The following is a 57,671-nucleotide window of genomic DNA, read 5'->3' as shown; positions in this document are numbered from 1 at the left end:
TCAGTATGCCAAGCTGGGAGCTGTTCGATAAACAATCGCAAGAATACAAGGATTCGGTCATTTTGCCTGAGGTGAAAGCTCGATTGGCTGTTGAAATGGGCCATCCGTTTGGCTGGGACCGTTATGTTGGAGACCAAGGCGCAGTGCTGGCCATCAACAAATTCGGCGCATCCGGTCCGGGACCCGTTGTAATCAAGGAGTATGGCTTCACGGTCGAAAACGTAATCGCTCAAGTGAAACAACTGTTGAAGTAACCTATACGCAAGTTTATATAAAGGGGAATAAGCGCAGATGGCTGAGTGGAGCAATGTCACTGTCGTGACAAAAGCAAACTTGTATTTTGACGGAAAAGTAACAAGCCGCACTGTTGTATTTGCAGACGGCACAAAGAAGACGCTTGGCATCATGCTGCCTGGCGAATACGAATTCGGCACAGCGGCCAAAGAAATTATGGAAATTCAAGCGGGCGAGCTGAAAGTACTGCTTCCGGGGCAATCCGAATGGCAGCAAATCAGCGGCACGGGCGAATTTACGGTTCCGGCCAACTCCAAGTTTAAGCTGGAAGTGCAATCGGTAACCGATTATATTTGCTCTTATATTGAAGAGTAGTCCCAAATAATGAAAACCCCCTCTAACCGGGAGCGTTAATGCGCCCGTTGCAGAGGGGGTTTGTTTTTAACATGATATGCTTCGCCGAGAGAGATTTGATCAGAAGGTTTTGTTATGTCGTCGGGGTGCCGGTTTCAAGTTTGTGGCGAATATACTCCTCAAGTTTGATGCGAACATAAGGAGGAATTCCCGACAGCATGCAGCCGTAACGAAAGCCGTTTTTATCCGGTGTGATTCGGATGATCCGGCCGATGATAGGCGGAAGTTCGGCTTCCTGCGGAAAATGAATAACAACAAACATATCGAGTGTGAGCGGATAATTCGACACGATCTGCAAGCCGCCTTCCGATAAATCGAACAACGTGCCTTCGATATGTTGGCCGGAGAAGGCGCCCTCCTGCTCCCATTCGTACAGCGACAGCAAAAGCTTGATGTTCATAAGCACTCGTTGATTGCGGCGGCGTTCGCGTGCGCTTGGGGACGGATTAACGGTCTCGGGTTTATCCTCTTCGGCCAAGGGTTGGCTTGCCGTAATTTTCGTATGCATCCATTCTTCATAACATTGAACAACAGCGTTCAAATCGTTTTCGCCGAGACCGCGGCTAAGCCCCATTTGAAACACGCCGGTCGCCGATTTAAGCAGCGGAGCGGGAAGCTTCAGCGTGTCCGTCAAACTGCCGGCGAGCAGCAGGTCTTTCAGCATGAGCTGCAGCGAAAACATATTGGCGAAATCGCGGTCGATGATTTTTTGGCCTCTTAATTCCGCTTGTTTGCTATGTGCCGCACCGGCCATAACGACCTGTAAAAACTGCTGGGCGTCGAGATTGGCTTTGGCCGCTATCGACATGCCTTCAATCAGGCCAAGCGCGTTGATTCCGACAATCGTATTATGCGCTAGCTTGGCGGTTGAGCCTGCGCCGGAAGGTCCCATGTACAGCACCTTGCTTCCCATCGCCTCAAACAAAGGCAGCTGTTCGTTCAGCACAGAGTGACTTCCTCCGACCATAAACAGCAGCGTTCCGTTTTCTGCCGCAACAGGACCGCCGCTCACCGGGGCATCGAGAAAATCGGCATAATGCTGCGCGAGCTCGCGATGCAGCTTGCGGCTTGCATCCGGCGAAACCGTACTGCAGTCGATCACGGTTAATCCGGGCCGCACGCCATGCATGATGCCATGCTCGCCGTAAAATACGTCCAATAATACTTCGTCGTTGCTGAGCATCGTAATCAGGACATCTGCGTTTCGTGCCGCCTCGGCAGGGGTTTCCGCAAGATCGGCGCCTTGTCGGACCAAATCCTGCGCTTTTTCCGCTGTGCGGTTGTATACGATGACGGAGTATCCTTTGCTGAGTAATGTGGCGGCCATAGGTTTGCCCATCGTGCCAAGTCCGATAAAACCGATCGTCTTCATAACTTTCACCTCTCCTGTACATTCGCGGAATTTGCAGTTGTTCCGTTGCGACACACGGACTTAAACCTATTGATCGTTTCGATGATGAAAGCAGTCTGTATCCATATTGTAGCATTTCGCCTGCCGCAGAGAAAGGAAGGAACCGTGAATAGGCTTACAATTTTGGACATACTTGATCGCGGGTCGGAAGTAAAGTATTCTATCGGTAAGTGTAAAATATGCCAAGGGGGATTTTGTAAACATGAGTTCAACGCTTCGTTTCGATTACAGCAAAGCGCTGTCGTTTATCGGCACGCATGAACTTGAATATTTAACGGGCGCAGTCAAGCTGGCGCACGAGCAGCTGCATAACGGTACAGGGGCAGGCAGCGATTATTTGGGCTGGATCGACCTTCCGGTCAACTATGACAAGGAGGAGTTCGCCCGGATCCAGCAGGCCGCAGCGCGAATCCAAGAGGATTCCGACGCGCTTGTCGTTATCGGCATCGGCGGGTCGTACCTGGGCGCAAGAGCGGCACTGGAGATGCTCTCGCACTCTTTTTACAACATTCTGCCTAAAGATAAACGGAAAACGCCGGAGATTTATTTTGTCGGCAACAATATCAGCTCCACTTATGTGACTCATTTGCTGCAGCTGCTTGAAGGCAAAGATATTTCCGTCAACGTCATTTCCAAATCGGGAACAACGACGGAGCCGGCTATTGCTTTCCGTATTTTCCGCGATCTGCTGGAGAAGAAATACGGCAAGGAGGGTGCCCAGAAGCGTATCTACGCTACCACCGACCAAGCCAAAGGTGCGCTTAAAAAGCTTGCTGTCGAAGAGGGCTACGAATCGTTTGTAATTCCGGACGACGTAGGCGGACGTTACTCTGTTTTGACGGCGGTCGGGCTGCTTCCGATTGCAGCGGCGGGCATTGATATCGAAGCGATGATGCAAGGCGCAGCGGATGCGCGTGACGCTTATTCGAATCCGAATTTGGACCAGAACGAAAGTTACCAGTATGCAGCGGTGCGCAACGCCTTGTACCGTAAAGGGAAAACGACGGAAATTCTCGTGAATTACGAACCTTCGCTGCATTTTGTTTCGGAATGGTGGAAACAACTGTTCGGAGAAAGCGAAGGCAAGGACTATAAGGGAATTTACCCGGCATCGGTGGACTTCTCGACCGATCTGCATTCGATGGGGCAATTTATTCAAGAAGGCAACCGCACCTTGTTTGAAACGGTGATTCAGGTGAACAATGTGCCGGAGACGATCGTCATCGGCGAAGATGCCGACAATTTGGACGGGCTTAATTTCCTGAGCGGCAAAACGATGGATTTTGTCAATAAAAAAGCGTTCGAAGGCACAATGCTGGCTCATACGGACGGAAATGTGCCGAATCTGATCGTGACGATCTCCGATATGACGGCGTACACTTTCGGATATATGGTGTATTTCTTTGAAAAGGCGTGCGGCATCAGCGGATATTTGCTTGGCGTCAATCCGTTTGATCAACCGGGTGTCGAGGCGTATAAGAAAAATATGTTCGCATTGCTGGGCAAACCGGGTTTTGAGAAGGAAAAAGCGGAGCTGGAAGCTAGGTTGAACCGGTAACTTCAGGCCTAGCCATAGAGCGAATAACAGTCTTCATCCAATATTTGGGGAGGGCTGTTTTTTGTTTTTTTTTGTCGAACAGGTAGGAATTTTGCTGTGATGTGGCGAAATACTAAAGTGATGAAGTGCGGACTGCACGAGGCACACGCATAAGAAATGGGGTGCTGCATCGACATGTTGGATCAATATAAGACAGTAAAGCAACTTGGTGTATCTGAGATTGTCATCAAGAAGTCGAGATTTATCGGTCACGCGAAGCCGGTTCAGTCCGAAGAAGAGGCAATCCAATTTATTGAAGCCATCAAAAAGGAGCATTGGTCGGCAACGCACAACTGCTCAGCTTATATGATCGGTGAACGTGATGAATGCCAGAAACAATCCGACGACGGAGAGCCAAGCGGAACGGCGGGCAAGCCAATTTTGGAGGTTATCAAAAACCAAGGCCTGAAAAATGCCGTTGTCGTGGTCACGCGTTATTTTGGCGGCATTATGCTTGGTGCGGGTGGTCTAATCCGCGCTTATACGGATGGGGCTGTAGCCGGTCTGGCTGCAGCGATGCCGGTATACAAAGTGCTTCATACCGAAGTGCTCGTGGAAATCGACTATACGTGGCATGGCAAGGTCGAGAACGAGCTGAGAAATCGGGGAACCCTTATGGGCGAAACCCGGTTTACCGATAAAGTCACCTTGTGCTGCCTCCCCAAAGCTCCGGAAGCCCCTGCGTTTGTCGCTTGGATCACAGACCTTACGCAAGGTCAAGCTGCCATTGTTACCGGCGAAGAGCGTTATATGGAACATGAAACGATAGAATAGCATGATTCGGAACCCGACATTCACAGCATAGTTTAACCCGCAGCAGTAGGTTCTGTATTTGGCGATTTGCCCAGAACAGTGAGAAAGCGAGTTGAATGACATGGCAAGGAAAGCGGTAGCGCAGGAGTTGAGCAGGGAGCGCATACTGGAAGAAGCAAGGGGGCTGTTTGTTACACACGGCTACCGCAGCTTAACGATGCGCAGTATTGCCAAAACAATGGGGTATAGTCACGGCGCATTGTACTACCATTTTAAAGAAAAGGCGGAACTGTTTCATGCTCTTGTCAGCGACGATTTCAATATGCTGTTGTCCCGTTCCCATGACATTATAGGGCGGACCCGGCTTGGCGAGATGGCGCAGTTGGAGAGGCTGATGCTGGAGTTTATTAAGTTCGGTTTGGAGAATCCGAATCATTACGAGATTATGTTTATGATTAAAGATCCCGAGCTGCAGCAGTATTCAAGAACGGAGAAAGCGCAATGCCTGGATTTGTTCGCAACCGTCGTACGAGCCATATTAACCAAACGCGCGGATGCTGATGACCGGATTTATTCGGCTCCTTGGAGCTTGTTTATGTCCATGCATGGATTTATTTCTTACAGCATCAATTTTAATCAAACTTACGATGAAGTGAAGAAATTGGCGGAAGCTCATGTGAAATATTTATGTGAAGGTCTTTTGGGGAGAACTGTTTCATAAAGTAGTACAAATTAAAGGGAAAGGAAGGAATTTCATGGATTTAATGGTGAACACTCAGGAAAACGTGGAATACATGATCGAAGAAATCAAAAAGAAGCTGAGAATGGCTTCCGGCGCGGCGCTGAGGGCTTCTTCTTTTGACCCGGAGCATTACGAAGACTTGAAGGATATTTACGATATGGTTGCCAGTAAAAGCAGCTTCAGCATACTTGAAATCGAAGCGATTACAACCGAGCTAGGCCGGCTTCGCAAGGCGTAAGACTTGAGCTTCCCGTAGAGGGAAGCTTTTTTTAATGTGGACAGCCGCACATCTTGCAGGCACATGGGACAAATGAACAAGCCGGGAACAGGCACATTCCGTATGATGGTAAAGTAATTTGAGATTCCATACGGAGGTGGGATGGAGCATGCAAACGGTGAAGAAAAGAGACGTTGAAAAATTGCTCGGCAAGCGTATATATGCTATGAAAAAAGACGGCACGATGGTGACCGGCAAACTCGTCCACGTGAAAGGCAATCAGCTGTATTTGACTCCGCTGAAAAAAAGCAAAAACGTAAGAACTTCGGCGATTATTCCGCTCGTGTTGTTTGATCTGCTGGCAGTCGGAACTTACGGTGGCGGATACGGCGGATTCGGGGGATATGGCGGATATGGCTACCCCGGCGCGTATGGTGGTTATGGTGGCTACCCCGGTTATATCTGGTAATATACGACCTCTTCCCGCTTCGGCGCGAAGAGGTTTTTTATAAAGAATAAAAGGCGAGGTGAGCTTATTGAATCCTCCGGATTTTATCGCCAAACTCGCGCCGATGGCGGTATATGATATGAGCCGCACGGGCGTATTGGCTTCTATTACGATAGCTCAAGCGGCGCTGGAAAGCGCATGGGGCGCAGCGGCTCCGGGCAATAATTTGTTCGGCATCAAGGGAAGCGGGCAGCAGTTGCCGACGCAGGAATACATGAACGGCTCCTTTGTTACGGTAACGGACGGTTTTCGGGTATATGACAGCTGGGAGGGCAGTGTCATCGATCATTCGCAATTTCTGCTCGCCGGCGGCCGTTATGCTGCAGCAGGGTTCTTTGTTTATTGCCAAGCGCTTGATTATGCCGGAGCCGCCCAGGCGCTGCAAAACGCAGGTTATGCGACAGATCCCGGTTACGCCGCAAAATTGATAACGATGATCCGTCAGTACGGGTTGGCTGAATTTGACCGGGAAGGAAGTGAGAATAAGATGGTATTTGAACATGATTGGCAGTGGAAGCTGCTTGGCGATGCGTTGGACGGGCTGTACAAAAAAGGGCTGATTTCGGATTACACATGGGCCGAGAAAGCGTATAAACGGGAGCTCACGCAGTCGGAATTGGCATGGCTTAACACGATCATTTATGCCCGGCAGCAAGGAATTGGGGTATAATTGAAAATACAATCGTCCAAAAAGACTCTCTTTTGTATAAAAAGAGGGTCTTTTTTCCTAAAAATATAGAGGGTGTGTGATGGACTTAACAAAAAGCCGGCTTATTTTTTCCGAAGCATATCCTATAGGGAAAAAGAAGAGACCAGAGAGGGTGTGCGAAACAATGATCTGTCACGATGAGCTGGTCCAGCAACTCAATGAAGAAATCATTTTATTAAAAGGGATGGTCGAAGCTATCACGAATAATCCGATCGTTGCTTTCGTTGTATGCCGGTTAGATCATACGGTCGTATATGTGAACGATACGTTCGAGACGGTTTTCGGATGGACACGTGAGGAAATGCTTGAACGCAAACTGCCGATAGTTCCTAACAGTGAGGAGACCGATTTTATGCAAACACTTAACACAAATCAGTGGCAAATTCCTACATATGAAGCAAAAAAGCAGCGCAAAAACGGCAGCGTGTTTATCGCCAGCGAGTCGGTGGTGCCGATCAGAGTTGGCAGCGAGATCAGCGCATATGCCTGTATCATACGTGATATTACACAGCGAAAGATTGAGGAGCGCAAGCTGAAAGAGAGCGAGCAGCGGTATAAGTCGCTTTTTCAGCACAATCCCGACGGCGTGTTTTCGCTGGATATGGAAGGCAGATTTACGAGTGTAAATCCTGCGATGGAGAATATAACCGGGTATTCTCCGGATGAGATGCTTTACAGAAGTGTAGGGGAAGTCATTCATGTGCTGCGTGTGGAAGAAGTCAGAATTTATTTCGAAGAAGCGAAGCGTGGCGCAACGCAAAATTTTGATTCCGTCATTTTACATAAAAATGGCGAGAGGATCGAACTTCATGTGACGATGCTGCCTATTTTAATAGATCATGAAGTTACCGGCGTATATTGCATAGCTAAAGACATAACGGAACGAAAAAAGAATGAAGCGCTGATTCATTATATGGCGTATCATGATGTGCTCACCGATCTGCCCAATCGCAGAATGTTTCAGGAACGGGCGGTAGAGGCGCTTGGACAAGCGGCAACCAGCGGCGAAAAGCTTGCTTTTTTCGTGGTGGACATGGACGGCTTTAAAGCGATTAACGACCGGCACGGGCATGCCGCAGGAGATCATGTCTTGCATGTAACGGCAGCCCGCCTTAAGGAGTGGCTGGAACCCGGGAATATTGTCGCCCGTATGGGGGGCGATGAATTTACCATTTTAATTCATGAGGCTGATGATGTTCAACGGCTCGAACAATTGGCTGCATTGCTGCTGGCCAAGCTGAATGAGCCAATCACTTACAAGGAAACTTCACTTCAAGTAAGCCCAAGCATCGGCATTTCGCGGTTTCCCGATCATGGACAAACGATTGATACTTTGTTGAATCAAGCGGATACGGCCATGTATAAAGCTAAAATGTCCGGCAAAAACAGTTATGTCGTATCCCCAGGCTCCAATTAAAATGGGCTAATACCCATTTTTTGTGCATAAAAGTTAACGTTGACGTTAACGTTAAATAAGAGTAACATATATTTCTGCAAGCACGTTGAACGGGAAGGAGCGGAAGATGGAACATTATAAAATTGACGACGTGGCTAAGGAGTGCGGTTTAACCAAACGCACCATCCGCTACTATGAGGAAATCGGCATATTGCCTCCTCCTGAGCGAAGCGAGGGCGGCATTCGTTTGTATACCCGCGAACACATCGAGCGGCTGAAGAGATTAATTAACGCTAGAGATGTGCTTGGCTTTTCGCTACAAGAGGTGCAAAAATATATTGCCATCGTTGATGAGCTGGAAAGCCACCGCCGCGGTTATCACGGTTATAAGGAAGTGGCGGATAAAGCGCAAATGAAGCTGAAGCTGCAAGAAATTGAGCAGGCGGTAGCCAAACAAGCGCATATCCTTCAGGAAAAGCTGGCAAAAATGATCGAAATCAATAACCAGATCGCTCAGTATCAGGAGCGGATCAAAAACGCGCTTGCCAACTTTGATTCCGACATGGGTCAATAACATTAAATGATAAAGGAGTAGATTACCTTATGGAACCCAATTCAGCCGGTAAAACTAGCTTATTAACTCAACCGCGGGCGGTTTGGGCAGTTGGTTTCGCCAGCGTCATTGCGTTTATGGGGATTGGCCTTGTGGATCCCATACTGCCGGCTATCGCTGAGAAAATGCATGCCTCGCAAAGCCAGGTGACGCTGCTGTTTACCAGCTACAATCTCGTTATGGCGGTTGCGATGCTGATTACCGGCGTTATTTCAACGAGGCTTGGCACCAAATGGACGCTGCTGTGCGGCATATTGATCATTGCCATCTTTTCCGCTTGGGGTGGTATGTCCAATGGAATCTGGCAGCTTGTCGCCCTGCGGGGCGGCTGGGGACTAGGCAACGCGTTATTCGTCGCCACTGCGTTGTCCGCCATCGTCTCTTTATCGGCCTCGGGAACCGGTCAAGCGATTATTTTGTACGAAGCCGCCATTGGGATCGGGATCTCGGTAGGACCTCTGCTGGGCGGCGGCCTCGGCGGAATTTCATGGCGCGGGCCGTTTTATGGCGTGGCCGTGCTGATGGCCGTCGCATTTATATTCCTGTCCATTATGATGCCCAAAACGAAGCGGTTAACAAAAGCCAAAAGCTCGCTGCTTGATCCGTTCCGGGCGCTCAAGTTCAGAGCACTTTCCACACTAGGCATAACCGCCTTGCTGTACAACTTCGGATTTTTTACACTGCTTGCGTATTCCCCGTTTGTGATGCATCTGGATGAGCATGGGCTCGGTTTCGTATTTCTGGGATGGGGGCTGCTGCTCGCCGTTACCTCCGTATTTATGGCCCCGAAACTGCAGAAACGTTTCGGAACGCTTACTTCCATGTGCGTGATGCTGATTTTATTCGCTTTGGCTTTATTTTGTATGGGGATTTGGACTTCCAACAGGTGGGCTATTATTATAGCGGTTATTTTGGCCGGCGCTTTCCTGGGCAACAATAACACCTTGATTACTACAGCCGTGATGCAGGCTGCTCCGGTAGAACGTCCGACAGCTTCGGCGGCTTACAGCTTCCTGAGATTTATCGGCGGAGCTATCGCACCGTGGACAGCAGGTAAGCTTGCCGAGGTGTTTAATCCGCATGTTCCTTTTGTGGTCGGCGGTTGTTTTGTGCTCCTCTCGGTTTTATTTATTGCATCGAACCGCACTCATTTAAAACATATCGACCATACCGAGTCCGCGCATTAAATCGTATTTTGCATAAAATTGCATGAAAAAGGCCATTCTATTACCAAAGCGTTACACTTTAGGAATAGGTGGCTTTCGACATGATTTTATATCAGCTAGCCAAATGGATGGAACAGAGAACCCGGATCAGCGAAACGATTGCTCTCTCTAGCTCTAACAGTGATGCTGATGCTCTCCTTTCGCAAAAGGAACAGATCAAAGAAAGGATGCTAATGCATCCTTCCGAATGGCATGCTCTCCAGGACGGGCTGACTCCGTTTGCGGAAGAACCCGAGCAAATGACTTTAAGCTAGATCAAACAGCCAGATGAGATGTTACCCGGGAATGACCGCAGACGCGATCATTCCTTTTTTGCTTTCGGACGTTACAAGATAAGGTTTTGTGTTCGCGCGATGTTCGAGGTACAATGAAAGAGTTGACTTTTTCCATCAAACAAAGTGATTCCGATATAGAAGATGAGGGTTTCCAATGAATGTCGTATTATCGACGCTGAACGCTAAATTTATTCATACATCGCTTGCTTTGCGTTATTTAAAAGCGTTCTGTGAGCCGGATTTTCCGATCCAAATTACCGAATATACCATTAAGGATCCGCTGATGAACATCGTTTCCGACTTGTACCAGAGAAAACCCGATGTGCTGGGATTCTCCTGTTATATTTGGAACATCGAAGAGACGATCCAAGTGATCAAGATGATAAAAAAGATTATGCCCGAGCTGCAAGTGGTGCTGGGCGGACCCGAGGTATCGTATGATACCGAATACTGGCTTCAGCGGGTTCCCGAAATCGATTTTGTCGTGATGGGGGAAGGGGAAGAGACGCTGCATCATCTGCTGCAGGAGCTGTCCACTACCCGCAAGTTTCATTTTGTGTATGGGCTGGCATACCGCAAGGGCAGCGAAGTGATTCTTACTCCGGGACGGCCGAAGCTGAACCTAGACGATATCCCGTCACCGCACCGGTTTGCCGAGGACGTGCCGCAGCTCGCGAATCGTGTCGTTTATTTCGAGACAAGCCGCGGCTGTCCGTTCAGCTGCCAGTTTTGCCTATCGTCGATTGAAGTTGGTGTCCGGTATTTCGATATAGCTCGCACCAAAGCCGATTTGTTATATTTGATCGACTCGGGGGCAAAGCTGATTAAATTCGTCGACCGCACGTTTAACATTAAGCGGGATTATGCGATGGACATGTTTGAGTTTCTGATCGAGAACCATCGGGGCTGCGTATTTCAATTTGAAATCACCGCGGACATTATGCGACCGGAAGTGCTTGATTATTTGGCCGAACATGCACCGCCGGGCATTTTTAGGTTCGAGATCGGCGTTCAATCGACCAACGAGCTGACCAACGAGCTCGTCAAGCGCCGGCAAAATTTCGCCAAACTGACCCGTACGGTGACAAAAGTGAAGGAAAGCGGCAAAATCGACCAGCATCTTGATTTGATCGCCGGTTTGCCTGAGGAAGATTACGATTCGTTCCGCAAAACGTTTAACGACGTGTTTGCCCTCAATCCCGAAGAATTGCAGCTCGGTTTTCTGAAAATGCTGCGGGGTACGGGCATGCGGCAGGATGCCGAGAAATACGGCTACGTCTATATGGATCATGCGCCGTATGAGATTCTCGGCAACGATATTTTGCCGTTTTCGGATCTGATTCGGATTAAGCGGGTGGAGGACGTGCTGGAGAAATATTGGAACGCCCACCGGATGGATCATACCGTCACTTATTTGATTAAGCATGAGTTTTCGTCGGCATTCGACTTTTTCCAACAGTTCGGCGATTATTGGGAGGGGCGCGGCTGGCAAAAAATCGGCCATCAGCTGGAGGATCTGTTTACCCGTCTGCACGCCTTCCTGACCGAACGCGGAACCGCCGGGATGGACGTGATCGAAGGGCTGATGAAGCTCGATTATTTCCTCAACCATAAATACCGTCCGCGTAAAATCTGGTGGAACTTCACTCTTGATAAATCCCGGCAGGCGGAGCAGCTTGCGGAGATTACGAGCCACCCCGAACGCATATCCGGCGATTTTGCCGCGCTGAACATTAGCGAGAAAGATCTGCACAAGCATATTATGCTGGAGACGGTGCCGTTTGAATTACAAACGTACTGGCGTACAGGGGAGATTGTTACGGGCCGCGGCGAACTGCTGATCGTATATTATCCGCCTGATGCGCAAACAAAACCCACCTGTTACGCTAAAGAGCTTGCCCAGACGCTTATGCAATAAGCGGCTTTGCATGCATAAGTGCTCCTTCCCCAAAGCGGGGCCATTGAAAAAAGCAGCGGAGTGAGCGAAATCATGCTGGAAAAGCGCCAGCGTTCGCTTTTGTCCCCGAATTTCACCTGCAACAGCAGGTATCATTCAAGAAATTCGGGGACAATTGGCGATTGTAAGCATGATTCGCTCATACAGCGTTCACTTTTTCAGTGGCCTCCCCTTAAGCGGGGAGGAGTTTTTTTGCGTAAAGCGGGAAACCTCTTCATGTCCTCTTGCGTCTATATGGTAAATGGATCCAATTGATGGAGGGGACGCTTTTGAATGCGAAGATGAACTTAAATTTATTTGCCCGGGTATTGGCGTTTGCCGTTCTGATGACAGCTTGGCTTGCAGGAGCACAAAATGCTTCGGCGCAGGAGGGACGGGAGCCGGAGAAATCGCTTTTTCCGTACATCCAAGAGGGGAATCTTCATTATATCCGGGTGGCCGGTTCAAACGCCTATTGGGATTACTCCGCAAGCGATCGGCTGTTTTATGACGATCCGAATGCCGCGGTCATCTTCTCGCTTGATATTCCGGAGGAAGCCAAGGGAAGTATCGAGGACAGTGCACTTGAAGCGTTACAAGCCGGCGTATCGGTCACGACGGAGCGGGGAGAAGCCGTGCCGTTCAGCGTAAGCGGACAAAATCGAACATACGGCTTGGTGTTAGGCGTGCAGCTGCAGAATGCGCCATCGGAAACGCTGATCATCTCGTTCACGTCTCGTGAAGGGCAACATCGCTTGTTTACTTTGCATTATACAAAAACCTTCGCTTACACGATCAGCTCGCAGCAAGATGAGAACGTCCGCCGCGCTTTCGATCAGTATCCCGGGGGGATCGGCATTATACGAGGTTACGTTGTCGGCAAGCCGTATACGTTTCAGATCGAGTTTAATATGGAAGTCGATAAGAGCTCGGTCGATGAGGTGCTGCGTCAAGTATTTCCTGCAGAAATCGGCAGCTGGTCGCTGAGCTGGAACAGCGATACATCGTGCGAGCTGACTTTTCAGCTTGACGGTGGTGCTGCCGGAAAATATGTCATGGTTCATATGTCGGGTGCCAAAGGCGTGTCCGGCAACGTGCTGAAGGACAGCCACGCGGTAGCGATTCTAGCGATCAAGCCAACTCGTATAGAGACTTACGATTTTGCGACTCATGAACATGAGTTGCTTTTCGATACGGAAGCTTATATGGAGACAGCCGAATTGTCCCCGTCGGGGCGTTGGCTGCTGGCTTCGGAGAGAGTGGAAAACCCGATGTCCTCGGAGTTGACCTTCAAGGTGTTGGACCGGCAGGGGGCTGTCGTCAAATCGGCGCAGTTCGGTGAGATGGCTTATCCCGTCTGGCTCGCTGACGGCGATACCGTATTATATATGAAAGGCGAATGGGCGCGTACGGAGGTATGGTCGTTTAACGCGGCAACCGGTGAAAACCGGCTGTTCTGGAAAGTGCTGGAGGAGATGGATGGGGGCAGGCTTGCCGCGCTTGCAGCGGATCCCCACAGCGGAGCCATAGCTATCGCCGCAGGGCAACATGACGATGAAGGTCTGTTTACCTACGATTTGCACGTGTTTCCATCCATGGATGCGGATATGCCGCATGTTTATGAAAAGGTGGGCCAGTACTTTTGCTACGAGGGACCTTGCCTTACTTGGGTAAATTTTATCGATGAAGGGAAGTTGTCGTATTCCAGTATCAAGCGTCCGGATGGAGAACGATCCACGATCAACAACACATACGTGCTTGATTTGGCGACAGGTTCGGAGCAGTTGCTGGACCAAGCCGATCCCCTCGGGCAGGAGAATGGTTCGCTTGTAATATATAGAGGATTGATTCAGGACATGTTTGTACGCATCGTTCAGCGGCCGGACGGTCAAGAAGTGTGGAGCGTCACACGTGTTGGCGGGGAAGCCGATTCGTCAGAACCGTATACGTTCGAGACCAATGAGCAGCTGCTTGCTGCGGGACCGATCCGGTTATTTGCGCAACCTCCGGATAAGCTTGCTTTGTACGCGGGCAGCTCGGGGTGGCATACGATCGATTTGCATCACCGTACCTTTGAAGCTGCTGCCGAGATGGACTGGTATCCGTCGGATACGGTCAAGGTGCTGGGCCCGGCTGGCAACCTGCTGCTGATCGGAGTTAGCGAATAAATAAAACCTCCTGTTACAAAATCGGAAGCGATCGGAAGCGATTCCGGTTTGTAACAGGAGGTCACGGAAAAAGCAGCGAAGTGAGCGAAATGATGCTGGAGCAGAGCCAGCGTCCACTTTTGTCCCCGAATTTCACCCGCCATAAGCGGGTATATTCGAAGAAATTCGGAGACAATCGGCGATCGGAAGAATAATTCGCTTATGCAGCGGATGCTTTTTCTGATTAAGGCAAATAGCTGCGCAGCACCGTCATGTCGCCGTGAAGCGAGTAGGATCCGAGCGAAGCCGGGATGAGGAAACATTGGCCCGCAGCTGCGGCCAGTTCGCCGTCCGCCCAGCGGATGGAGCCGCTGCCTTCGCATACGACGTGGATGACAAAGCTGTCCGCTGAAGTGGACAAGCTCCAGTCGCCTTGTACGAGCCCTTTTTCCGTTACAAAGTATGGCGATTGAGCAAGCGTCAGCCATTCTCCGCTTTGGCTGAGCTCCGTTGTCATACGGGTAGCTCCGGCTCCTTTATAGGCAATCACGTTTAAGGAATCCTCAATATGCAGTTCGCGCGGTTTGCCGTCGAGTCCAGGGCGGTCATAATCGTAGATCCGGTATGTCGTATCGGAGTTTTGCTGGATTTCAGCGACCAGCACTCCCGAGCAAAGCGCGTGGACCGTGCCCGCAGGAATATAAAATGAATCGCCGGCTTGAACCGGGACTTCGTTTAAGCAATCCATAATGCGGTTTTCTGCGATGGCCTGAGCCATCGTCTCGCGGGTAACATCCGGATTCAGACCGTAGATGATTTTTGCGCCCGGCTTGGCGTCCAGTACGTACCACATCTCCGTTTTACCCAGCTCGCCTGGAGGAAGCTTGTCGTAGTGGTCATTCGGATGAACTTGCACCGAAAGATCATCTTGGCAGTCAAGCAGCTTAATAAGCAGCGGGAAACGGCCGTTTTTTTCGGAAAAGCCTTTGCTGCCGAAAAACGTTTTGCCGTATGTTTCACGGATTTCATCCAATCCGAGGCCGGCCAACTCGCCGTTTACGACCTTGGTTGTTCCGTTCGGATGATCGCCGATCATCCAGCCTTCTCCGATATGGCCTTCCGGCAGCGTCAAGCCGAAGCGCTCGAGCGCCCGTCCACCCCATACACGTTCTTTCATTTCCGGTTGAAATTGCAGCGGATACGGTTTCACTTCATTCCCCTACCTTTTTATGGTCTCGCGCGTTACCAATAAAGTCCAAACGCTTCATCCTGCATTATATCACGCGGTTATTTTTTTTCTATAGCCAGAAGGTACGGAGGATTGTTTTTTTGATTGATAAGCTGATATTGCAGCACCTGATACAACTCCTGCGGCAGCTTGCCGCACCAATCCCGCACAGCTTCCGCCTCCTCGCGTCCCCCTTCGTGTCCGGGATAAACAACAACCGTTACGATGCCGCTTTTTCGCAATAAAAGCAAGGCGGCATCCAAAGCCCGAACCGTCGTGTCCGTGCGAGTGATCAGCGCATGGTCATATCCCGGGAGATATCCCAGATTAAACATGATGGCGGCAACCTGGTCTTGCGACCCGGCAGGCAAAACCTCCGCCATCTCGTCATGGCTGCGCAAAAACAGCCGGATATGTTCCGTCTGCGACAGCTCCTTGCTGAGCCGCTCCTTTGTTTTGGCGATGGCTTGCTCCTGCACGTCAAACCCGTAAACATTACCGCGCGGTCCGACCAATTTGGCCAAAAATAAAGTGTCGTTGCCATTGCCGGCGGTAGCGTCGATTACCGTATCCCCCGGCTGCACCCGCGCCGCTATACATTGATGCGTAAAACTTAAGATCGACACAAAACCCATCCTGATCGCACTCCGATCTATAACATCGTACGGTCAGTATTATACAGGATGCCAAGGCGAATGGGAAAAAGAAAAGCGCCTCCAGCTTTCGCGGGGACGCTTACGTTTTTTACTTTTTCGTGGCGAGCCATGCGGCAAGCGTTTCGATTTCCTCATCTTTGAGCGCTTCGCCGAAACCGGGCATCGACTTGCCGCCTTTGCTGATCTGGGTGACGATTTGTTCTTTTGTTCTGCGGGCTCCGACTTTGGTTAAGTTAGGACCGGCTCCGCCCTGAAGCTGCTGGCCGTGACAGGCCATGCAGTTGTCCTTAAACAGCGGTTCCGCCTTGAGCGCAAGCTCGTCGGACACTTTCGCAGCGGCTTCGGCTGCCGGTGCCGGTTGCTGTGCGGCGGGTTCCGCGGGCTTAGAAACCGGTTCCGATTTGGCAGCGGCATCAGGAGTGGCGGGTTGCGCCGGCTTAGGAGCTTCGGCTTTGGGCGTTTCTACCGGCTTAGAAGTCGGCTCTGGTTTGGCAGCGGCATCAGGAGCGGCGGTTTGAGCAGGTTTAGGAGCTTCGGCTTTGGGCGCTTCCGCGGGCTTAGTGGCCGGCTCAGATTTGGCGGTGGCATCTGAAGCGGCGGTTTGGGCCGGATTAGGGGCTTCCGTTTTGGGAGCTTCCGCGGTCTTAGGAGCGGGCTCGGATTTGGCAGTAGCATCTGAAACGGCAGCTGGAGCAGGCTTAGCCGCCTCCGCTTTCGGTACTTCCGGCTGCTTGGGAGTCTCCGCCGCAGTCTGCGCTGGCGTTTCGGATTTTGTTCCGTTTGCCGCTGCCGTCTCTTTTCCTTGGGAGGAAGAGGAAGCCGGCTTGTCGCTGCCGCAGCCCGCGACAATTAAGCATAATAAAACAATGACGGCACAGCATAATTTCGTTTTCAACGAACGGCACCTCTTTCATTATGTATAAGTTTGTTACCTAACATAACGAAATTATGCCGGAAGCGGTTTTATAAGGAAAAAAAAGCAGAGCCTCAATCGTTATTGAGGACTCCACTTTTTCCCTTGCCACGTATCGCGCCGTTTTAACTCCGCATCGATGGCGTTAAGCACTTCCCACTTTTTGAGACTCCACATCGGACCGATCAGCAGATCGCGCGGCGCATCCCCCGTTAACCGGTGAACGATCATTTCCGGCGGCAATATTTCCAATGTATCTGCAATTAACTTAATGTATTCGTCCTGTTCCAGAAACTTCAGCAGCCCGGCTTCATATTGCTTGACCATCGGCGTCTTGCGCATCAGATGGAGCAGGTGGATCTTGATGCCTTGAACGTCCATTTGGGCAACGGCCCGCCCGGTCTCCAGCATCATGTCATCCGTTTCCTGAGGCAGACCGTAGATGATGTGCGCGCAGGTGCGTATTCCGTGTTTCCTTAATTTGGCGACACCGTCGATAAAACACTGCGTATCATGGGCCCGGTTAATCAGCCGGGAAGTGGATTCGTGAATCGTTTGCAGTCCCATTTCCACCCATAAATAGGTGCGCTCGTTCAGCTCGGCTAAATACTCGACCACATCGTCCGGCAGACAGTCGGGACGGGTTGCGATGGATAAGCCAACAACGCCGGGCTGCTGCAAAATAACTTCATAATACTCGCGAAGCTCCTCTACGGGAGCGTAGGTGTTCGTATAAGCCTGAAAATAGCCGATGTACTTGGCCTCAGGCCACTTTTTATGCTGCAGATCGCGGATTTTATTGAATTGGGTTACAAGATCGTCGCGGCGGCTGCCGGCAAAATCGCCCGAGCCGCGGGCGCTGCAAAATGTACATCCCCCGGTTGCGATGTTTCCGTCCCGGTTCGGACAAGTAAAGCCTGCGTCAAGCATGACTTTAAACACTTTCTCATGAAATTGCCCGCGCATTTCGTGATTCCAGGTATGAAATCGCTTGTCTCCCCACCAGATCGGCATGGATTCCGTCACAGTTTCAAAGCTCATTGCAAAACTCCCCATTCCAAACGTTCATGCTGTTATTTTACCGAAAATACAATTAAATTGCGAGGAGGCCGCTGAAAAAGTGAAAGCTGCATGTGTGAAGCTTATTCCAAGTCTCTTTTTTCATGTTGCCCCTAAGCTTTGGATTGGATAAACCCGCTTTGATTTGCAGAATATAAGCTTGCACGACCACACCAAAGCACGAAAGGAGCTTCCTCTGACATGAAAAAGTTTCGCACAGCTGTTTTAGCCTTGGCTTTGACCGGTGCTATGAGCTTTGGGGCCGTCAGCGCTCATGCGGCAATGACTACTTCCAACACTACGAGCGGCACGTACCCTAACGTCTCCACTTATAACACGCCGGGTAACACAGGCACAGGAACTTCCGCTTTGAATTCCGTGGGGCCTTACAGCAATCCTGCGGGATCAAGCAACACCATCGGTACCTACAGCACTACAGGGGGCACCACTTCGACTTACGGCACGACGGGGACAACAACCTATGACGGTACGACAACGGGTTCTTCGTCCTATAACAACACCACAGGGACGGGTACGACGGGTACAACAGGAACGACAACGGGGACCGACACGAACTACAACGGCGTAACTAGAGGTACCGGAACGACGGGGACCACGACTTACAACGGTACAACGACCGGTACGGGGACCTATGATACGAACCGCGGTAACACCTCCAACAACTACCTGAACCGTATGACCACATATGGTGCAGGCACAGGCAACTACGATACAAGCTCTTACCGGACCTATGCAACAACAACCGGCAGCAATATGAGCTGGGGTTGGTTGGGTCTGCTTGGCTTGATCGGGCTTGCCGGACTTCGTACTCGCGATAAGGACCACAACGACGTGCGCTAAAACAGCTTTTCAATAAAAAGATAACGCCTCTCCAGTCCAAAAACGGGAGAGGCGTAGTCATACATATTAGGATTCGCGTGCAAATTTCTCCAGCAGCGTAATGACAAGCTCTTGCTCCTGCTCGGTCAAACGGGACAGATGCTCGCTGAGCATTTGCCGCCACTCCACTTCCATCTCCTGCACAAGACTTTTTCCATTCGGAGTCAGCCCTACGTAAACGATCCGTCTGTCCTTGCTGTCTTTGTTTCTGGTGACCAGCAGATGTTTCTCCAATCTGTCGACGATAGGGGACATCGTAGCAGGACGCACATTCATCCACTCCGACAATTCTGTTATCATGAGCGGACCACGACGGAATAAGTGGGACAACAAATAAAATTGCCCTCTTGTCAGCTGCAGCCCATTGTAATTCAGATGCGGCTGAAGCTGCTGCCGCAGCAGGTACTGAACCTGCCGGAATGCGCTATAAAATCGCTCTGTCATCAACTGTGGTTCTTCCATGAAAGGTCCGTCCTTCTCTATTTCGCTACAACAATAATATGTAACGCAACGTTTAATTGCAATCATTTTCTTACAGCAAACAGAACTTTTCATTATAATATGAACAGAGTATAATCTTCCTGAGCTACCTTTTCACATAAATATAAGCAGTGGAGGATATAGGCGATGCGTTTGAGAGGAAGAAAAGGCATCCGTGAGGCGATTGAATCGCAGACGGATCTGGTGATTTTAAACCCGCAAGAATACAAGGGGAATTGGTCCGAATATTTTGGCAACGATCTCCCGATTCATGTCGAACTAGGCATGGGCAAAGGCCGGTTCATCAGTCAGATGAGCTTGCAGCATCCGGAGGCGAATTTCATTGGTGTGGATATGTACGATGAACTGCTGCGCAGAGCAAGCGAGAAGGCGCGGTTAGCCCGGAAAGAAGCGGACCAGGATGAGGCCGATTTGCCGAATTTGGCGTTAGCGTTATTTAATATAGAATATATTGAAGACATTTTTGCCCCGGGCGAACTGGAGCGCATCTATTTGAACTTCAGCGATCCTTGGCCGAAAAAGAAGCATTCCCGCCGCCGGCTGACGCATCCGCGTTTTGTCGATAAGTATCGAACATTGTTGAATGAACGCGGTGAAATCCACTTAAAAACCGATTCGCGGTCATTGTTCGAGTTCTCGTTGAACTCATTCGCCGATATGGGGCTGAGGATGCGACATATTTCTTTGAGCCTGCATGGGGAAGGGGTCAACCCGGATCATGTGATGACGGAATACGAGTCTAAATTTGTCGAACAGGGCGTTCACATTCACCGGTGCGAAGTGATGATTGGCAGCGAAGCTCTTCGCAGCCACGAAAAGCAGCTGGCCGCCCAGCCTTTATAATAGAAAATAGAAACACCGCCAAAAAATAGCCTCCGCAATCGGAGGCCACTGAAAAAGCAGCTTAAGTGAGCGAAATCATGCTGGAGAAGCGCCAGCGTTCGCTTTTGTTCCCTAATTTCACCTGCCGCAAGCAGGTACATTTAAGAAATTTGGGGACAATTGGCGATTGTAAGTATGATTCGCTCATGCAGCGTTTACTTTTTCAGTGGCCTCTCCGCTCCGGAGGCTATTTTTTTGCGGCTACAGCAGCTGCATGACTGCCTGGGAGCAATCGATTCCTTGAGACGGTTTTACAAGATCCGTATGTAAGGAACGCCGTTTCTGGACCTCAGGATACTGCTCCAGCAGATCGTGGAACCAAGCGTCGATCGTCGCTGTAGACTGAATCAGCTCCCCGAATCCGTGCTCCGTAAAATATTGCAAGTTCTCCTCTTCTTGCCCCGGAATCGGCTTGTAGAACAACATGGGGATGCCCTTGGCGAGACCTTCCGTGCAAGTCATGCCGCCCGGTTTTGTAATGAGCAGATCCGATACTTCCATCAGCTTATCGATTTCTTTGGTAAAGCCGAATAAACGAATATTCGGATGTCGAAAAAGCGGATTTTCTGACAAATCAGCCAGCGCTTTTTCGTTATTGCCGAGGCAGAAGATCATTTGCACATGATCCCGCCATCCCGCCATATGCCGGGTGAAACCGTTCGTATTCATCAGCCCCCAGCCCCCGCCCATAACAAGCACCGTCGGCATCGCCTGCAGCCCGAAGCTGCGGCGCAGCTCATCTTTGTCATGGCTTTCCCAAAAGCCCGGACGTACAGGAATGCCGGTGACCTCGATCAAGTCGGGGGAAACGCCGTGGCTTTGAAGTTTTTTCTTCACATCGAGAGTGGACACCAGGTACTTGTTAACCTCCCGGCTAACCCATGTCCCGTGAGCGTCGTAATCGGTAATGACCGTAACCAGCGGGACAGACAGTCCGAAACGTTTCAGTCTGGAGACGACCACATTCGGAAAAGGATGCGTGCATACGATTGTATCGGGCCGCAGCTGCCGGATCACCGCAGCCGTCTGTGCGTAAAATAGACGATGGATCGCCAGCTGGGTGAAACGGTTCAACGATTTTTTGTACTGGTAACGATACATGAATCCGTATAATCTTGGCCCGCTCATTACAGTTTTGCGGTATGCGGTAAATATCCATGGGGCAACAGTCGGGTGCAGAAAAGATCCAAGCTCCAGAACGCGTGTTTGAACGTGCGGCGCATGCCGCTTCAAGCTTTCGGAGAGCGCCTCAGCGGCTTGTGTATGGCCGGCGCCGAATCCCTCGGACAATATCAAAACCCTTTTTTTGCGCAAATGAATTCACCTGACCTTGTAACCATAAATTTACCCTTTCCAACATAAACATGTTCAATGGAAAAAAGCGACGGCTCCAAAACCGGCTGCAGAGCCAATCATTGAGCCGACCAGGCAATCCGACGGATAGTGCAGCCCCAGATAAATGCGCGACATGCCGACGGCTGCGGCAAGAACCAGCAGCTCCGGCGCAAGCCAGGCATACATGCAGGCAAAGGGGATCACGATCGAAAAGATAGCGGTCGTATGTCCGGATGGAAAGGAGTGATCTGTCAAAGGATTCTTACAAATGTTTGCCTCGGGAAAAACGAGATAAGGCCGCATCCGGGGATATTTCTTTTTTATTAGAGCAACGGGCAAATGGCTCAAGGCCAAAGCAATGCAGCTTTGAATGCCTGCCGTTTGCAGGTTCCCTGAGGCGAATAAGGAGACGGACAACGCCCAGATGATGGTCATCGTCGCTCCGCCCAGATGAGTGACTACAGAAAATAGCATATCCAATACGGCATGTTGAATTCGCCGATTTACCCAAAAAAACATCCGCTGTTCATGTGCTGCGAGCCAGTGTACGACACGACTCAAAACAAGCACCTCCTTCATTGTCGCTTATGTGGGTGAAACTCATAACTTGAGTGTAACCGCGATTTGTTAAAGGAGTGTCAAAAAAATGACCCATGTTTATTAGCTTAAGTTTTTACCAATGAATAATCTTACATACATCGTTCTGATTTGAATTGCCGAATACGTTGTTTTATAATAAGGCAGATGGAGTAAAAGCAATGAAAAACGATGAAAATAAGACTAAAAAATAAGCTGATAAAGAGTTTGACGGTGTGAGTGGGCGAATTCCCGAATAATACGCAAGTTCTGCCTAAACTGGCAACTAGAACGGTTTTGACAAAACGAGGCAAAGAGAGGAAAATCATATTCGGCTACCCACACAAAGCAATGAAAACCAACGAAGTAGTTTTCACATAGAGAGATACTTAAAAATAAAACTTCGTGGTCCACAAAAAGGGGGATTTACCTAATGCTTGATCACGTTTTACTGGGCATGCAAATTGTCCTGGCGGTTATCGGCGCCTACCAGCTCTGTTTAACGTTTTTCGGCTGGTACCGACGCAAGTCCAAGAAACAATTCGCACCTCAGAAGTCATTTGCCGTGCTTGTTGCCGCTCACAATGAAGAGCAAGTCGTCGGGGCATTGATCGACAATCTGAAGGCTCTTGATTACCCGAAAGAACTTTACGACATCTTCGTTATTTGCGACAATTGCAGCGATCGTACGGCGGATATCGCCAGAAGCATGGGTGTTTTTGCCATGGAGCGCAGTAATCCGAAGCTTCGCGGTAAAGGCTACGCTATTGAGTGGATGCTTAAAGAATTGTGGAAGATGCCAAAGCAGTATGACGCTATCGTGATGTTTGACGCTGACAACTTGGCCAGTCCCGATTATTTGCGCCATATGAACGATGACCTTTGTAACGGCTCCAAAGTCATCCAAGCTTACCTGGATACCAAAAACCCGAATGATTCATGGATCACCGCCGCTTATGCCATTACATACTGGTACTGCAACCGTTTATGGCAATTGCCGCGCGTGAATCTGGGACTCGCCAACTTCTTGGGCGGCACGGGGATGTGTTTTGACTCCAAGCTGCTGAAAGAGATGGGCTGGGGCGCAACCAGCCTGGTGGAGGATCTGGAGTTTACGATGCGCTGCGTACAGCGCGGAGTGAACCCGACATTTAACTACGACGCCAGAGTGTACGACGAAAAGCCGCTTACCTTTAAAGCTTCGGCGCGGCAGCGTTTGAGATGGATGCAGGGGCATTTTGATGTGGCAAGACGTTACTTCTTCCCGCTGTTCTGGCAAGGTCTGAAAGAACGCAATTGGGCCAAGCTTGATTCGGCCGTTTATGCGATTAACGTGTACACGTTGTTTATCGGCTCGCTTCTTACCGTGTTTTTATGGGTGGACATCGCGTTGCCGGGCGTAAGGTCCTACACGTCGATTTATGATTTCTCGCCGGTGTTCTTCACGGTGTTGACGACACTCACGTACATCCAGTTTCCGCTAGCGCTGCTTATTGAGAAGGCGCCGTGGAAAACATATAAATATTTGCTGCTGTTCCCGATATTCCTGTTGTCCTGGTGGCCCATCACGTTTTATGCGTTCTTCACGCAGAACAACAAGCAGTGGAGCCATACGGAGCATACCCGTGTGATCCGGCTTGAGGAAATGCAGAGCAAGCAGGTCAGCTGATATTTTTCAGTTTGACTTGTGAACGGAAACGTGGTAATCTGTCTAAGATTGATTTGAATATGCGATTACAAGTAGAGGCGCCCGCTTCTCACCTGTCCGACTTTAAGTTGGCTGGTTTCTTGAGCACAAGATCAACATGAAGATTCGTCATTGCGATGAATAACAAATGTGGGCGTACTTACGCTCACATTTTTTTGTGCCCGAAACGCGGTTATGAGCGGTCGTAAATCGGTAATAACACTTTGGAGGTGGCACGTTATTAGCACTGAGCATTTGATTAACGAGGAGATTCGGGCGAAGGAAGTACGCCTTATCGGCTCTAATGGGGACCAGTTGGGTATTAAGCCGTTTCGCGAAGCGATGCAAATTGCGCAGGATGCGGGGCTGGATTTGGTAAATGTCGCTCCAACTGCTAAGCCGCCGGTTTGCCGAATTATGGATTACGGCAAATTCCGCTACGAGACGCAGAAGAAAGAAAAAGAAGCACGCAAAAATCAGAAGGTCGTTGAGCTTAAGGAAGTTCGTTTCAGCGCAACGATCGACGAGCACGATTTCCAAACCAAGCTGCGCAATGTTGTCAAGTTCCTGAAAGAAGGGGACAAGGTGAAGATGTCGGTCCGTTTCCGCGGACGTGAAATCGCGCATGCTTCGATTGGCCAGAAAGTGCTTGAGCGCGTAGCCGCCGAAGTTGCAGAGCTCTCGATCGTAGAGCGTCACGCGAAACTCGAAGGCCGCAGCATGATTATGATTTTATCTCCAAAAGTACAAGTACAGTAAACCAATCTTAAGGAGGACCCTACGATGCCTAAAATGAAAACTCACAGCAGCCTGAAAGGCCGCTTCAAAATAACGGGAACTGGAAAAGTGAAACGTTATAAAGCTTTTAGAAACCACCTGCTTTCCGGTAAATCCGCGCGTCAAAAACGTGTGCTTGCCGGCAACCCGGTTATGGCAGCAGGCGACGTAAGACGCTTGAAACAACAACTGGCCAACATTAAATAATACTCGGATATTAGTTAGAAATAAAATCACTATTCAGGAGGTAGTCCATCATGGCAAGAGTGAAAGGCGGTACGATCCGCGCCGCTCGTCGTAAGAAAATTTTGAAATTAGCAAAAGGTTATTTCGGTTCCAAACATAGATTATTTAAAACCGCTAAAGAGCAGGTTATGAAATCCCTGCTGTACGCATACCGTGACCGCCGTCAAGTAAAACGCGACTTCCGCAAATTGTGGATCGTTCGTATCAACGCGGCGGCTCGCCAAAACGGTTTGTCCTACAGCAAGCTGATGCATGGCTTGAAGCTGGCCGGTATCGACGTAAACCGCAAGATCCTTGCTGATCTGGCTGTTAACGACGCTAAAGGCTTCGCTGATCTGGCAACTGCAGCTAAGCAAAAGGTAAACGCCTAAGACTGGTTGTACGGCTGCCCAGGCAGCCTGCATATAAGGAAAAAGCGTTCCTGACCACGATACGTGATCTGGAGCGCTTTTTTTGTTGTGCAAATAGACGCTTTGTACCGATTGCTTTTACGAAAATAGCACTTTTTCCGTCTGTTTATAGTTTGTTTAGAGTGGACTATTATAATGGTTCAGTTATTGCAAAAATTAGGAGACATGTTAGCCTGGCGTAGAAACATGGCGATCTAAAGAAAAACGGAGGTATACACACGATGACTGGTAGAAGATTTATGTTGGAACGCTGTGGACTAAGCGGGGGCAAGCTTGCGCTTATTTTGATCCTTATGGCGCTGTGTGCGCTTCGCTTTCCATCCAGCACCCACGCTGACGAGATGGTGTGGAAACCTTTGACGGATGAATATTTATCCGACACTGACTCGTATGATAATCAAATTATTGCAGATGACGGTATTTTATATATGTCATACCGGGAAAAGATCAGTACGGGTAAATATAAACCGACGGTAAAAAAATATGATGGGAACAATTGGAGTATCGTAAGCGGAGGACCTGCGTCCCCTGGGGCTGTCTCTGTGATGCACATGGCGTTGGACCCGTCCGACAAGGCCCTTTATGTCGCATATAGGGATGAAGAGAATGGCGGCAAGGCATCCATTGTTAAATTAACGAATAATCAATGGGAGCCGTTAGGCCAGTATGGATTCACTCCTAAGGGTGTCTATGCGCTGTCCATGACCGCGTTTAACGGCACTCCTTATATTGTGTACGGCGACTATAACAAGTCCAATAAATTAACAGTAATGAAATATACGAACAACGGCTGGAGCCCGGTTGGACAGGAAGGATTTACAGATAAACGGCCTGCCGATGGTACCAAAAGCTTAATCAAAGTAGTCGGCCATATTGTTTATGTTGCTTACAAGAGGGATTTGGGCTCGTCGAATGTCGATATGGTCGTAATGAAATACGATGAGGATCGGCCTTCGGATGGTTGGCAGCTGGTAGGAGACGCGGGAGCTCCATTGCTGTCAACAGCAGACGCAAACTCCTATTATTATGCATTTGATGTTTACGGAGGTATTCCATATTTGGCTTATCAGGACCATGATGCCGACAAATTAGTTGTACTTAAATATGACGGAAATTGGAAAACAATCGGCAACGGACCCGTGTCGGCAGGGAAGGCCAATTATCCTTCGCTTTCGTTTGACAACGGCAGCCTTTATATTGCTTTTCAGGATGGGGCCAACGGCAACAAGCTGATGGTCAAGCGGTTTAATGGCAGCGATTGGACCATGGTGGGCAATGCCGCCATTACAAGAGGGGAAGTGTATTATCCTTCAATCTCGGTATATAACGGTACGATTTATGTAGGTTATCAGGACGACGATACGCTGCTAACGACTAAAATTGCGAAAGCCCGGGCTTTCGTCATCACCTATGGTTCGCCGCTTTCAGCACCGTTACCTGGCGATATTCAGGTACCGTATGGGACGGCCAAAGCTGACGCGCTGCCGGCGACGGTTTCGATGAAATGGACGGATGACACCACCACCCCGGCAGCGGTGACGTGGGATCAAGGGAATCCTCCATATAACAGCAAGGCCCCGGCAACCTACATTTTTAAAGGACAATTAACAATCCCTAGCGGCAAGCAAAATACGGGCGTACGCGAAGTGACAGTAAAAGTTATTGTAGCGAATCCTTCTCATGACACCGCGCTGTCGGACTTGACGACCGATGCAGGGGCGCTGACGCCAGTGTTCGCTGCGGGTACGAAATCCTACAGTCGCAACGTAGCCAATGAGGTATCCCAAATCAGCGTAACGGCGTCGCTGTACGATCCGAAAGGAACCGTGACCATCGGGGGCGCAGCCGCCGCAAACGGGGTGCCAAGCTCCCCTATATCTCTGCGGGTTGGATTGAACAACATTGATGTGATCGTGACTGCGGAAGATGGGATGACCACGGACCATTATACGATTAATGTTTCGCGTGAGGGCTCCAATAACACCGCACTGTCGGACTTGACGACCGATGCAGGGGTGCTGACGCCTTTGTTTGCCGTTGGCACAACAGCTTACAGCCAGACGGTTGCCCATAGTGTCTACAGCTTGAGCGTAACAGCGTCCGTTTACGAGCCAAATGCGACGTTGAAAATCGCCGGTGTACCCACGCCAAGCGGGGTCCCGAGCGCGGCGCTTCCGCTGCAGGTTGGAGCCAACACAATCGCTGTGGATGTGACGGCGGCGGACGGAGTGACAACTGGCAGCTATACGATTAACGTAACACGCAAGCCTTCCAGTAACGCGGATTTGGCGGACTTGACGACAACCGCCGGAACGATATCGCCTTCCTTCTTCCGGGAAACAACCTCTTATGAGGCGATCGTACCCTTTGGTGCACAGTCGGTTACGGTCACCGCTTCTGTCTATGACGCTGCGGCTTCCTTGAGCATTAATGGAACCGCGACCGTAAGCGGAACCGCTTCCGCTGCAATCCCGCTGCAGATCGGTCTGAACCGGATACAGGTGAAGGTGCTGGCGGAAGACGGGGTTACCGAGAAGCTTTATACGCTTCAGCTCACCCGGCTGCCATCTTCTTCCTCCGGCAGCGGCGGAGCACCAGTCTCAAGCAGCACGGACAACGGAACCCAGGCACAGCCTGCCGCGGGGGTAGATATTATTTTGGACGGCGTCAGCCAGTCATCGTTTGCGACTGCCGAAACGGTGCAAACGGATGCCGGAACAACTGTCATTGTTACACTGGATGAACAAAAGCTGTTGGACATGCTCGATAAAAAGACGAATAACGTCATCACGATCCCAATTACATCCAAGGCCGATGTTGTTGTTGGCCGGTTGAACGGACAGCTCGTTAAGGCGTTAACCGCCAAGGAAACGGTAATTGAAGTGAAAACGGACGGTGCTCTATACATACTGCCTGCCGCGTTTCTGGATATTTCGCATGTCGCGGCCGCTCTTCATGCAGACAACGATCTTCAGCACATTGTGGTTAGCATAAAAATTAGCGAGACATCCAAAGATAAAGCGGACTTGGTTCGCGCAGCAGCTGCGGGCGAAGGAATGACCGTTGTTGCGAATCCGCTTGATTTTGAAATTGAAGCGCAGTATGGAGAGAATAAAATCACAGTAAGCCGATTCCCGGGTTTTGTGGAACGGGCAGTCGCTGTGCCGGCAGGAATAGATGTGTCCGGAGCAACAACAGGGGTAGTTATCGGTCCTGACGGGAGACTGACGCCGGTGCCGACCCGGATCGAGGTTCGAAGCGGTAAGACGTATGCCGTCATCAACAGTTTGACTAACAGCACGTACGCACTTGTTCAAGGCGAAAAGTCGTTTGCCGACCTGTCGGGCCATTGGAGCCAAAGCGATGTGAACGAAATGGCTTCCCGCCTTGTCGTGGATGGAGTTGCCAAAGATAGATTCGCGCCGGATCTGTCCATAACACGAGCGGAATTCGCGACAATTATGGTCCGTGCGCTTGGTTTAAAACCGGACGACGGCCGGCACGCTTTCAGCGACGTTTATGCTGCGGATTGGTACGCCGACAGTGTGGCGGCAGCATCCGCCACCGGTTTGTTAGGCGGCTATGAGGATGGCTCCTTCCGCCCGAATCAAACCATTACGCGAAGCGAAGCTTCGGTGTTATTGACCCGCGCTTTGGCTTTTGCCAAGATTCATATGCAAATGTCGGCCGATGAGGCGGATAAGCAGTTGAGCGCCTACACCGATGCTGATGGCGTAGCCGAGTGGGCAAAGGTATCGTTAGCGCTCGCCGTTAAAAACGGTATTATCCAGGGGGATGGCCAGCGGATAACTCCTGAAGATCCGGTTACCCGCGCCCAAACTGCTGTTATGATCAAAAGGCTGCTGCAGCAAGCGGGCCTGATCGATAAGATAAACAAGTGAACTTGTTTATCTACGCTGAACATCTTGCTTTATTCCGGTTGATCAACATAGGTTCGTCATAGTGAACAAAAAAATGTGGGCGTAGTTTACGCTCACATTTTTTTGTCTAAAACGTATTATTTGCGTCTCCGTAAAACCAAATAAACGACCGCAAGAGCGCATACGAGGAACGCAAAGGCAAGCCAAAAGGCTATCGGCGAAAGCTTCGGAAGGGCGGCGTCTTCCCAGGCGACGGCTTTCTTTTTTTCCTGTTTCACGGGCTCAGGGTCTGCCGCGGCGGGAAATGTGAACACCTTGCCGGTATTGTCGATCAAAATGAATTTTCCAGTCAGCTTTGAAGCCTCCAGCGGATCGGTCAGCATCTTGTCGATGGCAGGCTCTTGCTCGGCTGTGGTGGCGCTTAAGAGCAGCAAACCCCTGCTGGAATTCATCGGAGATTTGGACAGATGAATGACCGCGGCGTTATTCTGCAAATCGTTAAGCAGCTCTACCTTGGGATGGTTTGAAACAATTTTGCCGCCTTGGTATTGAATGGCAAGTTGTTCATTCCCGTTCAGAAACTCGGGCAGGCCGTTTAAAGGGCCGATGTAGATGATATTGTCGCTCTGAATCGTTTCCTTCAGATTAGCCGTATTGGCCGCCAAAAGTTTGATGTTGGCCCCGTTCTGCAGCGTATTGCGGCCAATCAATCCGATGGTTGTCATGGCAATGTTCAGTTCTTTGGAGCCAAACCGCTCCGGCAGCAAAAACGTTGTTGTGTTCCAAGTCCCGTCATGGACAAAAGGATACGGCAGCGACTGAAGGTTGATGGAATGCCTAGGCATCGGAATGATCGTCAATGTGGACGTTTTGTCAATGACTGCCCAGCCTGAATAAGTATCCCCGCAGAAATCGGCCAATTGTGAGGCTGACGACTTGCTGCTGTCGCTTTGGTCCGTTTCATCAAACTGAAAAGCTACCTCGATGTTGATTTCGCGTCTGGAGCCGATCCATTCCTGCTTTAAGTCAAGCTCTAGCAGTCCTTCTCCGGCGGAAGTTTTGGACAAGCGCCGGGTATCTGCAGGAATCCCGTTAACTTTGACCGTTATCGTAGAGCGGTCATACGCTATAGCCGCAGAATGTCTGAACTTGAGCGTAAGGTGCGCCCCATCTTCAATATCCCAATTGCTTGGGATGGGGTAATTGATCGTTGCGCTGGCATTGCGCCTGCCTTCCAACGAGATATTGCCATAGCCGAGCTTTTCGAAGGATACGGAGTATTTGCCGCCGAATGCGGGAGCCGCCGCGCCTTCTTTTGATTTTAACGATAACGGGATGAAGGTCGTCTGACCCTGCAGCTGCGAATATAACGTTTCATCGGTCAAGATCGCCGAGGCGCGGACCAACTCTTCCGCAGTCCCGCTGACCACGAGATTAGGCACAACAGCAGCCGAATTCCAAGGCGAAGGGACGATGCCGATCAGCCCTTGTCCCTGTGCTGCGGTTTCGTTTGGTTTCAGAGATTGCACCATTTGTTGTCCGCGGGTTTTCCAGTGTTCAGGTTGACCGATCCAGATGGCGTTATATTGGCTCAGCAGCGTATCCGTTAATTCAGATTCGGGATACACCCGAAACTGTATACGCTTGTCGGTGGCCTGACTAGCAAAATATTGCACAAGCTGAGCTGCAGATGTAAATTCAGCCTGCTGGGCATCGTCGGGAACAACAACGATCGCTTGCATCGGGTTGATGCTGCCTTTCTCAAAGAACGGGCTGGGATACCAAGACAAGTCCACATTGCCGTAAGCCTTAGCAAAACTCAGAATAAGTCTGCTTGTCTTGTGTACGGTCGTCCAGTTGGCAGCATTGTCCGGATCAATGCATATGTTAACGCCAAGCTCCATGTGAGCTGCGAAGGAAAGCTTATGGAACCCCGCTTTTAGCGCCAGATTGGAGAGGTCGAGCCGCAGAAAGGAAGGACTTTTATTCGTCGTATCCAGCGCAATGCTTTGCAAAGGCACATCATCCATCATGACCGTGATGGATGAAGCTTTGGCCAGCAGTGTAGTAGAGTTGCTATAAGACAAATCGAGATAAGAGTTGGCCCCGGTGACGCGTCCTTTGCCGACTTCGAAATAGAAGTCTTCCCGGGCATTCTGTCCTTTGAGCACACGATCGTCTGCGAAAATAGGAAAGCTCTCTGAGGCGGCTTGCGAGACCGTAGGCACGCCGCTCTGGCTGTCGGCAAAGGCCTCTTGAACGGGCGCCAGCAAAGTGGATAAGCAGATCAGCAGCTGTGCCAACTTGCGCCTTGTATTATTCATCGAAAAATTCACTTCCTCTATTCCAGCTGCGATTTGAATTGCTGCTTTGTCTGTTGTATAACGGCATCGGCATTGTGCCCGTGCTCGCTTGACGAGACGGTGCCGAACAGTAACTTCACTTTCACGTTGCGTTCCTTTCGCGGACGAGTTAGCAGCAGCGTGTTAAATTGCTCTGTCAGCTCGAGCTGGGCCATTTTTGGGCTTATCTGCTCCTTGCCAATAAAGACAACAGCGAACATATTATCTTCCAGCAGAGCTTTCATTTCGACCTCGCCTACGACATAGTGGATCATCTCCGCAATCCGCCGGATGAAATCGACGGTTTGCTCCTCACCATACTCCTGCTGGAACGAATCAAGCTCGTCAATAGCGATGGACAGCAGCGTCAGTTCGCGGCCTGAACGAACGAGACGAGGGAGCTCCTTATGCATCCACGTAATGAGGCCTTCTTCGCTGGAGTATCCGAGTTTGCTGTCAAGATGGTGATTATGATTGTGATCGTCTTCAGGATGTTCCTGCCTGACGGGAATGATGGCCAGTGTCGACTTTTTGGGGATCGGCGTATAGGACTGGGCCGCCCTTTTATGAAGTCCTCCGATTAATCCGAAATAAGGGAAGACGCCAAGCCAAATAAGATCGTTCCATGTTACTTCCACGGGCAAGCTGCTGGTGTACATGCTGTAGATCAGAAGACCGCCGTATACGGCTCCGGTGAGCAGCGAAGCGAGAATGGCTTCGTCCATTTTTCGACTAAATCCGACAATGCCTAGAAGCACTGCAACGATAAACCAGATATAGTTGAGGGGGAAAGCTCCTTGGGTAAAGATGAAATACATGGTTAGAAAAAATAACGAAAGTATCTGCAAGATGACATTGGCGTAAGTTTTTTGCAGTTGATTCAAGAAGATGCATCCTTTCTTCGCCACTGACAAGATGGGGCAAAATTCATCAGCTTTGTGCGATATTCTTATATGAGACATGAGATTAGTATACCTGAAGCCTTTCTAATACATATCTAAATTTTAATTAAATTCCGATTTTAATGTGTCATTAGGTTGTATAATGATGATAAAGTATAAACAGAAGTATTTTGGTTCTTTGTACCTAAAATTCCCTTCAATAGTTCCGATGGTCTAATTTTACTGTAACCAGGCGGTAAATCAAACGTTATAATGAGGAACGGGGACACCCTTTTAATGATTATTGCGAAAGGGATTGGAGTTAATGCAGTGACTGAATCAGGCGGTACGAAAAAACCGATGTGCTGAATCTCCGGTCAATCTGATTGGGATGTATGTATCGAGATTTTGCGGGAGGATCGTCATGAGATTGAAAAGAGCACTATGGGGTTACGATGAACATAAAGTAAAGGCCTACCTGACGGCTTTGAATACGGAAATATTGCTGCTCGAGGAGCAGCGCGAAGAGAAGTTAAAGGCTTATGTGAAGGAGCAGGCGGAGTTGCTCTCGGAAGTTGAAGAAGTTTCGCAAGATTTAGCCGAAGTGGACCGACTGGAGACGAATCTAAAGCAATGGATTCAAAAAAACCAGCTGTAAGACGTTTTGGTACTGCTCTTCGAGGACTCCGCAAAGAAACGACAGACCGCAAAATTGCCTCCGAAGAAGCCAGACTTGAGCAGATGCGCGGATTAATCCGGCAAGATCGTCTAGAACATGAGCGCGTGATGAAAGAATCGTGCCGAAAGCTTGAGTGGATGGAAAACGAAATCAGATTAAAGAATGGCATTGTCAGCCAATTGATCTCGTTGAAAACCAATCTGCTCAATCGAGACGATTTTGTACCCGCTGGTGAAAACGAAGCCGGTGCGGGCAAAAAAATGCGGTTGGGAGACCGGCTTGTAGCAGAAGGTTACATTACGGCCGATCAGCTTCAGAAGGTGATGGAACGCCAGCAGAAAACAGGCGGCCGATTGGGAGAGATCGCCGTAGAACTCGGTTACCTCGAACGCGCCAAGCTTAATTCGGTGGCTAATGGGGGCCAGTTCAAAGGACGTCTGGGCGATATGCTGGTCGAAACAGGGGCTATTTCCAAGGAACAACTGGACAGAGCTCTGGAATTCCAGCGGAAGAGCGGCGGATTGCTGGGCGACATCTTGATGTCGCTGCGTTTTATCGAACCCGAGAAGCTGTACCGGCTTATTGCGAATCAAAATAACTTGGGCCGGATCGGCAGTGAATTTTCTTTCCAAGATGTCGTTAAGCTTCCCGAAAACATGGCTAGACTATACGATGCCGTTGTTGTCAATCAGGAAGCCAACCGGTGTTTGGTCGCCGTAGGCAACCCGCTGCGTGAAGAACAACTGCAAGCTCTGGAGCTGTTTCTCGGGATGCAGGTGGAGCAGGTTCTTGCTACCCGCGAAGAGATGGAGTTTTTCTGGAAAAGCATATACGAAACTGAGCTGCTGAAAGAGAGTACGCAAAAACTCGTAACGGAGCAGCCGGAAAATTCCGCCCATGTCACATTTACGACGCCGCAGCTGCTTACCGGCGGCGCATTGATGTTCATACTGGTGGTTGCCTTGGGGCTCGATTGGTTCCATACGCTTATCACCTTGAATGTGGCGGTGCAGCTTTTTTATTTTACCATGACTATGTTTAAATTCCTGATCATCATGTACGGCACACGGGACTTTGCGCAAATCCGTTTCACGGAGCAGGAAATTGATCAGATCGATGAGCGTTCGCTGCCCATCTATACGATATTGATTCCGATGTACAAGGAAAGTCAGGTCATACCTCATCTGCTTGATAACCTCGAAAGCCTGGATTACCCTAAGGCCAAACTCGATGTGAGGCTGCTCATCGAAGAGGATGATTTGGAAGCCCAGCAAATTTTGAAAGAAATGAACTTGCCGCCTTATTACACTACTATTGTCGTTCCTCACAGTCTCCCAAAAACCAAACCTAAAGCTTGCAATTACGGATTGATACGTGCACGGGGAGAATATGTCGTGATCTACGACGCGGAGGATCGGCCCGATCCCGATCAGCTTAAGAAGGTGCATGCCGCATTTTTGAGAAGCCCTGAGAATTGCGCTTGCATACAAGCGAAGCTCAATTACTTCAATAGCGGTCAAAATTTATTGACCCGCTGGTTTACCCAGGAGTATAGTATGTGGTTCGAACTGCTCCTGCCGGGGGTTATGCAACTTAATGTGCCGATTCCGCTTGGCGGGACGTCCAATCATTTTAAAATGAGCGTATTGAAGGAAATTAACGCATGGGACCCGTATAACGTTACGGAAGACGCCGATCTGGGCATCCGCTTGTACAAATCCGGATATTCCACTGCCATTGTCGACTCCAGAACATGGGAAGAGGCGAACAGTAAGGTCGGCAACTGGATCCGTCAGCGCTCCAGATGGATTAAAGGGTATATGCAAACGTGGCTTGTCCATATGAGAAATCCGCTCCGATTGTATCGAGAGCTTGGCCTGAAAGGTTTCTTGGGGTTTCAGGTTATGGTGCTGGCGACACCGCTCCTGCCGCTGCTCAATCCGTTTTATTGGGTGATGATTATTTTGTGGTATGGCTGGAAGGTGGACTGGATTCCGCAGTTTTTCCCGGGAGCGATTTATTATACGGCTTCGTCTGAATTTTTGATAGGCAACTTTATATTTGTGTTCAGTAATATCGCAGGGATGTACTGGGTCATTCACGACTTAGAGAATCGGAAGGAAAATGTGTTTTCTTACAGTCTAGTAAAATACGCGCTGCTCACGCCGGTTTATTGGATGATGATGAGTATGGCCGCTGTGAAAGCTGCATGGCAGCTGATTACGAAGCCGTTTTATTGGGAAAAGACGGTGCATGGTTTAGCCAATAATATGCCGGCTCCAACAACCCCCGGCAGTCAAGCTGTGCAGGAAAAGGGGTAGATTCCGATGCCGGTTATGCCACGCGGAGTATACGCCGCTTTGTTTCTCATGTTATTCGTATTGGAGTTTGCCGCAGGTTATTACGTCAGTCATGTCGTCGGTTATGTCCATTCCGATGCAATGAGCCGTGTAGCCAATGCATTTTATGTACTATACAGCCAGGACCCTCATTTGGGGGCGATTGGATTTGTATGGAATCCGCTGCCAAGTATGGTCGAACTGCTTTTTCTCGTGTTTTATCCGCTGTATACACCGCTTGCTTCATCCGCTTTGGCGGGGGTGCTGATGAGCAGCGTTTTCGCTGGAATGACGGCAGTGCTGCTTGCCCGCGCGGCAGTCGATTTCGGGTTGTCGCGGACGTTTGCCGTTATTCTGAGCATCAGCTTCAGCTGCAACCCGTTTATATTTTTATTCGGCGCTAATGGTCTGAGCGATGCACCCTTTATTTGCTTTATCATGTCGGCTGTCATTCATCTGTGCCACTGGATGACGCGCAGGCGGGTCGGCAGTCTGATTAAAGTCGGCTTTTTGCTGGCGCTTGCTTTCTGGACCCGGTACGAGGCTGTACCACTCGGGGCCGCGGTCGCGCTTGCGATTTTGCTGATCGTGCTCTGGGTGCCGGTTTGGGAACCTCAAGCCAAAACAATCAACCGGGACTTGAAATTTAAGCTGTTTCATATTGAAGGGACGTGGGCCTTAACGATGGCCCCGATCTTTTATTCGGGGCTGCTGTGGATATGGCTCAACTATCTGATTATGGGCAACGCGTTTTATTTTTTAAATTCTGAGTATTCCAATGTCGCGCAAGCTCAAGGGCTCGGCACTGAACAGCAATTCGTCGATATGATGGGCAATCCGCTGCTGGGCATATGGTTTATTATGAAGAAAACCGTTTATTATTCGGCGCCTCTGGCTTGCGTAGTTTTATTGCGACTTTGGAACAGGAGGTGGCTGATATGGGATTTCCTTGTTCTGCTGCTGCTGTTTGTGTCCATTCTCGCTCTGCAGTTCTACATGTTAATGAAAGGAACCTCATACGGCTGGTTCCGTTATTTCATGTATGTGTTCCCCATCACCGTCGCATGGCTGCCTTACGAGCTGTCGCGCGTCAGACGATCGTTTGTCAATTATTCGATCGTCCTGGCGGGAATGCTGGCTTCCATCATGATTTTGACTTCGGCATTGATGAATCCGGACATTGCTCCGGACGAAAATAAATATTTGCATGCTGCCCAATATGCTGCGGATCAGGAAATTGAGAAGGAGGTGGCGCATTATCTGGATACGGAACTGGGCAATGCGAATATTTTGATGGATTCGTATTCCGCGTACGCGATTATTTTAAACAGCAAACATCCCGACAAGTTCCTGATTACGAGCGACTTGAACTTTCGCAGCTCTCTTGAGGATCCGGTGGGAAAAGGCGTCGATTTTATCTTGAGTCCCAAACCCAATAAAAGCTCGGCTTTAAGCGCGGATAACCAGCTGTATGCTAATTTTTACGAGAATGGCATGCCGTGGACCAAGCTTTATAAGGAATTCGGGGGAAGATGGAGACTGTACCAAATTGTTCGCGGTGGGGAGGCGGAGACCAAATGAGCCATCAAGCGCCTGAAGTATCGCTCATTATTCCGGTATACAACGAAGCGGCGCATATCGCTCAGTCGTTGAGGAAAATCGAAGAAGAGTTGGGGAAATCAACGCAATCCTACGAAATCGTTGTCGTCGACGACGGCTCCAAGGATGCGTCATGGGAGCAGCTTTCCATGCTCGCACAAACCTCGCGACACTATAAAGCGTTCCGTTTAAGCCGCAACTTCGGCAAGGAGCTCGCATTATGCGCCGGGCTTGAGCATGCCCGCGGTCAAGCCGTCATCATTATGGACGGGGATTTGCAGCATCCCCCAGAACTGCTTGCCCGAATGATCCGTTTGTGGCGGGAGCAGGGCAAAGATATTGTCGAATGTGTAAAATCGGACCGGGGCTCCGAGAACTTGAATAAATCGGTGGGCTCGGCTATCTTTTATAATATGTTGAACCAATTGTCGGGTTTTGATTTGAAGGGGGCGTCGGACTTTAAGCTGCTCGACCGCAAGGTGGTGCAGGCTTGGAGGGAAATGCCGGAGAGGACTACGTTTTTTCGCGGGATGACGGCATGGCTTGGATACGACCGAGAAAAAATTTACTTCGAGGTGCCCAGCCGCGCTGAAGGCAGCAGCCAATGGAACTTTTGGAGCCTTATGAAGCTGGCGGTGCAGGCGGTCGTGTCATTTTCCTCCATACCGTTGCGGATGGTGAGTATGTTTGGGCTGGTGTTCCTGATTGGAGCCGGTGTTTTATTTGTTCAAACTCTCTATCAGAAGTTTATTGGCAATGCGGTTGACGGATTTACGACCGTTATTTTGCTTTTGCTGATCGTAGGGAGCGTTATTATGATTTCGCTTGGCATTATAGGCGAGTATATTGCCGCCATCTACAATGAAGTGAAGGGAAGGCCGCGTTATTTGATCAAAGATCATATCAACAGCGAAACGTCTGAACAGGCGCGGCGGGTCAGTGAAGTTTTATGAGGCTGCGAATGCTGAAGTATGGGGTAGTGGGGCTGCTTGGCACGCTGCTCCATTTTGCGTTGCTGTACGTATTGGCCGATGCTTTCCGGATGGAGCCGGTGTTGGCGTCGGCGATCGGTTTTGTTATCGTGCTGTTTGTTTCTTATGCGCTCAATAAATACTGGACGTTTCAGTCTTCCGAGACGGGAATAGGCTCGTTTGTGAAGTATACGGTTGTTTCCGTGGCGGGTCTGCTGCTGAATATCGGAGTGATGTATACCGCCGTTCATATCTTGCAGTGGCATTATTTGATTGGGCAGAGCCTCGTCATTCTGGTTGTCCCCTGTTCGAATTTTATTTTTAATTATTATTGGACCTTTCGTCAACAGCGGCGCACGGACAGTTGATTCGACTTCCTCTTGTGTAAGTGGACATTTCCGGTTAAGCTCATCTTGTGGGAATGTTTAGGGAAAGGCGGTGTCCATTTGCGCATAGCGACAATTCCGAGTATCGGCATCATCATGGTTGCTGCGCTGCTGACATTGCTCATACTGCATGGCCGTGTCGCCGCTTATGAGGGAGACGCCGTTGCGGCACAGCCGCCATCGGCTTATTTGCTGATGGAAGCGGAAGATGCGGAGCTGGACGGTACGGCGGTAGCCGATGATACTGCGGGTTATTCCGGCAGCGGTTATGTCACCGGTTTTGAACAAGCCGGCTCATCTGTTCATTTTCATATTCAGGTGGACAAGGAAGGCTTTTACCCTCTATATATAGGATATGCCTCCGTGTTCGGAGACAAAACCAACTTTGTTGAAGTGAACGGCAGTACGGCCGGAGAAAAGATGTTTCCCTATTCACCGACATTTCAGGAAATCGGCTTTGGCGACGTTCAGCTGGATGAGGGCGAGAACCAGATCAGCTTATCTACATATTGGGGTTATTTCGATGTCGATTACATCAAGCTGGGTCCGAGGAAGGAACGCTCGCCGGTACAGCCCGTCAAACCGAAGCTGGTTACGCCCCAGCCTTCTAAGCAAGCGCAAGCGCTGATGAATTATATGGCGGACCGGTACGGGAAAAATATGTTGGCCGGGCAGCAGTGGGCTTCTTCGGAAGAGATGGATTACATCTATTCGGTTTCGGGCAAGCTGCCGGCGATCGCCGGTTTCACAGCTTCCGACTTCGGCGACAACGCCCGTAATTGGGCCAGTTGGGGCGGGATCGTAGCTGTGGAGTGGCACTGGGAGGCGCCGATGGGCGGCAGGGAATTTTTTGCCGCCAAAACCAGTTTTGACGCATCACGGGCTGTCGTAGCGGGAACTGAGGAAAACCGGTTGCTGCTGGAAGATCTCGACCGGATGGCGGACATCCTGAAGACGTTTCGAGACGCAGGGATCCCGGTGTTGTGGCGACCTCTGCACGAAGCGGAGGGCGGCTGGTTCTGGTGGGGGGCAAAGGGCCCGAATGTGGCCAAACAGCTCTATGCCATCATGTTCGACCGGTTCACCCGGCAGCACCGGCTGAACAACTTAATTTGGGTATGGACCACCTCCGATACGTTGTATTCAAAAGATTGGTACCCCGGCGATGATTCCGTAGATATTATCGGTGTGGACCGGTATGTGAAGGCGGGAGATTACAGTCCCTTGCTCAGCGTATACGACAGTCTTGTCGATATGGTCGGGGGCCGCAAGCTGGTGGCGTATTTGGAGAACGGTCCGATCCCCGATCCTCGGGAATTAAGGAAAAATAAAGTCGGCTGGCTGTATTTCAACACATGGAACGGCAAATTCATTATGGACGGGCTTATTAATTCCGAGCATCATGTTCGTACCGTGTACAATCATCCTTACGTCGTTACCTTGGATAAGTTTCCTTCGGAATCCATTTACGGCAAACCACCTTTGCCATATCCATATCCGGCTCGTAAACAACCGGCTGGCGCGGCGGAAACCGGTCACAATTAATAACGCGGCGCAGCAGGTGGTTGCACTGGAGAGAACATGCCTTATTGCGGCATTACTTTCATGCGGGGTACCCCGCAACCGAAAAATCAAGAAAAAGGAGCGGATGGATATGCGAAAGTGGATGTTGTTGTCGCTGATCCTTACGATCGCCGCGGCGTTAACCGGGTGCGGCAAAGAAGAGGGATACGCGAATAGAACGGGCGGTTCCTCTTTCCTGGGCAAGTTCATGCCGCTTCAAACGGCTCAGCGGGGTGCGGGAGGGAAAAGGGACGGTGTCCGGTCGCTTGAATACACAAATGCGCAAATCGCCGAAATTGAGCAAGCTGTACGTAAGGCGGGAATGGCACAGGTCCTGCTGGTCGGGCAAAAAGAAACGATCGGCAAATTCAGAGGTGTAAAAGCGGACAAGAACAGGATCCGGCTGCTGTACGGTTATATGGAGATTATCGAAACGACGGATCCGTTTGAACGATTCGCCGAACCGGAGCAGATTGTAGTGAGTAAGGTGGAGCTCGCAGGTGGAGTCCAAGCCGAGTGGATCAACGATGTGGACGGCCATCCGGTTCATCGATATTTGCGAGTGGCAAGAGACGGCATGTATATTTCCATTTGGGACAATAAGCATTTACCCAACGAACAGGTCGAGGAAATCGCCGCATCCATGTTTGTACAGGATGTCGACGCAATTGGAACCAATCCGCCGCAGCCTTTGCCGGCTGTTGTGGATCAGCCTATACATATTGCCGCAGCCGGCGGCGGAGAACTGCTGCTGCTGCCGCGCTCAGAGGTGAAAGCGGAAACACTGGGGGCCCCGAGCTGCATGGGGGAAGCCGAGGATCTTCATCTGCAAGGCAACTATGATGTCGTATACAAGCTGTCGGACGGAACCGAGCAAAAACTCAAGTCATTGGATAACTTGAGTTTGATTACACCTCGGCAGGATCATGTGGAATCGGGCCGGCTTGCGTTCGCCGACTACGACATCGTTTATTTTGTTCCGCAGTATCGGGATTGTCACGCACTGGAGCTCCATATGTTTGCTGTGAAGGGAGCATCTGCGTTTCCTCTCTCGTTTGACTGGGAAGACCGGCAGACGGATACATTCTGGGCTTCTCCCGCTGTACAGCCGCAGATGGATAACGGACGGCTGGTAATCAACGGCGGGTATGGGGCGGGAATGGATAAAGTTACCGTCTATACGTTTACGCCGGATTGGAATGCGCAAAAGATGACACTTTCCGCCACGGCGGAGGTCGATCCTTGATCTTGCGGCAGCCATCTTGAGATTGAGGGATTTCCATCTGCTATTGACTAATGGAACCATAATGCATATAATTAACCGTAATGATAAATCAGTTATATTTATCGGCTATGAAGAGGACGAAGTGATAAAGGCTCTTATGTTCAGAGAGCGGCGGAATTGCTGAAACCAACGCCATTAATCCTTTATCGACGAGCTCACCTCGGAGCTGTTTTCCTGAAAAGCATTCAAGTGTATGCTGTTTGGCTAGTAGGGAAAATCGGAACGGCACACGTTATCGTGCCTAGGTATGCCGGACGTTTCTTGCGCCGCATAGCCTGTTGAGGCTGCCAGCTGTGAGGCTTGTAGCAAAATTTGGGTGGTACCACGGAAGATTCAACCCCTTTCGTCCCTGCTGACGCGTTATCCGCGCTCAGGGCGAGAGGGGTTTTTTGGCATTATATAAGGTTTATTCTTTGAGAGGAGGAACACACATGAACGTTCAAACGACGGAAAAGTCAAGGGAGCAGCTCCATGAAGAGCTGCGCAAGCCGGATGTCATTACAGGTTCGGAAATTTTGCTGAGAAGCTTGTTGCTGGAGGATGTGGATTGCGTCTTCGGTTATCCGGGCGGGGCTGTATTGTACATTTACGATGCGATGCATGGCAATCCCGATTTTAACCATTTGCTGACACGCCATGAACAAGGCGCTATTCATGCCGCCGACGGTTATGCCCGCTCCACAGGCAAAGTCGGAGTCTGTATCGCAACATCCGGACCGGGGGCGACGAATCTTGTCACAGGCATCGCCACGGCTTACATGGACTCCGTTCCTCTCGTCGTGATTACGGGCAACGTAGCGACCAGCGTGATCGGTACGGATGCGTTTCAAGAAGCGGATATTACGGGCATCACGATGCCGATTACGAAACATAGCTATTTGGTTCGCGACGTTAAGGATTTGTCCAGAGTTATTAAAGAAGCGTTCCATATCGCGAATACGGGCCGTAAAGGTCCGGTACTGATCGATATTCCCAAAGACGTGTCCAATGCGACATGCGAATTTCAATATCCAAACAGCGTAAGCCTCCGCGGCTACAACCCGACGGTGACGCCAAACAAGCTGCAAGTGGAGAAAATGATTCAAGCGATCGCTGAATCGGAGCGTCCGGTCATCATCGCCGGAGCCGGTGTTGTTGCGGCCGACGCTTCCCAGGAACTGCTCGAGTTCGTGGAGAAGGCGCGTATTCCGGTTGCTACGACCTTGCTGGGCCTTGGCGGTTTCCCGAGCTCGCATGAGCTGTGGATGGGCATGCCGGGCATGCACGGCACGTACACGGCCAACCATGCGCTGCAAAACTGCGATCTGCTGATCGGCATCGGCGCGCGGTTTGACGACCGCGTAACGATGAAGGTGGACGGTTTTGCGCCGAAAGCGAAAAAAATCGTTCACATCGACGTCGATCCGGCGGAAATCGGCAAAATCGTCGAAACGACCATCCCATGTGTGGGCGATGTCAAAACGGTGCTGCAGCTGGCCAACCAGAAGGTGCAGGCGGCGCAATCGGACGCGTGGATCGATTGGGTGAAGACGAACAAGCAGGAGCATCCGCTGCGGTATATCGATTCCGATACCGAGCTGAAGCCGCAATATGTTATTGAAATGATTAATGAAACGACCAAAGGCGAAGCGATCGTAACCACTGACGTAGGCCAACATCAGATGTGGGCTGCGCAGTATTATAAATTCAATCATCCGCGTTCCATCATTACTTCCGGCGGATTGGGCACGATGGGCTTCGGTTTCCCTTCGGCGATAGGCGCACAGATGGCGCATCCGGACCGGCTGGTCGTATCGATCAACGGTGACGGCGGCATGCAGATGTGCTCTCAGGAGCTTGCTATTTGCGCCATCAACAATATCCCGGTGAAAGTCGTTATCATCAACAACCAGGTGCTGGGCATGGTACGCCAGTGGCAGGAAATCATTTATGATAACCGCTACAGCCATATCGACCTCGCCGGCAGCCCGGATTTTGTGAAGCTGGCGGAAGCTTATGGAGTTAAAGGGCTGCGCGCCACAAACAAGGAAGAAGCGCAAAGAGCTTGGGCCGAAGCGCTGGAAACCCCGGGTCCGGTAGTTGTCGAGTTTGTCGTCCGCAAGGGAGAGAACGTATTCCCGATGGTTACGCAAGGCTCGACATTAGATCAATTGATATTGGGGGATTCCGAATGAGTACACAGCGGCATACCGTATCGGTTCTTGTAAACAACCAGCCCGGCGTTCTGCAGCGCGTTTCCGGCTTGTTCGGACGCCGCGGCTTCAATATTGACAGCATCACTGTTGGTGAATCCGAAGAGCCCGGCTTGTCCCGGATGGTTATCGTTACAACCGGCGACGACAAAACGCTCGAGCAAGTATCCAAGCAGCTGTATAAACTGATCGATGTCATCAAAGTGGTCGATCTCAGCTCCAACCCGATGGTTGCCCGCGAGCTTGCGCTTATCAAGGTAAGCGCGGAGCCAAGCGCCCGTCCGGAAATTCTCGGCATCGTCGAGACGTTCCGCGCCGCAGTGGTCGATATCGGTCCGAGCTCGCTGATCGTTCAGGTGGTTGGCGACTCCGAGAAAATCGACGCGATGGTGGAGCTGCTTAAGCCTTACGGCATCCGCGAGCTGTCGCGGACCGGCGTTACCGCAATGATTCGCGGTTCGAAATAATTATTTCATTAAATTCCCACGTGAGTGGGAGCTTAAACCGGCTATCCAATGTGTTTCCAATTCACTTCCCTTGATATATAATAAAATGGGACTTGCAGGCTCGTTTTTTTGGGGACAACGATGACAGGCCGCGCACCATAAGCAGCAGCATGCCGCCAGCCGATAGCAGGTTTAAGCGCCCGCTCACAGGGTTTAAATTAAAGGAGGACTTATACCCATGGCAGTAAAAATGTATTATGAAAAAGATGCAGACCTCAGCGTACTGAAAGGCAAAACGATTGCAATTATCGGTTACGGCAGCCAAGGCCATGCGCAAGCGCAAAACCTGCGCGACAGCGGTCTGAGCGTTATCGTAGGCCTTCGCCAAGGCAAATCTTTTGAACAAGCGAAAAACGACGGCTTTGAAGTGTTGTCCGTAGCAGACGCAGCTGCACGCGCAGACATCGTGCAAATCTTGATGCCGGACGAAACTCAAGCGAAAGTATACAATGAAGAAATCGCTCCTAACGTGAAAAAAGGCGCAGCGATCATGTTCTCCCACGGCTTTAACGTGCATTTCGGCCAAATCCAGCCGTCTGCTGACAAAGACGTTCTGCTCGTAGCTCCGAAATCCCCGGGTCACATGGTTCGCCGTGTATATGTTGAAGGCTTCGGCGTTCCTGGTTTGATCGCCGTTGAGCAAGATGCAACCGGACAAGCTACACAAATCGGTCTTGCTTACGCTAAAGGTATCGGCTGTACCCGTGCCGGCCTGATCGAAACCAGCTTCCGCGAAGAAACCGAAACCGACCTGTTCGGCGAGCAAGCCGTATTGTGCGGCGGCGCGTCTGCACTTGTTAAAGCAGGTTTTGAAACATTGGTTGAAGCTGGCTATGCTCCAGAAATGGCTTACTTCGAGTGCTTGCACGAGCTGAAGCTGATCGTTGACCTGATGTATGAAGGTGGCCTGGCTTCCATGCGCCACTCCATCTCCAACACAGCGGAATACGGCGACTACGTAACAGGACCTCGCATCGTAACCGAAGAAACGAAGAAAGAAATGAAACGTGTTCTTTCCGATATCCAACAAGGTAAATTCGCTCGCGACTTCATCTTGGAGAACCAATCGAACCGTGCGTTCCTGACAGCTACTCGCCGTGCTGAAGCTGAGCATCCGATCGAGCAAGTGGGCGGTCAATTGCGTGAATTGATGCACTGGATCAAGAAGTAATAGCGGGACACATAAATGAATCAAGAAGGCGGGTTTGCAGCCTGCCGGACAAGCCTTGAAACCGGCCTCACCGCCGGTTTTGAGCGCCAAAAAAGACAGTAGGGACAATTTGTCTCCGCTGTCTTTTTTCATATATCGGCCTGTCTGCTGCATGTCAATAGTAACTCCAAGCACGCGCAAGAACCATACCGGTAAAATCACTGTCGGGCTTTCTCCATACGAGGCCGCCTTGCTGCCAGGGTTACGGTTGCTGCACCTTGAAGCCCGCATACGCGGCGGCGCCGATCATACCCGCACGTCCGCCTAATTGTGCCGGCACCACTTTGCAGGCTTGGGATGATAATTGTAAGGCATGATGTTTAATGGTATCCCGCACAGGCTTCAGCAATCGTTCGCCTGCAGCCGACATCCCTCCGCCGATGATAACAATTTCCGGGTTCAAAAGGTTGACGACATTCGTAAGACCGAATCCGAGAATGGTGCCTGTTTCATGCAGCACCTCGATGGCTAATGCGTCTCCGAGGTCAAAAGCTTCCGAAATCATCAGGGCTGTAATTTGGGAGAAATCGCCTCCTACCCAAGTTCGGATGATGCTTTCCCGGCCGCTCTCCATTTTTTCTACCATAGTTCTGACCATGCCCACAGCAGACGCATACCTGCCCAAACAACCCGAGCTGCCGCATCGGCAAGGACGGCCGCCGTTTCTGTACATATTCATATGCCCGACTTCGCCGGCGCTTGCGGTTTTGCCGTAAAGGACCCTGCCGTCACTGACAATCCCCGAACCTAGCCCTGTCCCCAAGGTGATGAGGAACACGTTATTGTAGCCGGCCCCGGCGCCGTACAGCCATTCGCCGTACAAGTTGATGCGGACATCGTTGTCTATAAAAACGGGAATGTCAAAATCCTGCTTCATCATGTCAACGACATGAATGTTTTCCCATTCCGGAAAATTGGGCGAGAAAATGGATAGCCCCGTCTCCGGGTTCAATAAGCCGGGAATTCCCATCCCGATGCATTTTACGGATGATTGGCTTATGCCTTCCTGAGAAAGCATCTCTTGTACGATTTGCTTGATTTTATGCAAGACATGAGAGGGGCCCTTTGCCGCTTCCGTAGGATCACTTCGTTCCTGCACGGCCTGGAAAGCTTCATTAAAAAGTGCTGACTTGATATTGGTCCCGCCGAGGTCAACGCCAATCGTGCATCTGCTCATCTTTTCCCAACTTTCCTCATTGTTACATACAAGTATAGAAAAAATGACGGAGAAGTGAATACAGGAATGTCGCTTCTATATGGATGATTGTGCAGGTATGTAACGTAGAAGGCCGCCGGACATTTCTCCGGCGGCTACACACGTGGAGGCAGGATCATCGGCCTCGTTATTATAGACTGTAACGTTTTTAACGAGCTGCGGTCGAAAAATCGGCTTTGTATTTCTCCATAGCTGCGTTTAATCGTTCGATCGCGAGGACCATTTGGTCATGAGCGGAGTATGAAAAGTTCATTCGCATCGTGTTGTACATCGGATCGGAAGCGAAAAACGACGAACCCGGTACAAAAGCAACACCTTCTTTTACGGCATATTGCAGCAGATCTTCCGCTTTTGTTCCCTCCGGGAGCTTCACCCACACAAACATGCCGCCTTTAGGTTCAAGCCACGATACATTTTCCCATTGCTGCTGCTTCATAAGGGAGAGCATATGGTTTTTACGCTTTTCGTACTCATGGCGTACGGTGGCGATATGGCCGTATAAGTCGAAATGCTCAAATAGCTGGTGCAGCGCCTGCTGATCCATCGTGCTGGAATGCAGGTCGGCCGCCTGCTTGGCGCGAGTCATGCTGCTAATGACTTCCCGGTCCCCGATGGCCCAGCCGGTACGTAAGGCGGGAGCGACGATTTTGGAGAACGTGCTGGTGTAGACGACAGATGAGCCCTGCGGATGATCATCAAGCGAAAATAACGTTGGATAATGAGTGTCTTCGCCGAATTTCAGCTCGCCGTACGGATCGTCTTCGATAATTAGGACTTGATTGTTTTTACAGATTTCAAGAAACCCTTTGCGGCGTTCCAGGCTCCAAGCTTTACCGCCCGGATTGGAAAACGTAGGGATGACATAAGCCATTTTGGCTTGATATTGCTTGATTTTATGAGATAGATCGTCGAGATTCATGCCTTCGTCGTCACCCTCTACGGAAATAACACGGGCTCCGTTAGACTGGAACACTTGAATCGCGGCAAGATAGGTTGGTCTTTCTACAAGAATGACGTCGCCGGGATTGATGTACACGCGGGTCAGCAGGTCAATGGCCTGCTGTGAGCCTGTCGTGAGCAGCATGTTATCCGGCGTCACATGCATATGTTTTCGCGCCAAGTGATTGCACAAGCTCTCGCGAAGCGGCGTATACCCTTCGGTGAGGCCGTACTGCAGCACATGTTTGCCCTGGTCGAGCACACGATTGAAGGCATCGCGCACGGCTTCAAGCGGAAAATGCTCCTCGGCAGGGAGGCCGCCGGCCAGCGAGATAATGGCATCGCCTTGAGTCAATTTCAGTATTTCTCGGACGGCGGACGATTTAAAGCTGTTCATCTTGTCGGCAAATCGATAGTTCATCACAAACACTCCTTTAAAGCGTATTGGAAAACAAAAAAACCCGTCCCCAAAAGGGACGAGTTATTACCCGTGTTACCACCCTGATTCCGTCGTGAGCTGCATGCTGCAACCCAATACGGCACTCATCAGCGCATCCATCAATGCGCGGCCCTTATAACGGCGGACAAACCGGCGTCGCTTACTAAGGATAACCCGTTCGGCCAGCATCTCGGAGATGACTTTCGGTCAAATTCTTGTTCACCGGTTTTCAGCATCTCCGGCTCTCTGTTGGAACAAGCGGCATGACGTACTATTTCTCGTCGTTGAAGTTTGTAATATTAGTATCATCCTACTCCTTTGCTCCTAGTCATGTCAATGGCCAATAAGTGCAAGGGAGCGGGCTGGGTAATTGCGTTGTACAAATATCGCCGGGTTCGATACCGTCGACATAGTGGACTTGCAAGGATGTCGCTGGTAATTATTTGCTTTGACACATAAGCCGCTCGAGTTTATGATCGAACTGACAATTAAGGATACATTGGTATTGCAGCTGTATCGGGGCAACAAAAATGCTGTTAAGAGGTGGTCCATGCTGTTGAAAAGATTAATGAAAGCCATTACAGCGGGGAGTCTGTTCAAAAAGCTGATCACCTCTTACGTATGGCTTATCATCGTGCCCGTTGCATTGATAGGTTGGATGTCCTTCAAAGCATCAGAAGAAGTGCTGATGAACAAAATCAGCGAATCCAACAGGCAAACGATGAGCCAAATCGACCGAAACGTAAATACATTGCTGGACCAGGTCACAGCAGTCGTAAATATGATCAATTTGAATCCGAATCTGGAGCCTTATTTGTTGAAACAATATACGGACCCTTACCAAAAGCTGTTTGATAGGGCGGTCGTAGAGCAAAACACGATGCAGGTTTCCCTTGCCTTTGATTGGATGCAATTTGAGTCTTTCCTGATCGGCGGCAACGGCCTGATTTATTCGCAAAATGAGATCGACGAGACAAGAAACTCCGCCAGGCTGCTGCAGCTTCAAAAGGAACAAGCCATCCGGTCGGCTGCCGATCGGATCATGTGGAGCGGCGTGCAAGCAAGTTATATAAAAAATCAAGAACAGACAAATGTGTTTAATGCGGTGAAGTTATTATACAATCCATTTACGAACCGGGAATACGGGATATTTGTTCTAAGCGTCAAGGAAGACAGCCTGTATCGCATTTACCGGGACAGCATCGGACAAGAAGCGACATTTTTCATCCTGGACCGGGAAGGACGGTATGTTACTCATAGCAACAGAGAGCTTGTCGGCAAGCCGGCCGATCCCGGCATTGTAAGCGAACTGGTGTTTGGTAAAGAAGCGGCTGGAATCTCCACTTTATACGGAGAAAATACGCTGACTTCGATCAAGTATATCGAATCTCCGGGCTGGACGATGGTCATGCAGGTATCCGTCCATTCGCTTTTCAAAGAGGTAAGGGGTCTTTCCCGCAATATTTTATTGATGACCTTGAGTTTGGTTGTGGTTTCCATCGCCGCGGCGATTTGGATATCCAGAAGAATTGCCATGCCTTTGGTCAGATTAAACCAGCGGATTCAAGCTTACCGGTTGACCGGCGGAGCGGCTCAAGATAACAAGGAGCTTCGCGAAGTCAACGAGCTTGTTATATTAACTACGGAATATGAGCAGATGGTGATGAAGCTGGAGCATACCATCTATGAATTGGTACGTTATCAGGAAGGCAAACGGGCGGCGGAATGGAACGCTTTACAGGCGCAAATTAATCCGCATTTTTTATACAATACGTTAAATTCGATTAAGTGTCTTGTTTGGGTAGGCAAAACGGAGTTTATTGAACCTACCATTAACGCGCTCGTTCAATTGCTGCAAATGACGGTTCAGCGCAGCGAAGACGAAATCACGCTGCGGGACGAGTATGTCTGTCTTAAGCATTATGTGTATATTCAAGAAATCCGCTTATCCAGAAAAATTACGTTACGAACCTATGTGGATGAGGACATATGGTCCTGCGGGCTGCCGAAGCTTCTGCTGCAGCCGATCGTCGAAAATGCGATCTTTCACGGTATCGAACGGAAGCCCGAAGAAGAAGAGGCGGTCATCTCGTTATATGCTGCCGTTTATTTGGACGATGTGCGGATTGAAATTTCGGATAACGGCATCGGTATGAATATGGCACAATCGGGCGAATGGAAAGCGGAGGACGCGCAAAAACCAAAACACCGGTTTAGCGGGATCGGTATGAAAAATGTGCACGAACGGCTGCAAATGAATTACGGCAGCCGCTACGGGCTTACTGTCCATTCGACTCCGCGGCAAGGAACGACCGTGACCTTAATCGTTCCCAAACGAGTTCTCGAGTAATAAAGGGAGGGGCCATCGTTGATCAAACTGCTCATCGTCGATGACGAGAAACTTCTGAGAAAAGGCTTTATTCACATGACGGATTGGCCGGAACATGGCTATTGTATCGCAGGGGAAGCGGGTAACGGCGAGGAAGCGCTGCAGTTAATCGAAACGCTACGGCCCGATGTTGTCGTGACCGATATTAAGATGCCCGGCATGGACGGAATCGAGCTGATTCAGATCATCAAATCGGCTTATCCGCATATTGAAGTGATCGTGCTCAGCAGTTACAGCGATTTTCCTTATGTCAAAGAATCGCTTCAATTAGGGGCTGCCGATTACATTCTGAAGGCGAGTATGAGTTTTGACGAAGTGTTGTGCGCCTTGGGCAAAGTGACCGGCCAACCCGGCGGAAACCCGGTTCACCGCAGGCCGCTGACACCGGAGAAGGGACAAGCTGCAGAGCGCAGCGATCTGTTTTACCCCGACAACATAAGCCGCTATAAAGAGCTTTTGTCCGAAGGGCAGGAGACCCGAACGCTGTCGACCGACAGGTGGCTGTGGAAAGAAATTCGTCCCTACATCGAAGGCGGCGATTTGGACGGATTGTACCGCGGCATTTGCGGCGCAGTCGTCGAGCAAATTGAAAATGGCCGGCCCCCGGAACCGTATGGGCTGAAAAAAAGCTTGGTAGAGCTAGGTTATATGATTATTCACAAGCTGGATGAATCAGGAGTGAATCCTCATGAATTGCAAAGGGACAAGGTTGCATTGTTTCGGCAAATCGAATCCGCTTTTACGTTTGACACCTGTATGGATTCGTTTAAAGCAATGTTTTCGGCGATTCATCAATTTCTTGCAGCTAATGTATATCCGATGAATAAATACAGTCCGACCATTAAATTGGTTGTTGCTTATTTGCATGAGAACTATGCGCAGCCGGAGCTTTCGTTAAGCGATGTTGCGCGCAGGTATCATATGAATAAAAGTTATTTAAGCCAGCTATTCAAGCAGCAGGTCGGGGAAAATTTCCAAAGCTATGTTACCCGAATCAGACTTGATCAAGCGAAGCAGCGCTTAAGGCGCAACGAACCGGTCAACGAGGTATGTTTTGCCGTCGGGATCGATAATGTAAGTTATTTCAGTCAGCTTTTCAAACGGTGGATGGGCGTTTCGCCAAGCGATTATGCGAAAGAACTCATAGATTGAATTTCGGGAGAGCCGTTGTCGTGACAGCGGCTTCTTTCGTTGAATCCAAATATTGTGACAGTAATCCAAATAAATATAAAGCCGGCTCTGTAAATCATAAATGGATGAATAATAATCCTGAACGGAATGAATGTACCGGATATCGATCGTTTATTACAATTATCTATGAAAACGGTTGCGATTTTTACATTTTTGATAGGGGGATTCAAAATGTATAAAACAAAAATAATTTCCACTGTAGTGGCGACAGGTTTGCTGGCCGGCGTGCTGGCCGGTTGCGCCAAACCGTCCGAATCCGCACAGCCGAATTCCGGCGAAAAGCCTACGGAGAAAGCGCCGGTAACGCTAACGTTTTGGTTTCCGGGGGCGGATAAAGTCAACGATGAGTACTTTACCAATGTGGCGAAAGAATTCGAGAAATTGCACCCGAATATTAAGATTGAAACAACCGTGCTCCCGGCAAACTCGGCGGATGTGGATACAAAGCTGAACGCCGCCAAGCTGAGCGGCACGTTCCCGGACGTGCTTTCCGCTTATTTGATTTTTATGGGAACACGGGGAACAAAAGGCGAGTTCGCTCCGTTAGACGATTACATCAAGAAATGGGACGAAAAAGACGATATGTTTGAAAGCGCCTTATCGATTGGCAAGGTGAAAGATAAGACGTTTGGACTCGGCTTTTACCCCGCTCCGGAAATATTGACTTACAGAAAAGATTACTTCAAGGAGGCGGGACTTGATCCGGAGAAACCGCCGGCCACTTGGGAAGAACTTGCGCAGTACGCCGAAAAACTGACCAAACGCGATGCCAACGGCAACGTAACCCGTGCGGGCTTCGATATTCCGGGAACCAGCGCCAGCGTATTTTTTGAACCTTTCATGCGGCAAAACGGATCAAAAGTCATTGACGAGGAAAAGGAAGCTCCAGCATTCAGCGATGCGAAATCGGCGGAAGCGCTTGATTTTCTTGTTGGCCTTGCGAACAAAAAGGTCAATACTCCTTTCGATTACCAGAAGAAAGACACGTTCCCTTTCATTAGCGGAAAATCGGCGATGTCTTTCCTGCAAACGACGATGATCAGCAACTTGCTGAATAACAATCCGGAGCTCAAGGATAATCTGGGTTTTGTTCCGGTGCTGAAGCGCGAAAATAAAGTTGCCTTTAACGGATATCGCCTGTTCACGATTGGAGCGAACAGCAAACATAAAGACGAGTCGTGGGAATTTATCCAATTTATGATGTCCAAAGAGCAGATGTGGAAACGTTACAAAGATTTGAAAATACCGGTTTTAAGAAAATCGATGGAACAGCAGTTCATGGATGAAGATCCGAAGTTCAACGGAGTTCTTCTGGATTATGTCAAAAGCGGCAAGGGCAAACCGATTATTCCTTGGACTTCCTTATACGACAAATACATTCATTTGGCATACGAAGAAGCGTTGAGCGGTAAGAAGTCGGCGGCGCAAGCATTAAAAGACGCCCAGGATAATCTGGAGAAAGAGATCAAGACGTTAACGAAGTAGCCGTAAGGAGGTACTGGCCCCATGACTGGATATACAGCGGAAACCAAATTAGCGGCGGGCCGGAAAAAAAGGGCGGTCAGATTGGCGGAAGACAGGGTCGGCTATGTGCTGATCGCCCCCTTTTATCTTTTCTTGCTCGTGTTTGTTTTGATCCCCATTATCGTTAATTTGTATTTAAGTTTTACCAACTACGATTTGACCAATGCGGATTGGGTAGGCTTGAAAAATTATCGGGTTTTGATTTCGGATACTTTTTTCCATATCGCTTTGAAAAATACGTTTGTCTATACTTTCTTCACCTTGTTGTTTACGATGGGACTCGGATTAGCGCTGGCTCTTGTATTAAACCGCAAGCTGCCGGGTCTTTCTTTTTTGCGTATGGGCTTTTTTATGCCGCATATTACATCCATGGTCGCGGTATCGATGATCTGGCTGTGGATTTATGAGCCGTCCCATGGACTGGCCAATTTGTTTCTGAATGCGCTTGGCCTCCAAAATATTCAGTGGCTTTTCGACGAGTCGTGGGCGATGCCGTCCGTCATTTTGATGAGCGTATGGAAATTCGCGGGGTACAACATGGTCATTTATTTAGCCGGGCTGCAAAGCATACCAAGAGATTTGTACGAAGCGGCTTCCGTAGACGGAGCCGGTCCGTCCCGGCAATTTTTTGCGATCACGCTGCCGATGCTGGCTCCGGTTACGTTTTTCCTGTTCATCACGGGGTTGATCAATAACTTTAACGTATTTGAGCAAATTCAGATTCTGACGGGCGGCGGGCCGATGAATTCGACGACCACCCTGGTGCACCAAATATACAATCGGGCGTTCAACGACTTTCAGATGGGGTACGCCGCTGCGCTTTCCATGATTTTGCTGGCGATTATCGCGATTATTACGATCGCCAATTTCAAATACGGCAACAACAACCATGAATAATTTATGTGAAGAGTGGAAGGAGTCGCCATGGAACGTACCAAATATCGCATCCCCTTGTCGGCGCTGATGTTCATTTTATCGCTGGTCATGCTTGTTCCATTCGGGCTGATGGTGCTTACTTCTTTGAAAACGATGGGAGAAATACAAGCGTCCCAATTCATTTTCATTCCGGAACACATCTCCTTGACCAATTATGTTCAGGCGATGCAGCGGGGAGATTGGAGCCGGTACTTTTTTAATTCGTTTTTTGTGACGGCCATTACGGTTATCGTCAGCTTGCTGATCAACTCGATAGCCGGCTACAGCTTTGCCAGACTTCATTTTAAGGGAAGGGACCTGTTGTTTCTGATCTCGCTGATCGGTCTGATGATTCCCCCGCAAGTGACGATGATTCCCGTGTTTCTGATCCTGAAGCATGTGCCGTTAGCGGGAGGGAACGATTGGCTGGGAGAAGGCGGGTTAGGCTGGATCAACTCCTACATGGGGCTGATCGCGCCTTATGTGGCCGGATCGTTCGGGGTGTTTCTGTTCCGCCAGTTTTATTTGAACTTCCCTAAAGATTTGGACGATGCGGCAAAAATGGACGGTTTGACCGCGGTGAAGACGTATTGGCATATTTATGTGCCGCTCAGCAAACCGATCTTTGCTACGCTGGTTGCGCTTAAGGCCACCCAATCATGGAATGAATACACCTGGCCGCTGATTGTAACAAACAGCGAAACGATGAGAACGGTGCAGCTCGCTTTGACCTTGTTCCGCGACGAAACCCAGGTGCAGTGGAACTTTCTGATGGCGGCGACAACGCTGATCGTGCTTCCGCTTATGATCGTGTTCCTGTTTGCCCAGAAGCATTTTATCGAAGGCATCGTTACATCGGGAATTAAAGGATAGAGCTACTACAACCGCGAGGTGAAGCATGAAGGCAATTGTCATTTTATTGGATTCGGTGAACAGGCACTTTCTCGGATTGTACGGACAGGCGCTGGCGCATACCCCCAATATAGACAGGCTGGCGAAAAAGTCGGTTATTTTCGACAATCATTGGGCAGGTTCGCTGCCTTGCATGCCTGCGCGCAGGGACTTGTTTACGGGACGGCTGAATTTTCTTGAACGAAACTGGGGACCGATGGAGCCGTTTGATCATTCGTTAGGCGAAGCGCTTAGGGAACATGGCGTTTATTCGCATATGGTTACGGACCATTACCATTATTTCCGAACCGGCGGAGAAAATTATGTGCAGCAGTTCGATACGTATGCTTTCGTAAGAGGGCAAGAGCTTGATCCGTGGGTATCCAAGGTGAGCAGGCCGGAGAGTGCGGCCGCTTTCATTGGGAAGCGCCACCCGCAGTATGAGTTGAACCGAACGGCCTTTCACAGCGAGGCAGATTTCCCTTCTCCAAAAACATTAAAGCAAGCGGCCGAATGGCTGGAGTCCAACAAAGACGAGGATCGTTTCTTGTTGTGGGCCGAAGCGTTTGATCCTCACGAGCCGTTTGATTTGCCGCAGGAACGGTTGCATCCGATTTTGCATTCGTACAGCGGGCCCGAGTATATGTGGCCGGAATACGGGGTTGTCGATGTGCCCGATCAGGCGCTGGCTCATATACGCAGCAGATATTCGGCCCTGCTGGAAATGGCGGATCATTGGGTAGGCAAGCTGCTTGATGTGCTGGACCGCCATAACTTGTGGGAAGATACGACGGTGATCTTCACCTCGGACCACGGGTACTTGCTGGGAGAGCATTCCTTTTTCGCCAAAAATTATATGCCGGTGTATAATGAAATCGCACGGTTGCCGCTGACTGTGCATTTACCCGGAGGCGCGCATGCGGGAACACGCATTCAGGCGTTAACCCAGTCGGTCGATCTGTATCCGACACTGCTTGAAAGCTTTGGCATCGACCCGCAGCGGTCGTGCCGGAACCGATTGCACGGCAAGTCGCTGCTGCCGCTGATCAATGGACAATCCGACAAGCTGCGGGATGAGCTAATTTACGGATATTTCGGTAAAAACGTTAACATTACCGATGGGCAGTGGGTTTATTTCCGATCCGCCGGCGAAGCGGACAATCGGCCTTTGCACGTATACACCGCGATGCCGACAACGCTCGGACACGCCTTAGGCCCTTCCCATATCGAAGATTTGAAGGCGATTGAAGCGGGGGCGTTTTTATCGTGGACGGAATATCCCGTTTACCGGATTCCCGGCCATGTCATCCGCACGAACGACCGGACGCAATCGTTCCTGCACACCGGCGATTTGATTAAAGCACACCGGCTTTTTGATCTTTCCGCAGATCCTTGTCAAAACAATCAACTGTTTGATGAAGATGCGGAGAAGCAAATGATATACAAGTTGATAAGCTGCATGCATCGGCATGATGCGCCAGAGGAGCAATTTGCCCGTCTTGGGCTGCAAGCCCGTTTGTAAAAGGAGGTTTCCCATGAACATCGTATATTTGCATACCCACGATACGGGCCGTTATATCCAGCCTTATGGATTTGCCGTCCCTACGCCGAACCTTATGCAATTGGCCGGGGAGGGGCTTCTGTTCAGACATGCTTATTGCGCGGGACCTACCTGTTCTCCGAGCAGGGCGGCCTTACTGACGGGTATGGCCGCTCATTCCGCGGGCATGCTTGGGCTTGCGCATCGGGGAGCGCAGATGGACGATTACAGCCGGCATCTGGCTTCATTTTTGAGCCGGAACGGATATAACACCGCCTTAAGCGGTATTCAGCACGAAGCGCCTGAGGCGGAAATGATCGGATATGACAACATTTTGGGAAATCCGGATTTTGATATGAGCGTATTCGATTTTGATTCGGTCGGCTGGGATCTTCATAATGCCAAAGCGGCAGCGGAGTATATTCAGGAGAAAAAAAGCAAACCTTTTTTCCTGTCATTCGGAATGTTTAATACGCATTTGAATTTTCCGCAAGCCGATCCCGAAATCAATCCGGCTTATTTAATGCCGCCGCCGCTTTTCCATGACAATCGGGCAAACCGCGAGCAATGGGCCGCGTATTTGACATCGGCGAAAGCCGCCGACCAATGTATTGGCATCGTGCTTGAGGCAATCAAGGATGCCAACATCGAAGACGAAACGCTTGTTATCTATACAACTGATCATGGCTTGCCTTTTCCGAGAATGAAATGCAGCTTGTTTGACACCGGTATCGGGGTCTCGCTGATTATACGCACGCCGCAGCGGCATGGAAAAGGAGAAGCGGTTGACGCGCTGGTCTCCCATATGGATCTGTTTCCCACCATTTGCGAATTAGCCGGATTAAGCAAACCGGACTGGCTGCAAGGACACTCATTGCTGCCTATATTGGAGAAAAAGGCGGATTCCGTCCGCGAGGCCGTATTTGCGGAAATCAACCATCATGTGGAATACGAGCCGATGCGTTGTGTGAGAACGGAGAGGTACAAGTACATCCGCAATTACGGAGAGACGGCGTATTTAATGCCAAACGTAGACGCAAGCGAGTACCGTTCATTCGTGGGGGAGCATGGCTTTTTCCATGGCGAAAAACCGCAGGAAATGCTGTTTGATTTATACCTGGACCCGATGGAAAAAGTAAATCTTGCGCATGAGGACAAGTACCGGGAAACGAAGTTGCAAATGGAGCAGAAATTGGGGAACTGGATGCAGGCTACAGGGGACCCGTTGCTCAGCGGAGCGGTACCGATCCGAAGAATACCGCAAAGCGGTTAATCAAGGTGTATAATAAAAAAAGGCCATTCAGAAGATAGAAAAATCTAAACTGGCCCCCATGTCAAGGACACTTAAAAAAAAGAGTAATGTTGAGTATTTAAGAAGCGGACAATAGGTGATTCCTGTATTGAACAGGGGTCATCTTTTTTAATCCCCATTGATATCTGTGGTT

The 57,671-nt window shown here is 50.0% G+C and carries 51 protein-coding genes and 2 other annotated features (1 of these 53 running past the window's edge); of the genes, 39 read left to right on the top strand and 12 right to left on the bottom strand.

Annotated features, from left to right (window positions below):
- Positions 1-254 carry the end of a transketolase gene (tkt, locus tag EYB31_RS36405; RefSeq protein WP_131018481.1) on the top strand. The gene continues 1,759 nt to the left of window position 1, outside the view, so only the last 254 of its 2,013 coding nucleotides appear in the window; the start codon falls outside the window, past its left edge; it ends in the stop codon at positions 252-254.
- Positions 255-291: 37 nt separating this feature from the next.
- Positions 292-609, top strand: coding sequence for a pyrimidine/purine nucleoside phosphorylase (ppnP, locus tag EYB31_RS36400; protein ID WP_131018480.1), 318 nt, complete (start codon positions 292-294; stop codon positions 607-609).
- A gap of 112 nt (positions 610-721) precedes the next feature.
- Here ppnP and EYB31_RS36395 read toward each other — a convergent pair whose 3' ends face one another.
- Positions 722-2,020: an NAD(P)-binding domain-containing protein gene (locus EYB31_RS36395; protein ID WP_131018479.1), complete on the bottom strand. Its 1,299-nt coding sequence runs from the start codon at positions 2,018-2,020 to the stop codon at positions 722-724.
- Between the two features lie 241 nt (positions 2,021-2,261).
- Between EYB31_RS36395 and EYB31_RS36390 the strand changes: the two genes are divergently transcribed.
- From EYB31_RS36390 to EYB31_RS36335, 12 genes are all read left to right on the top strand, one after another.
- Positions 2,262-3,617 (top strand): glucose-6-phosphate isomerase, encoded by a 1,356-nt coding sequence (locus EYB31_RS36390; RefSeq protein WP_131018478.1) that lies wholly within the window; start codon positions 2,262-2,264, stop codon positions 3,615-3,617.
- Between the two features lie 174 nt (positions 3,618-3,791).
- Positions 3,792-4,430 (top strand): YigZ family protein, encoded by a 639-nt coding sequence (locus EYB31_RS36385; RefSeq protein WP_131018477.1) that lies wholly within the window; start codon positions 3,792-3,794, stop codon positions 4,428-4,430.
- A 100-nt stretch (positions 4,431-4,530) separates the two neighbouring features.
- Positions 4,531-5,130, top strand: coding sequence for a TetR/AcrR family transcriptional regulator (locus tag EYB31_RS36380; protein ID WP_131018476.1), 600 nt, complete (start codon positions 4,531-4,533; stop codon positions 5,128-5,130).
- A 34-nt stretch (positions 5,131-5,164) separates the two neighbouring features.
- A complete protein-coding gene (locus EYB31_RS36375; RefSeq protein WP_131018475.1) occupies positions 5,165-5,389 on the top strand; it encodes a DUF1128 domain-containing protein in 225 nt (74 codons plus the stop codon).
- Positions 5,390-5,537: 148 nt separating this feature from the next.
- Entirely contained in the window at positions 5,538-5,837 is a 300-nt protein-coding gene (locus EYB31_RS36370; RefSeq protein WP_131018474.1) for a 50S ribosomal protein L33, read from the top strand.
- A gap of 58 nt (positions 5,838-5,895) precedes the next feature.
- Positions 5,896-6,546, top strand: a complete 651-nt coding sequence (locus EYB31_RS36365; RefSeq protein ID WP_240763187.1) for a glycoside hydrolase family 73 protein — start codon at positions 5,896-5,898, stop codon at positions 6,544-6,546.
- A gap of 163 nt (positions 6,547-6,709) precedes the next feature.
- A complete protein-coding gene (locus tag EYB31_RS36360; RefSeq protein WP_165452807.1) occupies positions 6,710-8,002 on the top strand; it encodes a diguanylate cyclase domain-containing protein in 1,293 nt (430 codons plus the stop codon).
- A gap of 106 nt (positions 8,003-8,108) precedes the next feature.
- On the top strand, positions 8,109-8,555 hold the full coding sequence (locus EYB31_RS36355) for a MerR family transcriptional regulator (RefSeq protein WP_131018472.1): 447 nt from the start codon (positions 8,109-8,111) through the stop codon (positions 8,553-8,555).
- Between the two features lie 29 nt (positions 8,556-8,584).
- Positions 8,585-9,781, top strand: a complete 1,197-nt coding sequence (locus EYB31_RS36350) for an MFS transporter (protein WP_131018471.1) — start codon at positions 8,585-8,587, stop codon at positions 9,779-9,781.
- A gap of 80 nt (positions 9,782-9,861) precedes the next feature.
- Positions 9,862-10,074, top strand: a complete 213-nt coding sequence (locus EYB31_RS36345) for a hypothetical protein (RefSeq protein WP_131018470.1) — start codon at positions 9,862-9,864, stop codon at positions 10,072-10,074.
- Between the two features lie 175 nt (positions 10,075-10,249).
- Positions 10,250-12,013 carry a B12-binding domain-containing radical SAM protein gene (locus tag EYB31_RS36340; RefSeq protein ID WP_131018469.1) on the top strand — a complete coding sequence of 588 codons (1,764 nt, stop codon included), beginning with the start codon at positions 10,250-10,252 and terminating at the stop codon, positions 12,011-12,013.
- 308 nt (positions 12,014-12,321) lie between these two features.
- Positions 12,322-14,199, top strand: coding sequence for a TolB-like translocation protein (locus EYB31_RS36335; protein WP_131018468.1), 1,878 nt, complete (start codon positions 12,322-12,324; stop codon positions 14,197-14,199).
- Positions 14,200-14,422: 223 nt separating this feature from the next.
- On the opposite strand, the gene EYB31_RS36330 is transcribed toward EYB31_RS36335, so the two are convergent.
- The 4 genes from EYB31_RS36330 to mnmL form a co-directional block, all read right to left on the bottom strand.
- Positions 14,423-15,388, bottom strand: a complete 966-nt coding sequence (locus tag EYB31_RS36330; RefSeq protein ID WP_131018467.1) for a type I phosphomannose isomerase catalytic subunit — start codon at positions 15,386-15,388, stop codon at positions 14,423-14,425.
- A gap of 77 nt (positions 15,389-15,465) precedes the next feature.
- Positions 15,466-16,041, bottom strand: coding sequence for a tRNA 5-(aminomethyl)-2-thiouridylate-methyltransferase MnmM (gene mnmM / locus EYB31_RS36325; protein WP_131018466.1), 576 nt, complete (start codon positions 16,039-16,041; stop codon positions 15,466-15,468).
- A gap of 109 nt (positions 16,042-16,150) precedes the next feature.
- Positions 16,151-16,957, bottom strand: coding sequence for a c-type cytochrome (locus EYB31_RS36320; RefSeq protein ID WP_131018465.1), 807 nt, complete (start codon positions 16,955-16,957; stop codon positions 16,151-16,153).
- Between the two features lie 99 nt (positions 16,958-17,056).
- Positions 17,057-18,016, bottom strand: coding sequence for a tRNA modification radical SAM protein MnmL/YtqA (gene mnmL, locus EYB31_RS36315; RefSeq protein WP_131018464.1), 960 nt, complete (start codon positions 18,014-18,016; stop codon positions 17,057-17,059).
- A 219-nt stretch (positions 18,017-18,235) separates the two neighbouring features.
- Between mnmL and EYB31_RS36310 the strand changes: the two genes are divergently transcribed.
- Positions 18,236-18,895, top strand: a complete 660-nt coding sequence (locus EYB31_RS36310; protein WP_165452806.1) for a WGxxGxxG-CTERM domain-containing protein — start codon at positions 18,236-18,238, stop codon at positions 18,893-18,895.
- A gap of 66 nt (positions 18,896-18,961) precedes the next feature.
- Here the strand turns inward: EYB31_RS36310 and EYB31_RS36305 are convergent, their stop codons facing one another.
- Positions 18,962-19,396, bottom strand: coding sequence for a MarR family winged helix-turn-helix transcriptional regulator (locus tag EYB31_RS36305; protein WP_165452805.1), 435 nt, complete (start codon positions 19,394-19,396; stop codon positions 18,962-18,964).
- Between the two features lie 165 nt (positions 19,397-19,561).
- On the opposite strand from EYB31_RS36305, the gene trmB reads away from it, so the two are divergent.
- Positions 19,562-20,278: a tRNA (guanosine(46)-N7)-methyltransferase TrmB gene (gene trmB, locus EYB31_RS36300; protein ID WP_131018462.1), complete on the top strand. Its 717-nt coding sequence runs from the start codon at positions 19,562-19,564 to the stop codon at positions 20,276-20,278.
- Positions 20,279-20,343: 65 nt separating this feature from the next.
- A complete protein-coding gene (locus EYB31_RS40510; RefSeq protein WP_165452804.1) occupies positions 20,344-20,535 on the top strand; it encodes a hypothetical protein in 192 nt (63 codons plus the stop codon).
- Here EYB31_RS40510 and EYB31_RS36295 read toward each other — a convergent pair.
- Together EYB31_RS36295 and EYB31_RS36290 are read right to left on the bottom strand one after the other, a co-directional pair.
- Positions 20,519-21,631, bottom strand: a complete 1,113-nt coding sequence (locus tag EYB31_RS36295; protein WP_131018461.1) for an MGDG synthase family glycosyltransferase — start codon at positions 21,629-21,631, stop codon at positions 20,519-20,521. The genes EYB31_RS40510 and EYB31_RS36295 overlap by 17 nt on opposite strands.
- 54 nt (positions 21,632-21,685) lie before the next feature.
- Complete coding sequence (locus EYB31_RS36290) at positions 21,686-22,222, bottom strand: phosphatase PAP2 family protein (protein WP_338120010.1); 537 nt, start codon at positions 22,220-22,222, stop codon at positions 21,686-21,688.
- A 439-nt stretch (positions 22,223-22,661) separates the two neighbouring features.
- On the opposite strand from EYB31_RS36290, the gene EYB31_RS36285 reads away from it, so the two are divergent.
- The 5 genes from EYB31_RS36285 to EYB31_RS36265 all read left to right on the top strand — a co-directional run bounded on the left by EYB31_RS36285 (position 22,662) and on the right by EYB31_RS36265 (position 29,250).
- Positions 22,662-23,897 carry a glycosyltransferase family 2 protein gene (locus tag EYB31_RS36285; RefSeq protein ID WP_131018459.1) on the top strand — a complete coding sequence of 412 codons (1,236 nt, stop codon included), beginning with the start codon at positions 22,662-22,664 and terminating at the stop codon, positions 23,895-23,897.
- Positions 23,898-23,960: 63 nt separating this feature from the next.
- Positions 23,961-24,099 (top strand) — a sequence feature (ribosomal protein L20 leader region).
- A gap of 71 nt (positions 24,100-24,170) precedes the next feature.
- Positions 24,171-24,674, top strand: a complete 504-nt coding sequence (gene infC, locus EYB31_RS36280) for a translation initiation factor IF-3 (protein ID WP_131018458.1) — start codon at positions 24,171-24,173, stop codon at positions 24,672-24,674.
- Between the two features lie 24 nt (positions 24,675-24,698).
- Positions 24,699-24,899 carry a 50S ribosomal protein L35 gene (gene rpmI / locus EYB31_RS36275; RefSeq protein WP_131018457.1) on the top strand — a complete coding sequence of 67 codons (201 nt, stop codon included), beginning with the start codon at positions 24,699-24,701 and terminating at the stop codon, positions 24,897-24,899.
- A gap of 50 nt (positions 24,900-24,949) precedes the next feature.
- A complete protein-coding gene (rplT, locus tag EYB31_RS36270) occupies positions 24,950-25,309 on the top strand; it encodes a 50S ribosomal protein L20 (RefSeq protein ID WP_131018456.1) in 360 nt (119 codons plus the stop codon).
- Between the two features lie 260 nt (positions 25,310-25,569).
- Positions 25,570-29,250: a cadherin-like beta sandwich domain-containing protein gene (locus tag EYB31_RS36265; RefSeq protein ID WP_131018455.1), complete on the top strand. Its 3,681-nt coding sequence runs from the start codon at positions 25,570-25,572 to the stop codon at positions 29,248-29,250.
- A 116-nt stretch (positions 29,251-29,366) separates the two neighbouring features.
- Here the strand turns inward: EYB31_RS36265 and EYB31_RS36260 are convergent, their stop codons facing one another.
- The gene (locus tag EYB31_RS36260; protein ID WP_131018454.1) at positions 29,367-31,553 is read right to left on the bottom strand and encodes a cellulose biosynthesis cyclic di-GMP-binding regulatory protein BcsB; all 2,187 of its coding nucleotides are present in this window, start codon (positions 31,551-31,553) and stop codon (positions 29,367-29,369) included.
- A gap of 17 nt (positions 31,554-31,570) precedes the next feature.
- Entirely contained in the window at positions 31,571-32,455 is an 885-nt protein-coding gene (locus EYB31_RS36255) for a diguanylate cyclase domain-containing protein (protein WP_165452803.1), read from the bottom strand.
- Positions 32,456-32,876: 421 nt separating this feature from the next.
- Between EYB31_RS36255 and EYB31_RS36250 the strand changes: the two genes are divergently transcribed.
- The 10 genes from EYB31_RS36250 to ilvC all read left to right on the top strand — a co-directional run bounded on the left by EYB31_RS36250 (position 32,877) and on the right by ilvC (position 45,143).
- On the top strand, positions 32,877-33,110 hold the full coding sequence (locus EYB31_RS36250) for a hypothetical protein (RefSeq protein ID WP_131018452.1): 234 nt from the start codon (positions 32,877-32,879) through the stop codon (positions 33,108-33,110).
- Positions 33,086-35,452, top strand: a complete 2,367-nt coding sequence (locus EYB31_RS36245; RefSeq protein ID WP_131018451.1) for a cyclic di-GMP-binding domain-containing protein, MshE-related — start codon at positions 33,086-33,088, stop codon at positions 35,450-35,452. Before EYB31_RS36250 ends, EYB31_RS36245 begins: the two co-directional genes overlap by 25 nt.
- A gap of 6 nt (positions 35,453-35,458) precedes the next feature.
- Complete coding sequence (locus EYB31_RS36240; protein WP_131018450.1) at positions 35,459-37,051, top strand: ArnT family glycosyltransferase; 1,593 nt, start codon at positions 35,459-35,461, stop codon at positions 37,049-37,051.
- Positions 37,048-38,022 (top strand): glycosyltransferase family 2 protein, encoded by a 975-nt coding sequence (locus EYB31_RS36235; RefSeq protein WP_131018449.1) that lies wholly within the window; start codon positions 37,048-37,050, stop codon positions 38,020-38,022. Before EYB31_RS36240 ends, EYB31_RS36235 begins: the two co-directional genes overlap by 4 nt.
- The gene (locus tag EYB31_RS36230) at positions 38,019-38,408 is read left to right on the top strand and encodes a GtrA family protein (RefSeq protein WP_131018448.1); all 390 of its coding nucleotides are present in this window, start codon (positions 38,019-38,021) and stop codon (positions 38,406-38,408) included. Before EYB31_RS36235 ends, EYB31_RS36230 begins: the two co-directional genes overlap by 4 nt.
- A 78-nt stretch (positions 38,409-38,486) precedes the next feature.
- Positions 38,487-39,971 (top strand): glycosyl hydrolase, encoded by a 1,485-nt coding sequence (locus tag EYB31_RS36225; protein ID WP_131018447.1) that lies wholly within the window; start codon positions 38,487-38,489, stop codon positions 39,969-39,971.
- A gap of 109 nt (positions 39,972-40,080) precedes the next feature.
- Entirely contained in the window at positions 40,081-41,235 is a 1,155-nt protein-coding gene (locus tag EYB31_RS36220; protein WP_131018446.1) for a hypothetical protein, read from the top strand.
- 470 nt (positions 41,236-41,705) lie between these two features.
- Positions 41,706-43,448 (top strand): biosynthetic-type acetolactate synthase large subunit, encoded by a 1,743-nt coding sequence (gene ilvB, locus EYB31_RS36215; RefSeq protein WP_131018445.1) that lies wholly within the window; start codon positions 41,706-41,708, stop codon positions 43,446-43,448.
- The gene (gene ilvN / locus EYB31_RS36210) at positions 43,445-43,933 is read left to right on the top strand and encodes an acetolactate synthase small subunit (RefSeq protein ID WP_131018444.1); all 489 of its coding nucleotides are present in this window, start codon (positions 43,445-43,447) and stop codon (positions 43,931-43,933) included. Before ilvB ends, ilvN begins: the two co-directional genes overlap by 4 nt.
- Positions 43,934-44,150: 217 nt before the next feature.
- Positions 44,151-45,143, top strand: a complete 993-nt coding sequence (gene ilvC / locus EYB31_RS36205) for a ketol-acid reductoisomerase (protein ID WP_131018443.1) — start codon at positions 44,151-44,153, stop codon at positions 45,141-45,143.
- A gap of 241 nt (positions 45,144-45,384) precedes the next feature.
- On the opposite strand, the gene EYB31_RS36200 is transcribed toward ilvC, so the two are convergent.
- Positions 45,385-46,359, bottom strand: coding sequence for an ROK family protein (locus EYB31_RS36200; RefSeq protein WP_131018442.1), 975 nt, complete (start codon positions 46,357-46,359; stop codon positions 45,385-45,387).
- A gap of 187 nt (positions 46,360-46,546) precedes the next feature.
- Positions 46,547-47,758, bottom strand: coding sequence for an aminotransferase-like domain-containing protein (locus EYB31_RS36195; protein ID WP_131018441.1), 1,212 nt, complete (start codon positions 47,756-47,758; stop codon positions 46,547-46,549).
- A gap of 48 nt (positions 47,759-47,806) precedes the next feature.
- Positions 47,807-48,070, bottom strand: a binding site (T-box leader).
- 262 nt (positions 48,071-48,332) lie between these two features.
- On the opposite strand from EYB31_RS36195, the gene EYB31_RS36190 reads away from it, so the two are divergent.
- From EYB31_RS36190 to EYB31_RS36160, 7 genes are all read left to right on the top strand, one after another.
- Complete coding sequence (locus EYB31_RS36190; RefSeq protein WP_165452802.1) at positions 48,333-50,126, top strand: cache domain-containing sensor histidine kinase; 1,794 nt, start codon at positions 48,333-48,335, stop codon at positions 50,124-50,126.
- A gap of 18 nt (positions 50,127-50,144) precedes the next feature.
- A complete protein-coding gene (locus tag EYB31_RS36185; RefSeq protein WP_131018439.1) occupies positions 50,145-51,317 on the top strand; it encodes a response regulator in 1,173 nt (390 codons plus the stop codon).
- Positions 51,318-51,527: 210 nt separating this feature from the next.
- Entirely contained in the window at positions 51,528-52,841 is a 1,314-nt protein-coding gene (locus tag EYB31_RS36180) for an ABC transporter substrate-binding protein (protein ID WP_165452801.1), read from the top strand.
- A gap of 21 nt (positions 52,842-52,862) precedes the next feature.
- Complete coding sequence (locus EYB31_RS36175) at positions 52,863-53,777, top strand: carbohydrate ABC transporter permease (RefSeq protein ID WP_131018437.1); 915 nt, start codon at positions 52,863-52,865, stop codon at positions 53,775-53,777.
- A 27-nt stretch (positions 53,778-53,804) separates the two neighbouring features.
- A complete protein-coding gene (locus EYB31_RS36170; RefSeq protein ID WP_131018436.1) occupies positions 53,805-54,668 on the top strand; it encodes a carbohydrate ABC transporter permease in 864 nt (287 codons plus the stop codon).
- A gap of 25 nt (positions 54,669-54,693) precedes the next feature.
- Positions 54,694-56,208, top strand: coding sequence for a sulfatase (locus tag EYB31_RS36165; protein ID WP_131018435.1), 1,515 nt, complete (start codon positions 54,694-54,696; stop codon positions 56,206-56,208).
- A 13-nt stretch (positions 56,209-56,221) separates the two neighbouring features.
- Positions 56,222-57,499 carry a sulfatase family protein gene (locus EYB31_RS36160; protein ID WP_165452800.1) on the top strand — a complete coding sequence of 426 codons (1,278 nt, stop codon included), beginning with the start codon at positions 56,222-56,224 and terminating at the stop codon, positions 57,497-57,499.
- Positions 57,500-57,671 lie beyond the last annotated feature (172 nt).

The sequence above is a fragment of the Paenibacillus thalictri genome (assembly GCF_004307995.1).
In the GTDB taxonomy this organism is placed as follows: Bacteria; Bacillota; Bacilli; order Paenibacillales; family NBRC-103111; genus Paenibacillus_AF; species Paenibacillus_AF thalictri.
The sequence above is the reverse complement of the archived record's forward strand: the minus strand, read 5'-3'. Positions and strand labels throughout refer to the sequence as shown.

What these genes read in the sequence shown, in the direction of transcription:
- EYB31_RS36165 (WP_131018435.1), top strand. Translation starts at nt 54,694, where the DNA reads ATGAAGGCAATTGTCATTTTATTGGATTCGGTGAACAGGCACTTTCTC.
- EYB31_RS36340 (WP_131018469.1), top strand. Translation starts at nt 10,250, where the DNA reads ATGAATGTCGTATTATCGACGCTGAACGCTAAATTTATTCATACATCG.
- ppnP (WP_131018480.1), top strand. Translation starts at nt 292, where the DNA reads ATGGCTGAGTGGAGCAATGTCACTGTCGTGACAAAAGCAAACTTGTAT.
- EYB31_RS36310 (WP_165452806.1), top strand. Translation starts at nt 18,236, where the DNA reads ATGAAAAAGTTTCGCACAGCTGTTTTAGCCTTGGCTTTGACCGGTGCT.
- EYB31_RS36385 (WP_131018477.1), top strand. Translation starts at nt 3,792, where the DNA reads ATGTTGGATCAATATAAGACAGTAAAGCAACTTGGTGTATCTGAGATT.
- rpmI (WP_131018457.1), top strand. Translation starts at nt 24,699, where the DNA reads ATGCCTAAAATGAAAACTCACAGCAGCCTGAAAGGCCGCTTCAAAATA.
- EYB31_RS36240 (WP_131018450.1), top strand. Translation starts at nt 35,459, where the DNA reads ATGCCGGTTATGCCACGCGGAGTATACGCCGCTTTGTTTCTCATGTTA.
- rplT (WP_131018456.1), top strand. Translation starts at nt 24,950, where the DNA reads ATGGCAAGAGTGAAAGGCGGTACGATCCGCGCCGCTCGTCGTAAGAAA.
- EYB31_RS36230 (WP_131018448.1), top strand. Translation starts at nt 38,019, where the DNA reads ATGAGGCTGCGAATGCTGAAGTATGGGGTAGTGGGGCTGCTTGGCACG.
- EYB31_RS36235 (WP_131018449.1), top strand. Translation starts at nt 37,048, where the DNA reads ATGAGCCATCAAGCGCCTGAAGTATCGCTCATTATTCCGGTATACAAC.
- EYB31_RS36350 (WP_131018471.1), top strand. Translation starts at nt 8,585, where the DNA reads ATGGAACCCAATTCAGCCGGTAAAACTAGCTTATTAACTCAACCGCGG.
- EYB31_RS36355 (WP_131018472.1), top strand. Translation starts at nt 8,109, where the DNA reads ATGGAACATTATAAAATTGACGACGTGGCTAAGGAGTGCGGTTTAACC.
- EYB31_RS36180 (WP_165452801.1), top strand. Translation starts at nt 51,528, where the DNA reads ATGTATAAAACAAAAATAATTTCCACTGTAGTGGCGACAGGTTTGCTG.
- mnmL (WP_131018464.1), bottom strand. Translation starts at nt 18,016, where the DNA reads ATGAGCTTTGAAACTGTGACGGAATCCATGCCGATCTGGTGGGGAGAC.
- ilvN (WP_131018444.1), top strand. Translation starts at nt 43,445, where the DNA reads ATGAGTACACAGCGGCATACCGTATCGGTTCTTGTAAACAACCAGCCC.
- EYB31_RS36390 (WP_131018478.1), top strand. Translation starts at nt 2,262, where the DNA reads ATGAGTTCAACGCTTCGTTTCGATTACAGCAAAGCGCTGTCGTTTATC.
- EYB31_RS36220 (WP_131018446.1), top strand. Translation starts at nt 40,081, where the DNA reads ATGCGAAAGTGGATGTTGTTGTCGCTGATCCTTACGATCGCCGCGGCG.
- trmB (WP_131018462.1), top strand. Translation starts at nt 19,562, where the DNA reads ATGCGTTTGAGAGGAAGAAAAGGCATCCGTGAGGCGATTGAATCGCAG.
- EYB31_RS36200 (WP_131018442.1), bottom strand. Translation starts at nt 46,359, where the DNA reads ATGAGCAGATGCACGATTGGCGTTGACCTCGGCGGGACCAATATCAAG.
- ilvC (WP_131018443.1), top strand. Translation starts at nt 44,151, where the DNA reads ATGGCAGTAAAAATGTATTATGAAAAAGATGCAGACCTCAGCGTACTG.
- mnmM (WP_131018466.1), bottom strand. Translation starts at nt 16,041, where the DNA reads ATGGGTTTTGTGTCGATCTTAAGTTTTACGCATCAATGTATAGCGGCG.
- EYB31_RS36360 (WP_165452807.1), top strand. Translation starts at nt 6,710, where the DNA reads ATGATCTGTCACGATGAGCTGGTCCAGCAACTCAATGAAGAAATCATT.
- EYB31_RS36195 (WP_131018441.1), bottom strand. Translation starts at nt 47,758, where the DNA reads ATGAACTATCGATTTGCCGACAAGATGAACAGCTTTAAATCGTCCGCC.
- EYB31_RS36285 (WP_131018459.1), top strand. Translation starts at nt 22,662, where the DNA reads ATGCTTGATCACGTTTTACTGGGCATGCAAATTGTCCTGGCGGTTATC.
- EYB31_RS36265 (WP_131018455.1), top strand. Translation starts at nt 25,570, where the DNA reads ATGACTGGTAGAAGATTTATGTTGGAACGCTGTGGACTAAGCGGGGGC.
- EYB31_RS36370 (WP_131018474.1), top strand. Translation starts at nt 5,538, where the DNA reads ATGCAAACGGTGAAGAAAAGAGACGTTGAAAAATTGCTCGGCAAGCGT.
- ilvB (WP_131018445.1), top strand. Translation starts at nt 41,706, where the DNA reads ATGAACGTTCAAACGACGGAAAAGTCAAGGGAGCAGCTCCATGAAGAG.
- EYB31_RS36245 (WP_131018451.1), top strand. Translation starts at nt 33,086, where the DNA reads ATGGATTCAAAAAAACCAGCTGTAAGACGTTTTGGTACTGCTCTTCGA.
- EYB31_RS36380 (WP_131018476.1), top strand. Translation starts at nt 4,531, where the DNA reads ATGGCAAGGAAAGCGGTAGCGCAGGAGTTGAGCAGGGAGCGCATACTG.
- EYB31_RS36170 (WP_131018436.1), top strand. Translation starts at nt 53,805, where the DNA reads ATGGAACGTACCAAATATCGCATCCCCTTGTCGGCGCTGATGTTCATT.
- EYB31_RS36160 (WP_165452800.1), top strand. Translation starts at nt 56,222, where the DNA reads ATGAACATCGTATATTTGCATACCCACGATACGGGCCGTTATATCCAG.
- EYB31_RS36395 (WP_131018479.1), bottom strand. Translation starts at nt 2,020, where the DNA reads ATGAAGACGATCGGTTTTATCGGACTTGGCACGATGGGCAAACCTATG.
- EYB31_RS36175 (WP_131018437.1), top strand. Translation starts at nt 52,863, where the DNA reads ATGACTGGATATACAGCGGAAACCAAATTAGCGGCGGGCCGGAAAAAA.
- EYB31_RS36375 (WP_131018475.1), top strand. Translation starts at nt 5,165, where the DNA reads ATGGATTTAATGGTGAACACTCAGGAAAACGTGGAATACATGATCGAA.
- EYB31_RS36260 (WP_131018454.1), bottom strand. Translation starts at nt 31,553, where the DNA reads ATGAATAATACAAGGCGCAAGTTGGCACAGCTGCTGATCTGCTTATCC.
- EYB31_RS36305 (WP_165452805.1), bottom strand. Translation starts at nt 19,396, where the DNA reads ATGGAAGAACCACAGTTGATGACAGAGCGATTTTATAGCGCATTCCGG.
- EYB31_RS36345 (WP_131018470.1), top strand. Translation starts at nt 9,862, where the DNA reads ATGATTTTATATCAGCTAGCCAAATGGATGGAACAGAGAACCCGGATC.
- EYB31_RS36250 (WP_131018452.1), top strand. Translation starts at nt 32,877, where the DNA reads ATGAGATTGAAAAGAGCACTATGGGGTTACGATGAACATAAAGTAAAG.